The following is a 57,671-nucleotide window of genomic DNA, read 5'->3' as shown; positions in this document are numbered from 1 at the left end:
GCTAGTCACTGTATGACTTAAACAATGATCGGGAATCTTTAATGATAAATCCACTGCTAACTGCTTTTTCTTTGCCACCTTTTTCTGTTATTCGTCCTGAGCACATTGTACCTGCAGTACAAGTGATACTAAAAGAATATAGGCAATCAGTAGAAAAAGTGCTTACACAACAAGAGCCATTTACTTGGAGTAATCTTTGCCAACCACTTGCTGAATCTAATGATCGACTTGCACGTATCTGGTCGCTTATTAGCCATTTAAATGCAGTACAAAATAGCCCAAAATTACGGATAGCTTATAAAAAAAGTTTACCATTATTATCTGAATTTAATACATGGTTAGGACAACATAAAGAGTTATATCAGGCCTATCTTAAATTACAAATAGGATCGCATTTTGCTGAGCTTAATATAGCTCAACGTACCGCCATTAAAAATATATTACGTGATTTTAAACTATCAGGGATTGATTTAGTTATAGAGCAACAGAAATATTACGGTAAAATTGTTGCTAGATTATCAGAACTAAGTTCTGCCTATAGTAATAATATACTTGATGCCACTATGGGCTGGACTAAATTAATTACCGATATTCAGCAATTACATGGTTTGCCAGAAAGTTCTCTAATAGCAGCAAAAGTGATGGCAGAGGCCAAACAACAAGAAGGTTGGTTATTAACGCTTAGTGTATCAAGTTATCTACCAATACTAACTTATGTAGATGACGTACAATTAAGAAAGGAAGTGTATTATGCCTACTCAACACGTGCATCTGATCAAGGACCAAATGCTGGCCAATGGGATAATAGTGCTATTATGGAAGAAATATTGACACTACGTCATAAATTAGCACGGCTTTTAGGTTTTGCTAATTATGCGGATAAATCGCTAGTAACTAAAATGGCAGAAAATTCGCAAAAAGTACTGAATTTCTTAAATGATTTAGTAAAGCATGTGCGTCCACAGGCAAAACAAGAACTAATCCAGCTACAAGCTTTTGCTAAGCAATATTATGGTATTGACGAACTAGCTGCCTGGGATATTGCTTATTATTCCGAAAAACAAAAACAACACTTATTTTCAATAAATGACGAAGAATTACGGTCATATTTTCCTGTAGAATCTGTATTAAATGGGTTATTTGAAGTAATAAGGCGTATTTATGGTATTGAAGCTAAAGAACGCTATGATGTTGATGTGTGGCATTCAGAGGTGCGTTTTTTTGATTTGTTTGATTCTCATGGAGAAATTTCTGGTAGTTTTTATCTTGATCTCTATGTACGTGAAAATAAACGTGCCGGCGCTTGGATGGATAGCTGTACAAACAAACTATGCTTAGCTAACGGTAAACATCAAAAACCAGTAGCTTATCTAACCTGTAATTTTAATTCTTCGGTAAATGATCAACCAGCATTATTTACACATAATGAAGTTATAACCTTATTTCATGAATTTGGTCATGGTTTGCATCATATACTAACTAAAATTGATGTTGCTAGTGTATCTGGTATCAATGGTGTACCTTGGGATGCCGTAGAATTACCTAGCCAATTTATGGAAAATTGGTGTTGGGAATCACAGGCACTAGCATTTATCTCTAGTCATTACCAAACTAAAGAGCCATTGCCAAAAAAAACACTTAATAAATTACTGATAGTAAAAAATTATCAAGCGGCGTTATTTATTATACGTCAACTAGAATTTAGTCTATTTGATTTTCGTATACATTATGAATACGATACTACTAATGGTGCACAAATTCTTCCAACATTATATAAAGTAAAAAAACAAGTAGCTGTTATTTTCTCGCCTAACTGGAATCGTTTTCCACATACTTTTAGTCATATTTTTGATGGAGAATATGCAGCTGGTTATTATAGTTATTTATGGGCAGAAGTTTTATCAGCAGATATTTTTTCTCGTTTTAAAGAAGAAGGTATTTTTAATATAATAACTAGTCAATCTTTTTTTGATAATATTTTATCTCGAGGAGGATCAGAAGATCCCATGATCTTGTTCAAACGTTTTCGTAATAGAGAGCCACAACTAGATGCTATGTTATATCATTATGGTATTCAAAAAAATATTATTCCTAGGATCTAAAATTATATAAACCTTTTCTATTTTATTTATAAAAAGTAAAAATAAAAAGATAAATATAATTTATTTATTATTAACAAAAAAATAATAAAGAATATTTTAAATTTATTTCTGATAAAATATTTAAGTATAGGAATTTTTAATGAGATTTAAATCATAAATATGAATATTTGTTTACAATACGAGATAGATAGTGATCCTAAAACTTTATTGGCTTTAGCTAAACGATGGGATTTTACTAATGATAACCAAGCAGTTATGGCGTTAATTTTAACACCTCAGCGTCTTGAGCTACGTAAAAGAGATGAAACTAAACTTGGCAGAATTTATGTTGATTTTACTTCTAGTACTATGACATATCGTCGCCGTTTTGGTGGTGGGCGTCATGAAGCAATTGCTAAAGCAATAGGTATTAAAAAAAATTATCTACCAACAGTATTAGATGCAACTGCAGGACTAGGAAAGGATGCTTTTTTGCTAGCATCACTAGGTTGTAATGTGCATATGTTAGAGCGTCATCCAGTAGTTGCTGCACTATTAGATGATGGTTTACAACGTGGTTATCAGAATACTGAAATTGGTTCTTGGTTACGTGAATATATGACTTTACTGCATGTATCTAGTCTCACGTATTTAGCTAAAATTAAACCACAACCTGATGTAGTGTATCTTGATCCAATGTATCCACACCGACAAAAAAGTGCATTAGTAAAAAAAGAAATGCGCATTTTTCAATCACTAGTTGGAACAGATGATGATGCTGATAGTTTATTAGCACCTGCTCGTAAGTTAGCAATCAGGCGAGTAGTAGTTAAGCGCCCTAGTTACGCAAAACCATTAGCTAATATTATTGCACAAGCAAAAATTAAAACTAAAAATCATCGTTTTGATCTTTATTTTACTTAGAACCTATTTTAAATCCCTTTTATACACTTACAGTAGAAAATAGATAAAAATGTAATTTTTATATATAATAAAAAAGAATAAATAATATTTTTAAGTACATTTTTGATAAATTATTTAACTAAAATATAATAATAACAAAAAAACTGAGAATAAGTTATTAACATAATAATAATCAGAAAAAAATCTTAATAAGGTAAAAAATTTGAATTATAGTAATTATAAAATATTACATATTACATATTTTTTATTTTTAACTTAATAATTAGATTATTTTTTAAATTGAAGTTATACTTATAGTTATAGAAGTATACTAAAATTAATTAGTAAATATTCTAATTAATTATTTTTATTTTGCCTTAATATGTAAGGCAATAATTATCTTATTTATATTAAGTTATATAACTTCTATTAATTAAATATAAATAGAATTCATTCAGCTAAAAAAGGCTTTTTAACCTATTAATTATTTTATTTATATTGAATATTCTATTAGTTTTTATTATAAAAATATTTATTTTTAATAAGCACGATTTATTATATTATTATTAGTTATTAGTTATTAGTTATTAGTTATTATTACCTTAATACAGACATTTCTTTTAGTATCATTGTTAAATATTTAGCTAGATAAGTAAATAATTAGTTTTTTTCTTAATACTTATAGTTTGGTAATTTTAATTTTTTTACTATTTATATACTGATATTAATTAGTTACACGAATAATTTTGTATCATGCAATAGCAAGTGTATTTAGTTAAGTAATTAGTTTATATGTTATTTTTATTTGTTAGCATTATAGTTTCTCTTATTTGTCATAATTATTCTATTATATGTGATATTAATTTATGATTTACTTAAATATAGATATTTACAGTTAAATTGTATACTGAGAGTATTATTAATAGTATTTAGTACATAATTACTTAAATAAATAATAATACTTTTAATTAGAATCATTATTAATACAGATTAATAATCTCTATTTTACTATTAGGTAGATCATTATAAATATCTAATGAAAAATATATTTGATAACATAATATATTACGTTTTCTTAGTTTTAATTAGAGCATTAGAATGATTCTTTGTACTTAATTTATTTTTTGTGTTTTTATATTCTCTAAAAATTATCTGCTACCCAGATTTAACAGAAGATTTTATTATAATAGAAAATTATATTTCTATTTAGATAAAGTTTAATATTTTAAGTATTATACATAATATACATATTTTTTATGGAAATATTAATAAACTATTATTTGGTAATAATAATATAATTAGTTTTATTTTATTATTGAAAATATATTAATTATGATTTCATTATAGATTTATCAATATCCATTATTTAATATCTATAATAAATAGTACTGTATAACTATTAAATAGAACTAATCTACATAATATTCTATTCAAAAAAATTTTTATTACATTAAGGATTATAGGTTGTAATAAAATTTCCTATTACATCTTACTAACGTAAGATAGTTTAACAAATCTTCATGATAGCTTTTAAAACTAATTAAATAATCTATACGAGATAGGTATAGGAATATTATATGTTTTTCTATTTATTTTTTGGATTTAAATCCTATTAAACATAAATAAATTTAAACTAAAGTACTTTGTAGATAGGATATATAGTAAAATTACTATCAATTAATATTATATTATAAATAACTAAGAATAATTTATTTTTATAAAATAATAGAGTCACTAATAGTATTTAGTTTTTAGTATTAATCATTAATAATAATTAAAATAAACTAATATAAAAAGCTATATTTTATATATAAAAATTTTATTTAAAGTATTAAAATATATAATTATATATAAATTTATCTTATTTGTTAGATAATAATTATAGTAGTTATTATCTATAATTATTATCTTTTCGCTAATATATTATTATTAATTAAATATAAAACAAAAAGATAAATTATAATTGAATTATATTCGTCTTTTTTACTATTATGCGAAATTTATATTTAATAATATATCATATAATAATTGAATGAAAAATTCAAAGTAGATTACTTTATATAATTTTTTGTCTAATATAATTAAAAAAATTAGTAACATATTAATAAATATGTAAACGTTAGTTATGAATTCTAACTATAGCGTTTAAATCGGAGATTTCTATGAATTATGTTCAGTCAAGCACTAATATATCTCAAAAAAAAATACTAGCAAGTACATGGCAAAAAAGTGATACTACATGGATGCTAGGCTTATATGGGACCGCTATTGGAGCTGGTGTTCTTTTTTTACCAATTAATGCAGGCATTGGAGGTTTATTACCATTAATAATTATGGCTATTATTGCTTTTCCAATGACTTTTTTTTCTCACCGCGGCTTATGTCGTTTCGTCCTTTCTGGAAAGAATCCAAATAATAATCTTATAGAAGTTGTTGAAGAGCATTTTGGTATTGATATTGGAAAATTGATTACTTTACTTTATTTTTTTGCTATCTATCCAATATTATTAGTTTATGGTGTGGCCATTACTAATACTGTTGATAGTTTTATAGTTAACCAAATACATCTATCATCACCCCCACGAGCTATTTTATCATTTATCCTAATCACGGTCTTGATGATTGTTATTTACTTTGGTAAGAATTTTATGATTAAAGTAATAGGTATATTAGTTTTTCCTTTTATTGTTACACTAATGTTGCTTGCTTTATATCTTATACCTCATTGGTCTGGGGCAATTTTTGAAAATTTATTTATAAAATGTACTAGTATTGAAAAAGGGATATTAATGACGTTATGGCTAGCTATACCAGTAATGGTCTTTGCTTTTAACCACTCTCCTATTATTTCAACTTTTGCTGTAATGAAACGTAAAGAATATGGTAATATTGCTGAAGAAAAATGTTCGCATATTTTATTTTATAGCCATATTTTAATGGTATTAACAGTGATGTTTTTTGTATTTAGTTGTGTATTTAGTCTATCTCCAGCAGATCTAATGCTAGCTAAGACTCAAAACATTTCTATTCTTTCTTATTTAGCTAACTATTTTAATACACCTATCATTGCTTATGTAGCACCAATTATTACCTTTATTGCAATTAGCACTTCTTTTTTTGGTCACTATATGGGTGCTTGTGAAGGTTTTAATCAAATAATTATTAACTTATTACATAAAAAAAATAAAAAAATTAATTATGATAAATTAAATCGTATAACAGCATTTTTTATGTTAATAAGTACTTGGATTGTAGCTATGCTAAATCCTAGTATTTTAAGTATAATTGAAAATTTAGGAGGTCCAATTATTGCTATACTACTATTTTTAATGCCTATGTATGCTATTAATAAAGTACCAGTTATGCATAAGTATCGTGGTGATATTAGTAATATCTTTGTAATTATTATGGGATTAATATCTATTTCAGCAATTCTTTATAATATTTTAAGCTAATTATTTATCAGCTAAATTTCGTATGTTAGCTACTAATTATATTTCTTATTGTTATCAGCATATTAATAACTGTATCTGTTTACTCTTAATTAAATAGTAATTTTTTAAATATACTAATATAACTAAGAAAAAATTTTTTATAAAAAAAATTTATTTTTTATATTTTAGTAAATAGTTTTTTATTTATAAAAGTTTTATCTTAAAGATGCTTATTTTGTAGCTAGTTTAGTTTTATCTACTGTAATATATTAGGTAAGTTATATAATCTTAATTTATTCTGACTAGTAAGTATTATGCTTATTTTATATTAAATAAGGTATAAAAAATTTACTTAGTACTTATAAAACAATATGGGTACCATGCAAACTAAGTAGTTAAACATTATAGTAATGACAAGAAAAAATTTTCTAAAAAAGAATAAAAAGAAGTAAGAATTAATGCAAAGTAAAAAGAAATTATTTCTAGTACAAAAAAAATATTACTGGTTAAAGTTAGTAACTAAATTATTTTTAATCACTATAGTTTTGTTAATAAGTTACGGTATTCATCTTGACAGAGAAATTCGTAAACGTATTGATGGTCCAGTTTGGGATTTACCAGCAGTAGTATATGGGCGCACGATAAACCTTGAGCCTGGTATGGCCTATAGTAAAAAAGAAATAATTAATTTATTAGAAGCAATGCAATATCGTCAAGTTAGTGGTATAGCTCATCCAGGTGAATTTATTGTACAAAGCAGTAGTATTGAGATATTACGCCGTGCATTTAATTTCCCTGATGGAAAAGAAGGGCAGATTCATGCTCTTTTACTATTTAACAATAATCATCTTACACAAATCAAAAACTTAGATAATCAGCGTTACTTTGGTTTTTTTCGGCTAGATCCTAAATTAATTACTATGTTACAATCTCCTAACGGAGAACAACGCTTATTTATCTCACGTTCTGGATTTCCTGAATTATTAATAAATACGTTATTAATAACTGAAGACTATCATTTTTATCAACATGATGGTATTAATTTTTATTCAATTGCTCGTGCAATATTAGCTAATATAACAGCAAGAAAAACTATACAGGGTGGTAGTACTTTAACCCAACAATTAGTTAAAAATATGTTTTTAACTAATGAGCGTTCTTTGTTACGTAAAGTCAATGAAGCTTATATGGCATTATTAGTTGATTATCACTACAGTAAAGATTATATCTTAGAATTATACCTCAATGAAGTATATCTTGGTCAAAATGGTAGTAATCAAATTCATGGTTTTCCACTAGCAAGTTTATATTATTTTGGTTATCCAATAAATGAACTTAGTTTAGATCAACAGGCAATGCTTGTTGGTATGGTAAAAGGTGCTTCTTTATATAACCCATGGCGTAACCCTAAACTAACACTAGAACGGCGTAATTTAGTATTAAAATTACTACAAAATAAAGGAATTATTAATACTGAATTATATAATATACTTAGCATACGACCATTAAGAGTACAACCTAAAGGTGGAGTAATTATTCCACAACCAGCTTTTATACAAATAGTTCGTCATGAATTACAGCAAAAATTAGGCGATAAAGCTAATAATTTATCTGGAATAAAAATTTTTACTACGCTAGATCCTGTTTCACAAAGTGCAGTAGAAAAATCAGTTGAAAATGGTATACCAGCATTAAAGGCAGCATATCATATTAATGATTTAGAAACAGCTATGGTAGTAGTTGATCGTTTAAGTGGCGAAATCCATGCAATAGCAGGTAGTTCTCAGCCACAATTTGCTGGATTTAACCGTGCAATACAAGCACGTCATCCAATTGGCTCATTAGCAAAACCGTCAACCTATTTAACAGCACTAAGTCAACCTAATAAATATCGTTTAAATACTTGGCTAGAAGATCAACCTCTATTACTTAAGCAGCCTAATGGTTCTGTATGGCAACCAAAAAATTACAATCATCAGTTTAGTGGTCGTACAATGCTACTAGATTCATTAGTAAATTCTCTTAATATTCCAACAGTAAATTTAGGATTATCAGTTGGGTTAGATCAAATTAACATAATTTTACAACGCTTAGGAATTTCATATTCAGCTACTAATTCAGTACCTGCTATGTTATTAGGATCGACTAGCCTGACACCACTAGAAGTAGCGCAAGAATATCAAACTATTGCTAGTGGTGGTAATCGTGCATCCTTATCTGCATTACGCGCAGTAATTGCTAAAAATGGAACTGTATTATACCATAGCTTTCCGCAGGCTAAACGTATGGTTGCTGCTCAAGCCGCTTATCTAACCTTATATGGAATGCAACAAGTTGTAATACGTGGTACTTCTAGCGCATTAAAGACAAAATTTTCACATTATAACTTAGCAGCAAAGACTGGGACAACTAATGATCTTCGTGATAGCTGGTTTGCTGGAATAGATGGTAAAGAAGTTGCTATTATTTGGGTTGGTCGTGATAATAATGGTCCTGCACAATTAACTGGAGCTAATGGTGCTTTAACTTTATATCGTCGTTATCTAGAAAATCAAACACCATTGCCTTTAGTATTACAGCCACCAGAAGGAATTGTTAAAATGAATATTGATATTGCCGGTAACTTTATCTGTAATACTTATAATTATTGGCGTACTATTCCTGTTTGGATAGAAGATCCAGCTAGACTTTGTGAAACAACTCAAGTAGCGCCACAGCAACTTACAGAACAATTATTTAAACAATATAAATCTAAAAAAGATAGAATTACTAATTGGATTAAAGATATCTTTAGATAATTATAAGCTATAATTAAAAAGCTAATTATAAATTAATAAAAGTAACATACCAGAAAATATTATGTTAACTGATTTTTATAAAGACTTATAAAAAATTAGTATTAAGAAGATTTATATATATAGAATTTTAGTTTTAATACCTTAATTTTTAAGATCTCTTGTTGCATTAAAAATAGAAAAAACTATGTAATTAAATTTAATAATTTTATTAATTTATTACTAAATATTTTCTAAATCATCGGTTGAATAAATTTCTTAATATATTTAGTATATACTAATATAAGGCTCAATAAGATAAAATTAAAAACTAATTCAATGTGGTAGAAATTACTTTTACTTATGCCTAATTTACTAGTCAACTTAAAATAATTAAAAAAATTAAATTCTTTAACTTAGTAAAAATTTTCCCTATACAAGCAAATATCAATATAAAGTTATACTAAAATTATAAATAGTAAAGAGTATTACTCTATATTAATTTATTTGAGATACGTATTATTCTTAGTATAAATTATAGTAATAGCTAATATTTTTAGTATATAGTAAATATTAAGGTAAAACTTATTACTAATATAGATACTATTAATTATTTTTTATTAATTTAAAGTTATAAGCATATTAATTTAAAGCTATACGTAAATTATTAGTGGGGTAATCAATAACTTCTTACTTGTTACCACTTAAGCATAAATAACTATTAATTTTAGCAGCTCTTAGTGCTATATTTTAACGAGGTACTTTATAATTACTATTTTGCTAGATAATTTTTATTGAGTTAAGATCTAACTCTTACTTAGAAGGTAATTAATTTTTAGTTACTAGTTATGCTATAGATCATTATTGGGTATTAGTTCCTAGTAAATATTATACCTAGATACGTAATATTTATTTTATTATCTTTATAGAAGCACTTAAATTTTTAGTTATAAAATATAACTTTATTAATACTAATACTATCGATATTGTTAGTATTAATACTAACAAACAGTACGAAATTAATTAAACTATTAATTAATCTTTAGTTAATTATTTTAATTTGTAATATTTTAATAAAATAATAGAGTTTTTGTTGTATCTTTGAATGCTATTCTTGTTACTTATAAATTAGTGTATTTTATACAATGTTACTAATAGTAGTTAGTATCTTTTTATTTTTATTCTAATTTAATTAAGGTATGTTTTAAGTTAATTATAACTCACTTAATTAAATTTTTACCTTAAATTATTTAGATCATTTATTTATTTTAGAATTAATTTTTTATTATTTTAAATTTATTAATATTGTTTATTAAGATAAACGAAGAATCTAAAATTTTTGTTATTGCTGCAAAATATGCTATTATTGGTAGTTTGTATAAAGGTCTAATTTCTAGATAAAATATTTATCGTATACTAAAAGTAATCCTATAAGTTTATATTTTAATTTTTTAATTAAATTACTTTGCTTAAAACTATTAATACTATTTAGATAGTATTAATAGTTAAAATTAATTATTTTTATCTTTTTTATCTATGCTTTAATAAGGAATTTTATATAAAAAATTAGTTTAAATCATAAGTAAACGCTATCTAATAATAACTATTATTAATATAATTTATTATAAATACTACTACATACCATGAATTTTACGTAATACACTAGTTAATAATATTTGTATGTTATGTACTTTAGTAATTACTATGTTTCAAGAATTATATTCTAATATTACTTACTATAATTTTTAAAAAAATTTAAAATATTTATAAATCATTACAAGAACTAAAATTAGAATGATATTCTTTTAATTGTTGATTAGTTAACATAAAAACACCATCTCCTCCTCTATTAAATTTTAGCCAATTAAACGGAATATTAGGATAGCGCTCTATAAGTTTTTCCATAGTATTACCTACTTCACAAATTAAGATACCATCATCTTGTAAAAAACTTGGCGCACAGGCTAAAATACGATTTATTAGTTTTAGACCATTATCCCCTGCTACTAATCCTAATTTAGGTTCGTAACTAAATTCAGGTGGCAAATTAGATATATCTTTGATATCTACATATGGGGGGTTAGTTATAATTAAGTCATATTGCATTGGTAATAAATTATTGAATAAATCAGAACAAATTGGCGTTACTCGTTGTTCAACTTCGTGTTGCTGAATATTATATTCAGTTACTGCTAATACTTCTTCTGAGATATCAACAGCATCAATTTCTGCTTGTTCAAAAATATATGCACAAGCAATAGCAATACAACCACTACCAGTACAAATATCTAAAATATATTTAGGAGTACTGACTAAAAAACCATCAAAATGCTTATCAATTAGTTCTCCAATGGGAGATCGAGGTATTAAAACACGCTGATCAACATAATACTCGTGTCTACAGAACCATGCCTTATTAGTAAGGTAAGCCACTGGAATACGTTTTTCAACACGGTATTTTATTCGTTTAACAACAAGCTGGCGTTCATCTAAAATTAAATTAGCATGGCTTAAAACATCTATTGGCATGTCTACTGGTAAATATAAACTAGGAAGAACCAATCTCAATGCTTCGTCCCAAGGATTATTAGTACCATGACCATAATATAGATTAGTAGTATTAAAGCAGCTAACTGCCCAACGTAGCATATCTAAAATAGTATACAATTCATTCGCTATTTTATCGACAGAAATTTTTTTCAATTTTTTAGTTCCATTTAAATAATAGCTACATTAATATACTAATATTATAAGGATTTTTATATAATGATAAATTAATTATTTAATATTTTGCAGAATAATATGTTTGTTTGAATAATTTTCCTATATAAAAACTACTTTTATTTACTATGATATAAAATTTACTTTACTATAACTAGATCTAGCTAATGTTAAGTGCTTATACTATAAGTATAAGTTTACTATAAATAATTATAGTACTGATATAATAAAATTTATAAGTAATACTAAACATTAGTGATATATTTATTTAGTTTTCTTTTCTGTCTTATTTTTAGTTTTCATTATAAGAGTAACATGTAGATGTTAGTGATATTATTTTATTTTTTTATAAAATAATTATATTAAAAATCATAACCACTTAAAGTTATGATAAAATATCAAATTACTTAATATTTAATATAAAATAATTTATTTCTATATAATATTAAAATTATTATCTAATAATATATTACTGACATGTATTAGTAATTAAAAATAAGACCCTTAATATATAATATGCTTTATAAGTTGCTAATAGTAAATATAGTTATTATATACTAAAGAATTAACCTAAATAGTAGTAAGAATTTATGGTAATATAAAATATATAGATACCTATAGTTATTTATAGATAGGAATATAAGTGTAGTTTTTAGACTAATATGTGTTAAAATATTAACGTTAATAATGGTAGTTTTAATATAGTTAGATAGTAATTATTTAAATTTATTAAATTACTTGAATAAAAAGGTAAGAGGTTTAAATATTTTTTATTAATAAATTAATAACTATTTGAAAATAATTGATACTATTAATCATACTTTATGTGCTAATATTTTATTCTATTACTTTAGAACTCTACTAGTTATAAAGTTACTAGTATTATATAATCTGTTCAATTCTATTAAGTTAGTGATATTAAATATGTAGTAAAAAGATATAAGTACTTTATATAAAAATAAATGTATTATTAGTACTTTAAAATAGCTAAGACTATCAAAAAATTTTTATATTTAATTTTAATAATTTACTAAAATTTAAGCAAATATTTAATATGCTACTAAATATATTAAGAAGTAATTTCTTAAAAAAATTTATTAGGAAAATAGTATTAATTTATACTATATTTTAATTATTCACTGCTGATTAAATTATAGTACTACTAGTATAATTAGTGCTAATTATTATCAAAAGTATAAATTCTAAAAAAATATAAGATAAAAAATTTAGGTATTTATTCTTAATAACTATTAATAAAAAAATAAATTAATTATATATTGATTATTTAACCATAGAGATAACTTAAATTATTAATAATGATATAAAAGTTAGTTAATGTTTTCAATAGTAGTTTTCATGGTGCTCTTATTATATGTCTATAGTAATTATAAAAAGTAATATACTAGTTATGGTAATAAAGTAATGTATGTAATTTAAATGATATATTTAGACAGATAATAATCTGTGTATATCTCGTGAATAAGATATTTTAATAAAAATATTTAATTTATTATTTAGATTTTTTTAATATTTAAACTAGAATTAAAAATAGAGACCTATACAACTAATTAATTAAAGATAAAGACCTACTTTAATTAAATACTCTGTTAAAGTAGATTAAAAAATTACGCATACATCGATAAAATTTAGGATAAACTAGCTATATTAGATTTAGCGTCTAAATACTAATATAGAGAAAGAATACATGACAATTTTAAATTGTAAAGTTGCCTCTATAGATAATATTACTGAAACAGTATATCGGGTAAAATTAGTTCCTTATATGCCATTTTCATTTTATGCTGGTCAATATCTAATGGTTATTATAAATAAATATGATAAACGTCCATTTTCAATTGCGTCTATACCCTCCCAGCATAAATATCTTGAACTCCATATTTACGCTTCAGAATTTAATTTATACGCAATAGCTATAATGAATAAAATTCTAAAAAATAAAACACTAAACATTGATATGCCTTATGGTAATGCCTGGTTTCGTAAAAAATGTAAGCGTCCTTTATTATTAATAGCTGGTGGTACAGGTTTTTCATATATTCGTTCTATTTTGCTAGCAGCATTAGATGAACAACCAAATCGTGAAATATCTCTTTATTGGGGGGGGCGTATAGCTAAGGATCTTTATAATTTACATGAACTAAAAATGCTAACAATTAAATATCCACAATTACATATAGTTCCGGTAATTGAGCAATCAAATAAAAGTTGGCAGGGTAGAACTGGTAATGTATTACATGTAGTACTAAAAGATTATTATTCATTAGCAAAACAAGATATTTATATTGCTGGTCGTTTTGAAATGGCTAAAATTGCGCGTGAACGATTTTGTGCAGAACGCGCTGCACAAAAATCCCATATTTATGGTGATGCTTTTACCTTTATTTAACTAAATATACTTTAATTTCTTATTAGTAACTAGTAAACGATAATTTTTTTGTAAATGTTTTATTTATTATATACTAATTTTAACTACTTAACGTAATCTAACATGTAGTTTAATAGCAATAATGTCTAGTAACATAGTTTTATCTAAGAAAAATCTTTTCTATAAAATCACTAAACATTTGACTAATTCTGATATGAATTCTTAAGATGATAAATTAATTAAATCTTTCTTTAACAGTTATAAAAATATTAGCATAAATTATATGGTATAAAATATAATGATTATTATAAAATATAGTAAATTTATAATATAATAATTAAGATTTAAAAAATATTTTTTATATAAGATTAACATAAAAATATATTTTTAGATTAAAATCTTAGAATACTCTTAACGAAGATATTCCTGAAATTAATAAGGAAAATACTAGGTAATAATTATTAAAAATTTACTATTTATAATAATTTGCTATATAATTATTAGTTCCTTCTGCTAGCATTTAACTTTAGGATTAATATTTTAATAATTAACCAATACTATATTTTATTATTTTAATAATTTTTAATTATAAAATTTTTTGCTGATTTATTAATATTACTATTTATTAATATTTAGTTAATATGCACTATCTATTAAAGAAAAAATAAGCTCTAGTCTATATATAAACAACAATACACTTTAGTATAGAAAATAGTAATCTAAAGTAGTAAATTAAATAAATCAAACATCACCTAACATCTAGTAAAATTACTACTAAATAGATACGATAGTATTGTATACTTAGTATAGAGAGTTATTTAGATTTTTTATTAATATAGGATACTTAATATTTAGTAGAAACATTTGAAGTATCTATTATATTTGAAGTATAGTAAATTTTGCTATAAAACTTGTATACTCTATAATTTACGTTTTAGTAATTAGAGTATGTAATAATTTATTAGGTATCCCTAAGAGATATTATTAATTATTGATGCTTTTAATTACAATGTTAAAAGCAATATTTTCTATACCTAAAATAATCTAAAATTTTATACCTAAAATATCCTAAAGTAACGGTTATTATTATGGATAACATGTGCTCTATAAATATTAGAATATTTAAGATATAATATTAAAAACTGAGGTATATTTTAATATTTTTCTGTTTATTTTTCAGATCTAAAAAATTTTATTAAATACAAATTAGATTAAGTTAAAACACTTTATATAAATTAATAATATGATATTATCTTTTTATTTTTCTTATAGTTTTATTTAAATTAGATTATAATAGGATACTATTTTATAGTTTAGAATTAAAATTTAAATGATTAGTAATAAATATTTTTTATTTTTTAATTTATAAACTATATGAGAATCATACATAGTACAGTATATTTATTTAAATTAAATTTATTTAATTATAGAATAAAAATTACGTTAATAGCTAATTTATAAAACTTATAGTTGGAGTTGTTAGAATTATTATTATAATTAATAGTTAAAATTAGTAATATTATTTAAGTAATACGACTATATTTATAAAATATTTTATAAAATTTATAGTATTTTATTATGATAAGGCATATTTTAATAAAAATCTTATACTATATTAGTAATCAAATTAACGTGATATAATAAATAAAAGGCTATTAATTAAAAATTATCTAATATTTCTAATGCTGCTGTCAATTTTTTTACACCAAATATCTGCATTGTGGATAATTTTTTTTTCGGTATATTAGCATAAGGAATAATAGCACGAATAAAGCCATGTTTAGCGGCTTCAGCTATACGTTCTTGTCCATTAGGTACTGGCCTGATTTCTCCAGATAGACCTACTTCACCAAATACGATAATGTTTTTTGGTAAGGGGTGGTTACGAAAACTAGAAACTAAAGCCAATAATAATGCTAAATCAGCACTTGTTTCAGTAACTTTTACTCCACCAACAACATTTATAAAGACATCTTGATTTGACATTTGTAAACTACCATGACGATGTAAAACTGCCAATAATATTACTAGACGGTTTTGCTCGAGCCCCACAGTTACACGGCGTGGATTAGATAGTATCGAATGATCTACTAATGCCTGAATTTCAACTAATAAAGGACGTGTACCTTCCCATATTACCATAACTAAACTACCAGCCATCATATTATCACTATGACTTAGAAAAATTGCAGAAGGGTTATTTACTTCACGCAGTCCTTGTTCTGTCATCATAAATACTCCTAGTTCGTTAACAGCACCAAAACGATTTTTATAGCTGCGTAACGTACGAAAGCGAGAATCGCTCTCACCATCAAGCATTATAGAACAATCAATACAATGTTCTAAAATTTTAGGACCTGCTAGGGCGCCATCCTTTGTTATGTGCCCAATCATAATAATTACTACTCCGTGAGTTTTAGCAAAACGGGTTAAATAAGCAGCACTTTCCCGTACTTGTACTATACTACCTGGTGAAGAATGAATATTAGCAATGTACATTACTTGAATTGAATCTATAACTATTAATTGTGATTGCTCTTGCTTAGTAATCAAACAAATCTGTTCAATACTAGTTTCTGACAACATATATAGATTAACGTTATCTAGATTAATGCGATGAGCGCGCATTGCTATCTGTTGTAATGACTCTTCACCAGTAATATATAGAGTTTTCATTTGGGAAGCGAGTTTACATAATGTCTGTAATAATAAGGTACTTTTACCAGCACCTGGGTTACCACCAATAAGAATAGTACTTCCTGGGACTATACCCCCACCTAGTACTCGATCAAATTCCTTAAATCCGCTAGAAAAACGAGGCAGTTTTTTAATGTTAATTGTTGATAGTTGTTGAACTTTATTAATACTATCATTGCCAGCATAGCCTACAAAATTCTTATTATGTAAAATAGAAGTAGAGGATATTGCTGCTATGTGTACTTCAGTAATATTATTCCAAGTAAGACAAGAGTTACACTGCCCGTGCCAACGTGAATAATGCATACCACATTCATTACAGATAAATGCATATTTAACTACTTTAGCCACTATATTTGCCTCTATTTGATTGATATTAAATAGGTAACAAAAATATCGTATTATTTTTTGTTTGTGTTATTAAACACAAACAGGATTGCTATATTAGCAATTTATAAGTATTTAAATATTAATTATTTTTAACAATACAGCTTAGTTTAATAATTTTGTTACTAATTATTGTAATCAATCACTTTTTACTAAAAAGTACATATATTATTACTTATTACTTATTACTTATTACTTATTACTTATTATTTATTATTTATTACTTATTATTTTTATAATAAAACTATTATATAATAAGTTATTCTTTTATAACTAATATTTTATATTAATATATTATATTTATTTTTTGTAGTAGTACTAATTTTTTGTTATTGGTATAGAATTTTATTATTTATTTTATTAGGTTTATTATTTTATAGATAATTTTATAATAGAAATTATAAAAAATAAATATTAATATAGTTTTAATATTTAATAATAAAGTAATAATAAGACATACATAAATCTTTTACTATTATAAAAATAAATTTATTATACTGATAATGATATTTTAGTTTTTTAATTTTTAGCAACTAAAATAATTAATTAAAAATTTAATAGTAAATTATCTAATTAATTAAATAACAGATAGCTACTAAACAAAAGTATTACTAATAATCCTGTCTAAGTAATTATTAGTAAAGTACATGAATAGAATTAATAATATAAATAAGCGTAACTAAAGATTATATGTACTCTATTTTTAGCTAGTAGAAGATTTTTTTATCGTCTTATTTTATTTATAAATTATTAATTAGTTTATTTATTTAAACTATCTAAATAACGCTCAGCATCTAAAGCTGCCATACAACCACTTGCAGCAGCGGTAATAGCTTGACGATAAATGTGATCCATTACATCGCCAGCAGCAAATATACCAGGAATAGAAGTTTGTGTAATGCCTCCACTAAGACTTGACTGTACTTTAATATAACTATTTTCTAATTGTAACTGATTAGCAAAAATAGTAGTGTTTGGAACATGACCAATAGCAATAAAAATACCAGAAACTACCAGTTTTTTGCCTTGTTCACCCTTAGTACTGCCTAAGCATAGACCTGTTACACCTGTATCATTACCTATTATTTCTTCTAAGATACTATTATCATATAGAATAATCTTACCCTCAATAACTTTTTTCATTAGTCTATTAATTAATATCTTTTCTGCACGAAACGTACTTCTACGATGAATTAAATAAACTTTTGTTGCAATATTTGATAGATATAACGCTTCTTCAATAGCGGTATTTCCCCCTCCTACTACCGCAACATTTTGATTACGATAAAAAAAACCATCACAAGTCGCGCAAACTGATACACCTTTTCCTTTAAAGATTGTTTCTGAAGCTAAACCAAGATAACGTGCGCTAGCTCCTGTAGCAATAATTAATGCGTCACATGTGTATTCTTTGTTACTACTAAATAAATGAAAAGGATGCTCTGTAAGATTTGTATTGATAATATGATCTTGTGAAAATGTAGTACCAAATTTTTCTGCATGTTTAAACATGCGTTCCATTAAAAGAGTACCAGTTAAATTTTTGGTATCTCCTGGCCAGTTTTCTACTTCTGTAGTAGTAGTTAATTGACCGCCTAGTTCTATGCCAGTAATTAATAATGGTTCTAGATTAGCACGTGCTGCATAAATTGCAGCAGTATAACCTGCAGGTCCTGAACCTAAAATAATTAATCGTGAATATATGGATGTATTCATAAATACCTCAGAAAAGTTAATAATTTAAATAATTATATAATCTTATAAATCAATAAATTTCTTCTAAAGACTACATGTATGTTATAAATATATGTTATAAATTATGCATACTTAGTGTTAATAATTCTTATTACATAAGAGCTATCTAGTAGTTTTTGGCTAATTTTAATATTTTATTTTATTTAAAAGAGTTAGATATACTTTTATATAATAAATACTATATTAATAATATTCTATAGATTATATATTACTGTCATATGTACTGTTTAGTAACGAAAAAATACATTTAAATATATAAATAATATATTTTATTTTAAAATAATAAAAACTAAGAAATATTATTACTTAGTAGTGTTTTATTTATAAATTTTATTTATTTATTATGTTAATAAGTGCTAGTTTTAAATAACCTTAATAATAAAATTATTGTAAGTAATACTAATTTAAAATTATTTAAACTAAAATTTATTCAATAATTAGAATTCTTTAAAAAAATAGCAATAATCGTATATTGAACCTTAGAGATAGTTATAAATAGTGCATAGCTTTTATAAGCTAACACTATTAAGAATTAAACGCTATTTAATAAACAAACCTACTAAGACTAGTTAGTATTATAATTCTAATATAATGCTAACTAAAGTAACGATATAACTTTATATTAATTTATTTCTACGACTATAGAATAAAAATAATTAAAATAACGATAAAAGCTAAAATAACTAGAATAGAGACAGGATAAGTAGAAGAACTAGAAGATTTATAAAAAATAGTACAATATAATTAGTTAAAAAGTTCCTTAATAATAAAAATTAATGATACCATAACTCTTGAATTAAATTACGAACACGAACTTTAGATGCAGTCGCAACTTGAGCAATAATACGATTAGCACTTAGTTCTGATACTTTAGTATTCCATTCATCAAATGAATGCTCTGAATAGCTATCGTTAAAAATTTTTTTTATTAATAATTCAGCTGTTGCCATTTCAGTAAAAATTTTAGTATTTACTAAACATTTAGCAATAATTGAAACCTTTTTTACAAATATTTGCTTCATAAAAAATTTTTTCACATTTTATCCTTAAATCTTATCATTCTATTTTATCATAATTAACATATACCTATTAACACATTCTAATTTTTTTAGAACCTATTATAAATCTTTTATGTTTTATACTAATGCTTCATTTTAAAAAAATAAATTTTAAATACTTATTTACTTTATTAAAACTACAATTTTATCTATTTTATTATTTAAATATAACTTAAAAAGATTAAGAATAATTTCTTATGAAATTATTCTATAGGATAAGCAGAATATGTTCTGTCTTGAATAAATTTTAGTATAGCTATTATAGCATCAGTTAGCTGCTGTAGTTGCGTAGGTTGAATAATATATGGAGGCATTAAATAAATTAACTTACCAAAAGGCCGGATCCATACTCCTTGTGCAACAAATTTACGTTGTACCTCTGCAACATTAATCATTTCCTTCATTTCTACTACACCAATAGCACCTAACACCCGAACATCTGCTACTATTTGCTGTTCCTTTAATGGTGATAATGCTTGCCATAAATGAGTTTCTATGTTTTGAACCTGTTGTTGCCAATGGTTCTGTGTTAATAAATCTAAGTTAGCATTTGCTACTGCACAAGCTACCGGATTAGCCATAAAAGTAGGGCCATGCATAAAACAACTAGCTTCACCCAAGCTAATAGTTTCAGCAATCTGGCGAGTAGTTAAAGTAGCAGCAAGAGTCATATAACCTCCAGTTAACGCTTTACCTAAGCAAAGAATATCTGGTTCAATAGCAGCATGTTCACAGGCAAATAGTTTACCACTACGTCCAAAACCAGTAGCAATTTCATCAGCAATTAATATAATTTGGTATTGATTACAAAGTTTTCTTACTCTTTTTAAATAATCTGGGTGATAGAAACGCATACCGCCAGCACCTTGTACAATAGGTTCAATAATAACTGCTGCAATTTCATTAGAGTAACATGTAATTATAGTTGTAAAATCACTAATATCTTGCTCATCCCAATTCTCTTGTGCATTACCTTCTTTAAAGCGAGATAGTGTTGGCGCTGTAGCAAATAAATTTTCTTTTAGATAGCCTGGATAAAGATGATGCATAGAATTTTGCGGATCACATACTGACATGGCAGCAAAAGTATCTCCATGATAGCTATGACGTAACGCCAATATATATTGGCGTTTCTCTCCTTTAGCTTGCCAATATTGTAATGCCATTTTTAATGCAACTTCTACCGCAACTGATCCTGAATCTGCTAAAAAAACAGTTTGTAACGATTTAGCAGTAATATTTATTAACTTACGACATAGTGTAATTGCTGGCAGATGGGTAATGCCACCAAACATGACATGGGACATTTTTTTTAACTGTTTGCACATGGCATCATTCAGTATTGGATGATTATAACCATGAATGGCAGCCCACCATGAAGACATACCATCAATTAAATACTGATCATTATCTAAATATAATTTAACACCATTAGCAGCAATAACTGCATAACACGGAAGCGGATTGCTCATTGAAGTATAAGGGTGCCAGATATGACGCCGATCAAATACATAATCTTCAGGTTTAATAACATTCATATGTGAATAATAATATATAATTAGTTAATAGTATATTACCTGTACTTAAACTAATAAAAATATTACTTTGGAGACTCCCTAATAGAAAGCTATAAATAATGAATAATCTAATAAGCTAAAGTATTTTTTACTTAATTCCTACTAAAATTATATTTATTGCTTAGAATATCTGTAGTTAATATTTTACTTTATAATAATATTAGCGAGTATTTTGCTATTAGTAAAACATGACTATCCTGAAGATTGTAAATATTGCTTAAAATCATATATTATAAACTAAAAATAAAAATAAATTATTAATACAAGTTAAATAACACTAATAGTAATACGTACCACTAAAGTTATGAGTATTACTTATTTTATAGAAATTTTTTGAGAAAAACTTATAAAGTGCTGTGATATACTTACAATAAATGATCTAAAAAGTAAAAAATTAGGAATGAAAACTATATAATACTAGGTAAATTAAATATTAATTAAGCTAAATATTTAGCTAATATTTATCTAGATCATTAAGATTACAATCTATATATTTCGCTTAAATTTTTTATAATAATATCATTATTATTTATGATTATCAATAATATTAGTATGACTATACTAAGAATGCAAGACTAGTATTAAATTTTATTATAATAACATTATCATCTTAGATAAAAAGTAGACTAACGTATTAGCTTACTAGAATAATTTATTATTCTAGCTACCATATAAATAACATACTTATTAATATACTTGTTAAAATAACAATAATAATAGTAGAAAGTAATTCAAATACATTTATTTTGTTTGTATCCATGTTATTTTAGTAGTAGATATAATAGAGACTATATATTTTATAATGGGAATTAATCCTATTTTTATAGCTAATATTTTTATAATAGCAAGTTTTATTAAAATAGTATCGGTAGTTATTTAGTAAATTAGATTGATATTTACATAAAAAATAAGATATCTACTAGAATAGTAATGTAAAAATTAAATAAAACTACAGTAATTGTATATTGTAACTATTTATTATACTAATTAGTTAAATTAAAAATTTACATTAAAAAATAATTATAATAAAGAGAAAAATTATAACATATAATTTAATAGTTATGACTGTGACAATATTATTAATTATATATAAACTTATACTAAAATTTAATAACATTAACTAACTAACTAACTAACTAACTAACTAACTACTAACTAACTAACTAATTAGTTAGTTAAAGTGCTTACTATTTATTTTTAGCTATACGACTGATTATATTATTAGCTCTTCTTATTATTATTGAATATAATATATTAAACAATTAATTAAGTTATACTCTATTGTTAGAAATAGAGGTTAGTTTATTTAGGTAATTACAACACTTCTATTATAGGTAACTATATGTTTTATGAAAACTTTAGTTATATTTTATAATAGTTATATCTTAGTAATTTTAGAAAGAATTTTTAGTACAAGATAATCATAATGTATAACTGAGTGGTTATAAGTATAAATAGTCTTAGCGTAAGTTAATTATTAATAGGCATGGATAATACCTTATAAATATACATAAGAAATAAAGAAATAGTAGCTAAAGGAAGTATAGTTATGAATAATAAAATAAAACCTAACTACTAGTAATAATTTTAGTAAAGTTTTTAATTTAAAAATATTATTATTTTATAATAATATGATAATATTAAATATTTATTTAAATTTGCATATTATCTAATTTATAGTATAGCTATCTATCTATTAAGATTTATTAATTTATAATTAATTTTAATAATATACATTAAAATAATCTACATGGTTAGAGAATAGTAAATTAAGTAACTCTGCTATAATATAATAAATTTATTTTTAAGACCGCGTTACTCTTATAGTTAAATAAGCTACCAGAATTATAATATATTTATCTTATAATTATCTATAATTTACACAAAATAGTTAAGCTAATTTGTTTACTATAGGATATAGGTACAATAAATATTTTATAAATAAATAGGGTTAACTAGATGTTAATATTTAGTTGTATTTAGGTAATTAATCCATCTATAGCAGCCAGTGTATTATATACTTAGTTATTAATTTATTTACGGGGTAATTTATAATGATTAAACGCTGGTTTATTACTGGTACTGATACTGGGATTGGCAAAACTATTGCTAGTTGTGCATTATTACAAGCAGCTAATAAAAATGGGTATTATACTGCTGGATATAAACCCGTAGCTTCTGGCGGAGTAACTACAACAGCAGGTATACGTAATAGTGATGCACTAGCATTACAAGCTAATAGTAATCAGAAATTAGCCTATTCACAGGTTAATCCATTAATATTTATCGAAGCTACATCACCACATATTGCTTGTGAACTAGAGAAACGAACTATTGAATTAACTGAGTTATCACAAGGATTACGGCAACTAGAAAATAAAGCTAATTGGCTAGTTATTGAAGGCGCAGGTGGTTGGTTTACACCATTATCAACACAAATTACCTTTGCTGATTGGGTTAAACAAGAAGCATTACCTGTAATATTAGTAATTGGTATAAAATTAGGGGCAATTAATCATGCTTTACTTACAGCACAAGCAATTAAAATTGCTGGCTTAAACCTAGTAGGTTGGATTGCTAATCATATTGACCATACGACTAAGCGACAGCAAGAATATCTCTCTACCTTAATTACTTTACTTCCTGCTCCATTAATTGGTATTATTCCATATTTTATATCTATAGATCAACAAATAACTGGTGAATATTTAAATATTCACTTATTAGACTTCTAGGAATAACTTTTATAAAGTAGTAGTAAGTTAGTACTAATATGCTAATAATAACTCTTTGGCTAATTTTTTTGATTAATAAGTAGTAAACTAAACAGGCTATATAACCTAAAATAAAAAAATTAAAAAATAGAATAGTTATTAAATCTAATATCAAGTTAAAACTAACCTCTATTTCTAACAATAGAGTATAACTTAATTAATTGTTTAATATATTATATTCAATAATAATAAGAAGAGCTAATAATATAATCAGTCGTATAGCTAAAAATAAATAGTAAGCACTTTAACTAACTAATTAGTTAGTTAGTTAGTAGTTAGTTAGTTAGTTAGTTAGTTAGTTAATGTTATTAAATTTTAGTATAAGTTTATATATAATTAATAATATTGTCACAGTCATAACTATTAAATTATATGTTATAATTTTTCTCTTTATTATAATTATTTTTTAATGTAAATTTTTAATTTAACTAATTAGTATAATAAATAGTTACAATATACAATTACTGTAGTTTTATTTAATTTTTACATTACTATTCTAGTAGATATCTTATTTTTTATGTAAATATCAATCTAATTTACTAAATAACTACCGATACTATTTTAATAAAACTTGCTATTATAAAAATATTAGCTATAAAAATAGGATTAATTCCCATTATAAAATATATAGTCTCTATTATATCTACTACTAAAATAACATGGATACAAACAAAATAAATGTATTTGAATTACTTTCTACTATTATTATTGTTATTTTAACAAGTATATTAATAAGTATGTTATTTATATGGTAGCTAGAATAATAAATTATTCTAGTAAGCTAATACGTTAGTCTACTTTTTATCTAAGATGATAATGTTATTATAATAAAATTTAATACTAGTCTTGCATTCTTAGTATAGTCATACTAATATTATTGATAATCATAAATAATAATGATATTATTATAAAAAATTTAAGCGAAATATATAGATTGTAATCTTAATGATCTAGATAAATATTAGCTAAATATTTAGCTTAATTAATATTTAATTTACCTAGTATTATATAGTTTTCATTCCTAATTTTTACTTTTTAGATCATTTATTGTAAGTATATCACAGCACTTTATAAGTTTTTCTCAAAAAATTTCTATAAAATAAGTAATACTCATAACTTTAGTGGTACGTATTACTATTAGTGTTATTTAACTTGTATTAATAATTTATTTTTATTTTTAGTTTATAATATATGATTTTAAGCAATATTTACAATCTTCAGGATAGTCATGTTTTACTAATAGCAAAATACTCGCTAATATTATTATAAAGTAAAATATTAACTACAGATATTCTAAGCAATAAATATAATTTTAGTAGGAATTAAGTAAAAAATACTTTAGCTTATTAGATTATTCATTATTTATAGCTTTCTATTAGGGAGTCTCCAAAGTAATATTTTTATTAGTTTAAGTACAGGTAATATACTATTAACTAATTATATATTATTATTCACATATGAATGTTATTAAACCTGAAGATTATGTATTTGATCGGCGTCATATCTGGCACCCTTATACTTCAATGAGCAATCCGCTTCCGTGTTATGCAGTTATTGCTGCTAATGGTGTTAAATTATATTTAGATAATGATCAGTATTTAATTGATGGTATGTCTTCATGGTGGGCTGCCATTCATGGTTATAATCATCCAATACTGAATGATGCCATGTGCAAACAGTTAAAAAAAATGTCCCATGTCATGTTTGGTGGCATTACCCATCTGCCAGCAATTACACTATGTCGTAAGTTAATAAATATTACTGCTAAATCGTTACAAACTGTTTTTTAGCAGATTCAGGATCAGTTGCGGTAGAAGTTGCATTAAAAATGGCATTACAATATTGGCAAGCTAAAGGAGAGAAACGCCAATATATATTGGCGTTACGTCATAGCTATCATGGAGATACTTTTGCTGCCATGTCAGTATGTGATCCGCAAAATTCTATGCATCATCTTTATCCAGGCTATCTAAAAGAAAATTTATTTGCTACAGCGCCAACACTATCTCGCTTTAAAGAAGGTAATGCACAAGAGAATTGGGATGAGCAAGATATTAGTGATTTTACAACTATAATTACATGTTACTCTAATGAAATTGCAGCAGTTATTATTGAACCTATTGTACAAGGTGCTGGCGGTATGCGTTTCTATCACCCAGATTATTTAAAAGAGTAAGAAAACTTTGTAATCAATACCAAATTATATTAATTGCTGATGAAATTGCTACCGGCTTTGGACGTAGCGGTAAACTATTTGCCTGCGAACATGCTGCTATTGAGCCAGATATCCTTTGCTTAGGAAAAGCGCTAACCGGGGGTTATATGACGCTTGCTGCTACTTTAACTACTCGCCAGATTGCTGAAACTATTAGCTTGGGTGAAGCTAGTTGTTTTATGCATGGCCCTACTTTTATGGCTAATCCGGTAGCTTGTGCAGTAGCAAATGCTAACTTAGATTTATTAACACAGAACCATTGGCAACAACAGGTTCAAAACATAGAAACTCATTTATGGCAAGCATTATCACCATTAAAGGAACAGCAAATAGTAGCAGATGTTCGGGTGTTAGGTGCTATTGGTGTAGTAGAAATGAAGGAAATGATTAATGTTGCAGAGGTACAACGTAAATTTGTTGCACAAGGAGTATGGATCCGGCCTTTTGGTAAGTTAATTTATTTAATGCCTCCATATATTATTCAACCTACGCAACTACAGCAGCTAACTGATGCTATAATAGCTATACTAAAATTTATTCAAGACAGAACATATTCTGCTTATCCTATAGAATAATTTCATAAGAAATTATTCTTAATCTTTTTAAGTTATATTTAAATAATAAAATAGATAAAATTGTAGTTTTAATAAAGTAAATAAGTATTTAAAATTTATTTTTTTAAAATGAAGCATTAGTATAAAACATAAAAGATTTATAATAGGTTCTAAAAAAATTAGAATGTGTTAATAGGTATATGTTAATTATGATAAAATAGAATGATAAGATTTAAGGATAAAATGTGAAAAAATTTTTTATGAAGCAAATATTTGTAAAAAAGGTTTCAATTATTGCTAAATGTTTAGTAAATACTAAAATTTTTACTGAAATGGCAACAGCTGAATTATTAATAAAAAAAATTTTTAACGATAGCTATTCAGAGCATTCATTTGATGAATGGAATACTAAAGTATCAGAACTAAGTGCTAATCGTATTATTGCTCAAGTTGCGACTGCATCTAAAGTTCGTGTTCGTAATTTAATTCAAGAGTTATGGTATCATTAATTTTTTATTATTAAGGAACTTTTTAACTAATTATATTGTACTATTTTTTATAAATCTTCTAGTTCTTCTACTTATCCTGTCTCTATTCTAGTTATTTTAGCTTTTATCGTTATTTTAATTATTTTTATTCTATAGTCGTAGAAATAAATTAATATAAAGTTATATCGTTACTTTAGTTAGCATTATATTAGAATTATAATACTAACTAGTCTTAGTAGGTTTGTTTATTAAATAGCGTTTAATTCTTAATAGTGTTAGCTTATAAAAGCTATGCACTATTTATAACTATCTCTAAGGTTCAATATACGATTATTGCTATTTTTTTAAAGAATTCTAATTATTGAATAAATTTTAGTTTAAATAATTTTAAATTAGTATTACTTACAATAATTTTATTATTAAGGTTATTTAAAACTAGCACTTATTAACATAATAAATAAATAAAATTTATAAATAAAACACTACTAAGTAATAATATTTCTTAAACATAAGTTTTAATCTTTTATTTGTATTTTAGAGCTATTGATAAGTAATTATAGTTATTAATTATCTCACTTAAATTATTTATATTAATTTTTCTCTTTGTTACTCATAACTTATTTAATACATATTTTATTATCTAAAATACTATTACTAAGTCTCACTATTAATTAAAAAAATATATTAACTTAACATATAGCATCTTAGATAAAAATAAATTATATAATCTTTAAAAAGTAACTAATTAAACTTAATTAAGCAATTAAATTATAGAATAAATCTTTAAAGTATATTTAATTAAGTATAAATAGAGAAATATTAGAAAGTAGAAAAAAATTAAGATAATAATAAATAAGAAACAACATTAATAAATTTAAATTAAATATAACAATAATTATTATTGCAGTAATTGTAATTTTTCTATCAGATTTTTATGAATTTTTTAAATTAGTAACTAAAAAAATAAAAATAGTAATTTTTTATAAAAAGGTAAATACTAGAATAAAATTTTTATTTCTTATAAAATTATGTATGATTAAATGAAATTATAATAACATAATAGGTATATTTAAAAATATTAAAAACTATTTTAATATATAAAATTAATGAGTAATAATTTTATATTAAATAATAAAATTATAGATAAGCTCATGATAAAAATCATTCTATCTTTAGATAGTATAAAATATATATTTATTATTATTTTAAGTTTCTTATACCAAAATTAAATTCTACTAGAAGATAAAAGTAGAAAATTTAAGATTACTATATAAGGATTATTTCAAGTTAATCATACTTAAGGTTTTCTATATTCTTTATAAAACTCATAAATTTATATTAGACCCTATCTTTCTAACAAACTTTTAGTTTATTAGAAATAAAGTTGATTTTTAAATTAATTCTTTCTATTTTATATGTATAACAAATAAAAAGTTAATAATTTAATTTTATATAAAATAACAAAAAAATAAATACATAGATTTATGTATTAAACATTGCTATATGATACAAAAGAAAATAAATCATAGTATTTAACAAAAAAATTGTTACTAAACTAATTAAATCAACATATAGTAAATCAATAATTCAAGATTTAGGGAAGATTAATAATTATGTTAAATAATAATTAAAAATAACAATAATAAATAGAGTAGTTACGTAATTATTATAGCTAGTGATTTAAATTATTAATTTTTATTTATTAATGTAAGAAAAAATAAAATGACAGACTTTTTAATAATTCTAAATATATTATTATTAGAATGTAAGAGTATAGATAATAAATAATGTGAATTACATGTACTTCTGCACACTTTCTTGTTTAAAGTAAGATATTTACATAAAATATAATGTTTATCATATTTCTTTATATTAGAGATTAAATAAAATTCTTCTATACATAGTTACAATAGATAACATAAAATTTTTAATTTTAAGATTTAATATTATTATATAACTATCTATTAAAGTATCTAGCGAATTATTTTTAGCAATTATGTAACATTTATATTTAAAATATTATGTTTACATAAGTAATAACGCTATACAAAAATATTTTAGTTACTTTTATTTGCCCTTTAAGAGGCAATATAACTACTAATACTAATAAATAATTATAATTATACTGTTTTTTAATAGCTCCTGATATATAAATAAATAAAAGATTTTTTCTATACTTTCTTATAAATAGAACATATATTTAGCAATAAAAATTAATCTCTCCCGATAGTTTAGTAAATTTATAATTATAAGTATCAGCTAATATATCTGTTATTTCTAATAAATTATATTTATTTATCTAATAGATATAGGTTTAATTAAATAATTTTTTATTTAAAATTCTTTAGTAAAGACTTTGTAATTTAATATATAATATAGTAATAATTTATTTTTACATAATATATAGTTATTATGTAAAAATAAATTATTTTATAAAAATAAATATCAATATAAATATATTGATATTTATTTTTATAATTAACTTATGCCATTTATACTATATCTATTTTATTAATTAAAAATTAATAAAAAATTTAACCACTTAATTAAATACACTATACTTATTCGCTACTATTTTAGTCCGTGATAACCTATGAATAGTAAAAATAACTGGAAAGTACTGTTAATATTAATCTGCTATCTAATAATTAGCGTATAAATTTAAAATTATAACTAGTATAAATAATTATAAATAAAATTATTATGTGGGTTTAGTAGATAATAAAATATTTTATATCTTTGTAATATTAAATTTAACACTATATACTTAGTTTCTAAGTTAAAATAAAAAGTCCTACTACCTTAATATTTGAAATTCTCTAAATTTATGTGCTATTAATTATAATAATATCATTTTCCTAAAGTAGCTGTGAATATAAATAAAAATATAATAGAAGTATTATATACCTTATAGATACCTTAATACTTAAGAGTTATCTAAGTTTTTAAGTTATTTCAATGTTATATATCTAGTATTATTAAAATTATTTTTTATGGTTAAAAACCATATATTGTAACTAGTATTACAATAAAAAATTAAAAAATACAATAATTTAATATTATTCTTTATAGGATTATTAAAATATATAAGAAATAGTTAATTACTAGTAATTAATTTCAGGTAGTCCATAAGAATTAGAGATGCATTTAATTATCGGTTCTAATGGTTTGTATTTATTAGCATGATATTTATCATGTATTAATATAAATGTTTTCGTAATATAGTTGAACTTACATATCAGTCATAATGAAAATAAAAAACTATAATAGAAAGCTACTTAATAATAATTTTTTCTATTTAGCCACATACTTTTTATTATTATTTAGTATTTAACATATTTAACCTAGTGTGATAGTTTACTACATATCTGTGAGTTATAAGTGATATCGCTTTTATAGTTTAATTCAGAGATTGTTAATGCTTCCTTTAGCATATCTTAGTAAATTTGATGTTATAGCAGTAAGATTTTTTTTATTAATTTACTTTTACATGTAACATAACATTAAATTTAAGTTAATATTATTAAATAATTTTGCATGTGTTATTAATTGTCTAAACTAGACATGATATTAATTTAAACTATAATATAGGTTAATTAATTAGGTTAATTAACCTTATGAGCTACTTAGATCTGAGTAAAATAAAGAATTATTGTTATAATATTAGTATCTATACTAAAAAACAACTTATTAATATTAAGCAATATAAAACTTTTATATCACATTCAATAGTAGTTTACTACTAATAAAATATTACATAATCTAATACTAATAATAATATAACTAACTAATAAGTTAAATGAATACATGCTAACTAAAATATATATATATTAGGTTTATAGCTATATTTTAACTTCGAATAATAAACTATAATTTTGCAAAAAATTTAATTTAGAATATTTAATAACATATTAATATTAAAAATATTTTTAATAAAAACAATTACTTACATGATAGTAGATTAAATACATTTTATTGGTTTAGGTAAACCAGCAATCTTAGTTGCTTGTTTTGCTGGACCTTTAGGAAATAAACGGTATAAGTAACGGCTATTACCTTTTAATTTACCAAATTTTTGTTTTATAGCAATGACTAATATACGAATTGTAGGTGAAATATTATATTTTTGGTAAAAATCACGTATAAAGTATATGATTTCCCAATGTAATTCTGTTAGAATTATATTCTCTTGCTCTGCTAAAAGCAGAGCTAACATTTTAGACCAATCTGTACTATTTGTTAAATAACCATACTCATCAGTATTAATTAATTTATCATTAAATATTAACACGTCACCTCAATAATAAAAAACTATTATATATAAAACTATATTAAATAGGTTGAAATAAATTTTTATAATATCATTTTTATGATTTAATTTAAATAAAGTTATAAAAAATATAAAGATAATATTGCATTATTAATTTACACAAAGTATTTTAATTTAATCGAATTTATATTCGATAAAATTTTAAATTTAAAAAACAAGTAGGAAAGTTTAAAATACTACTTTAATTTTTAATGTTATATCTTGGATATTCTAGTATTTATAGAATACATATTACCCGTAATAATAACCACTACTTTAAGATATTTTAGATATAGAAAATATTGTTATTAACATTATAATTAAAAACATTAATAATTAATACATTCCTTAGTGATGCTTAGCAAATTAGTACATATTCTAGTTACTAAAACGTAAATTATAGAGTCTATACTAAATTTTATAGCAAAATTTAATATACCTTAATACGTGATAGATACTTCAAATTCTTCCGCTAGATATTGAATATCCTATGTTAATAAGTATTAGAATAGTTCTCTATACTAAGTGAAAACACGATTATATCTATTTAGTAATAATTTTATTAATACTAAGTAATGTTTAATTTGCTTAATTTACTACTTTAGATTATTATTTTCTATAATAAAATATATTATTGTTTATATATAGACTAAAGTTATTTTTTCTTTAATATATAATATATGTTAACTAAATATTAATAGATAGTAATATTAACTTTAATTAACTGATAGAAAGTCTATTTCCTAAGATTTAAGAATAAATATTTATATTAACATTCTATATTTTAAATGACTAATAATATAAATTTATTAGTTGTTTAAGTATACTCTTTATCTGATTATGCTCGTAAGTTTTTATTAATCTAGATATTCTAGAATAAAGTTATTTAATTGATTTTTTAATAACATTAGTTAAAAACTTAAAATTACCATATTAGTAATGATAGAAAGATTTTACTTATATAGTTAATTTTATAATATTATTAATATAATAAAAGTAATAACTTTATAATTTATTTATAGTACTAGTACTAAATAAGTAAAAGTTTTTTCTTATTTAGTACTAATTTTATCACTAACTATTTGTTAGTATTAATAATTTTATTTGTTGCTTATACTATATATTACTAAAATTAATATAAATTAAAAAAATAATCATTTGTGTTGATACCTACCATTTATTATAAATTATCTGTCAGGTCATAGAACTTTGTTGATGATAATTTTTAATAGATTCTTTAGGACATTCATTCCATAAGCGGCCATCACGCGTAATCATATCAATAGAAGCAATTGGCCCCCAAGTGCCTGCTTGATATGGTTTAGGCGCTTCATTGTCTGCCTGCCAAGCATCCATGATAGAATCAACCCATTTCCAGGCTTCTTCAACTTCATCACGACGAACAAATAAAGCTTGAATACCACGCATAAATTCTAGAAGTAAACGTTCATAGGCATCAGCAATATGCTTTTGACGGAATGTTTCTGAAAAACTTAAATCAAGCTTAGTAGTTTGTAACCGATGCTTATGTTCTAAACCAGGTATTTTATTAAGTACTTGTATTTCAATACCTTCATCAGGTTGTAAACGAATAATTAATTTATTTTGTGGCAGTTGTTGATAAGATTCACAAAATAAATTAATTACTGGATTTTTAAAATAAACGACAACTTCAGAATATTTAGTTGGTAGACGTTTTCCGGTACGTAGATAAAAAGGTACACCAGCCCAACGCCAATTATCAATATCAACACGAATTGAGACAAAAGTTTCAGTTAAACTATCTTTATTAGCGCCTTCTTCTTCTAGATATCCTGGTACTTTTTCTCCTTGTACAAACCCAGTAGTGTATTGACCACGGACTGTAGTGTTACGTACGTTACTATGATTAATTCGGCGTAATGAACGTAGTATTTTTACTTTTTCATCACGAATACGGTCAGCGCTAAGATCAGCAGAAGGTGACATAGCAATCATAGTAAGTATCTGTAGCAGATGATTTTGCACCATATCACGCATTTGTCCTGCATTTTCAAAATACCCCCAGCGTCCTTCAATACCTACTTCTTCAGCAATAGTAATTTGCACATGATCAATGGTACGGTTATCCCAATTTGAAATAAATAATGAGTTAGAAAATCGTAAAGCTAATAAATTGAGTACTGTTTCTTTACCTAAATAGTGATCAATACGATAAACCTGAGATTCATCAAAATATTCAGCAACTTGGTTATTAATTACTTGTGATGATGTTAAATTATTTCCTAATGGTTTTTCCATTACTACTCGGCTTGATTTTTTATTTAATCCGGCCTGACCTAACCCTTTACAAATAGTACCAAAAGTATTAGGTGGCATAGCAAAATAATATAAAATAGTATATTTTTTTTGATCAAGCATTATACTTAATTTTCTAAAATTCTCTAAGTTATCGATATCAAGATGACAGAAATCTAATCTAGCACTAAGTTTATACCAAAAATGATTATCTAGTTTTTCTCTCATAAATTGTTCAAGAGCTTTTTTCATTTCTTCAATATAGGTTGCTTTATTCCAGTTAATGCGAGCCACACCAATGATTCTAGTATCTGGATGAAGGTGTTTCGTTTTTTCTAATTGATAAAGAGAAGGTAGTAGTTTTCGACGTGCTAAATCACCCTTAGCACCAAAAATAACTAAATTACAAGCTAGAGGTGTATTGATTACCGCCATATTTATCCTCCTTGTTAATAAATAGAAATATTTCAGTAAATACTATCAAAAACACTATAGGGTAATAACCCCCCCCTTCTGCTTTAGCTTATCATTATAAAACACCTCTTTTTATAGTATAAAAAAATTTTACATAAAAATATCAATAAATATAAGATAATAACTCTATTACATATAGTAGAAAAAGAAATTTTATTACCTAATAGCATTAACTAGTATATAGTATTTACTTCTAGCTAAATTTTTTCTTGCTCTATTTGTTATAAACATTTTCTTTCTTAAGAAATTATTTTTTTAAAATATTTTTAGGGTATTTTAGTTTATCTTTATAATCTAATAAACACAGCTTTTTATATTTTTATGCCTTTTATATTTCTAATGTACCTAAAAAATTTAAGTTTGGAGGATTAGAAAGTGGTTGTTTAAATATTCTATTTATTACTAGGTTTGTTATAATAAAATAGTAAAGTTATTTATAGGTCCTTACGTGTATAAGGATCTATTTCACCTTGCTTACGAGTTTTAATTAATTTAAGTATCCAGATGTACTGTTCTAGGTATGGACTAACTAATGCTTCAATCTCTTCATTCATCCTGCGAGCAATGTAGTGGTTATCTGCTTGTGTTAAATCATTCATCGGAGGATGTATATAAATATCTAAACGATGTTTGTAGTAATTATATACAGGTAACATTGGTACAATAGTTGCCTGACATATTTTCATTAGAGAACCAATAGTTGGTAATGTTGCTTTATAAGTAGCAAAAAAATCAACGAATTCACTTTTATTGGCGCCATAATCCTCATCTGGAGAATAATATCCCCAAAACCCTTGACGTACTGAGGAAATAAATGGTTTGATACCTTTTTCTCGCGCATGAAGACGACCGCCAAAACACAATCTTGCTTTATTCCATAAGTAATTGACAAGCAAGTTACGTTGATGATGAAAAACAACTGTAATAGGTTTGTCTTCAGCAGCTAGCAACATTGCTGGTATATCTATTGCCCAGGTATGAGGAACTAAAAAAATTATGTTGCGCCCTTGTTCTTGTGCATAATCTAATATTTCCCTACCATGCCAATGTACACGTGAGTTTATGGATCGAGTACCTCGAAAATATAATTCAGCTAACATTGTCATGGGCTGTGCTGCTGTAGCAAACATATTATCAATCAGTTGTTCACGTTGTTTTTTATCCATTTGAGGCATACAATAAATAAGGTTAATATGTGCTCGTCGACGTGCATTTTTAGCTAATTTACCAATGAAACGACCAATTCCTGCCCAAAATGGATCACGTATTTTAGCTGGGGTATAAGCTATAATAATAAGTAACCCAATACCAAACCAAATTATCCAATAACGGGGATGTAGAAATATTTTTTGAAAACGCGGAATAAAACTTGAGTTTGTGCTCTTCTTTTTATATTGTTCCTTTTTTTTATACATTTAGAAAACTCTATATTTACATAAAAGTTTATTAATTAATATGTAGTTAGTTGTGACGCTACCTGTTTTACTATCATCATATATGCACGACGATTTTGAGAGCTAAGTTTTTTGGAATGCGGTAATTTTATGGTAACAGGATTAACAGCCTGTTGATTTAACCATAATTCATAATGTAAATGAGGACCAGTGGAACGCCCAGTATTACCAGATAAAGCAATACGATCACCTCTTTTTACTTTTTGTCTAGGTTCAACTAGAAATTTTTTTAAATGCATATAGCGAGTAATGTACTTATGACCATGGCGGATAACCACATAGTTTCCTGCTACTCTGCTACATTTTGCTACTAATACATAACCATCACCTACAGCTAATACTGGTGTTCCTATTGGCATAGCAAAATCTACCCCTTTATGAGGGGCAATACGCCCAGTCATAGGATTAAGGCGTCGTGGATTAAAGCCAGAAGAAATGCGAAATTGTTTCATAGTTGGAAAGCGCATAAAACTACGCTCTAAACCATAGCCTAGATGATCGTAAAATTTTCCATCATTAGCACGAATAGCGTAATAATCCTTATCTTCGGAATGTATCCATGCTCCTAGTAAATGACTTTGTTTATTATGAGTACCAAATTTTTCACGAGATATCAACACAGAAAAATGATCACCCTCATGTAATTTATTTAAATCTAATTGCCACTGTAATACTTTAGTTACTGCATGTATTTCAATAGGATTTAATCCTGCATTTTTCGCGCTATCAAAAAAATTACCTATAAGATGACCGCTTAGTACACTACTTTGCCGTTTACTTTGTTGTAAAATTTTCTTTTCCTTAAAGTTATTGCCAATACGATCATAAGTACGTGTTTCATGGCGCGAAACTTCCCATAGAACTTGCTGTAGATTACCCTTTTTATTTACAAACCAGGAAATTTGTTGACCTATTTTTAGGTTACATAAATCATGATATTGTGAAGTTAGTAAAGAAATATCAGCTATATCAATACCATATTGTATTAGTATACCACCTAAGGTATCACCCGCTGAAATAATATATTCATGCAAACTAGTTTTATTAGGAAACTTACTAATAATTTTATTTTGTGAGACATTATCATTAGATAATGTTTGATTAAAAGTCTTATTTACTTCAGGAAGTAATAAGAGTGATTGAGTAAGATTTGGAATAATAGAATTATTTTTTAAATAATAAAATGTAGGCTGCCAAAATATTAAGGCTAATATAATTAGAATTAAAGACCATAATATTATATAATGAAGGCGAAATAACGTATTATACGCCAGAATGATAGTTTTAGCTATCTGCTGCACTGATATTTATCCTTATAAGCTTCATTCTAGGCAGCTTACATATTGCTTTGATAATTGAAATAAAAATTTTATATAACTATCCTTACTTAATTTAATACCATTACCTAATGGATCTAGATTACCTATTCGTATATTTATATCCTTAGTAATAGTATTAATTATAGCTGGCTTAAACTGTGACTCAGTAAAAATACATACTGCTTTTCGTTTAATTAATTGTGTTTTTATTTGATATAATCGTCGTGCACCAGGAGGTATGGCAAGATTGACAGTAAAATGTCCTAATGGTACTAAACTAAACTGTTTCTCAAAATAGCCATAGGCATCGTGAAAAACAAAATAACCTTTACTACGTATAGGATTAAGTATACTAGCAATATTTTTTTCACTTTGTGCTAATTTATATTTAAATTGACGTAGGTTTGCGTCTAGTTTATTTTTTTTTTGCGGCATAAGTTTTAATAAATTATTATGAATAGTAATTGCAGCTAGTCTTGCTATTTTAGGTGATAACCAAACATGCATATCATAATTATTATGATTATAATGTTTAGCAATAGTAAATGGGTTAATTGTTTGGTAATCATGGTATTGATAATTATTAGTAGATTGATCATGTTGATTACTAGTCATTAGTAGTCCAGCAACCTTAGCTAATGGCGCAATGGCAATCTGTTTGTTAGTAGCTACTTTCATTAGTGGTTTACTAAGAAAAGCTTCCATTTCCATACCAACCCAAACAACTAAATCTGCATCATGTAAGCGCTGTAAATCAGATGGGCATAAAGCATAATTATGAGGTGAGGCACCATCTGGTAAGAGAACTTGAATTTCTGTTGATATAACTCCCTCTGTAATAGCCGCTACAATAAAACCTAACGGACGTATTGAAGTAACAATTGCAGCAAAAACCTGACTAGAGGAGACAATTACAAATAAAATAAATGATAATATAGCATAATTAGTTAATATAGAGCAGTATTGTGATTTATTTTTTTTCTGTAACATTAGTTAAATTCTCTCATCATTTTAGAGGATAAAGTGTAATATTATATATTAAATTTATTAGATTTTTTTACGTAACAGGTCTATTTACTAAACATAATAATCATGTCTACACTAATAGCTCTAAATAAAATATCCATAACTTTAGGTGGTCGACAGATACTTAGCAATATTTCCTTTTCTCTGCGAACAGGTAAGTTACTTACGTTACTTGGTCCAAATGGAGCAGGTAAATCAACTTTAGTTCGATTAGTGCTTGGGCTTATTTCACCAACTAGTGGTACATTAATTCGTCAACCTGCTTTATGTATTGGTTACGTGCCTCAGAAACTACATTTAGATGCTAGTTTACCTTTAACTGTTAACCGTTTTATGTGCTTAAAATCAGCTGGTCTAAAGTTAAAAAGAAAACACACAGATATTTTATCTGCACTAAGTCGTTTTCAAGCTGCTCATTTATTAGAAAGTCCAATGCAAAAACTATCTGGTGGTGAAAATCAGCGAGTCTTACTCGCCAGGGCATTACTAAATAAACCCCAATTATTAGTACTGGATGAGCCAGCACAAGGAATTGATATTAATGGGCAGTTAGCGCTGTATGCTTTAATCGAACAATTAAGAAAGGAGTTAGGCTGTACGATATTAATGGTATCACATGATTTACATTTAGTCATGGCTAAAACTGATGAAGTACTATGTCTTAATCAACACATCTGCTGTTCTGGTACACCTGAAGTAGTTTCTATGCATCCTGAATTTATTACTATGTTTGGTAACAGTGGTGCAAAACAACTAGCTATTTATCGTCATCATCATAACCAAAAATTTACATACCCATAGATTTAATTACAAGATTGGAACTGTAACTAATGATTAAATTACTTTTACCAGGTTGGTTAACTGGCATCTTGTTAGCAGTAGCAGCTGGACCATTAGGTTCTTTTGTCGTGTGGCGCCGAATGTCTTATTTTGGTGATACTCTTGCTCATGCTTCTTTACTTGGTGTAGCTTTTGGTTTGTTATTAAATATTAATGTATTTTACACAGTTATTATTATTACTTTAGTGTTGGCACTAGCGTTAGTCTGGTTAGAATATAAACTACAACTTGCTATTGATACTTTACTCGGGATTCTAGCTCATAGCACATTATCTCTCGGGTTAGTAGTAGTTAGTTTAATGTCTAATATGCGAGTTGATTTTATGACCTATCTATTTGGTGATTTACTATCAGCAACATTTGGTGATGTTTGGCTTATTGCTAACGGAGTCGTAATAGTATTAGCACTACTTTATTGGCAATGGCCAGCATTACTATCAATTACTATTAGTCCTGAACTAGCTCATGTTGATGGTGTTAATCTAAAGCGAACTAAGGTATTGTTAATGCTAATTACTGCACTAACTATAGGGTTATCAATGAAGTTTATTGGTGTATTAATCATTACTTCTTTGTTGCTTATTCCTACTGCTGCTGCTCGCCGATTTGCACGTACACCAGAACAAATGGCAGGTATTGCAATCCTTATTGGTATATTATCAGTTAGTGGTGGTCTTGCTTTTTCAGCTTGCTATGATACCCCAGCAGGTCCTTCTGTTGTTCTTTGTGCTACAATAATATTTATATTAACTTTATTAAAAAAAGAACGAGGATAGTTTATAGTAAATAACTACTCATAATGATTCTTGTTATATCGTATCCCAATTAGAGAATATAATAGGTTAGTTTTATTTATTTAGTTAAAATCTTATTTTACTAGTGTTTTCTAGTTTAAAACTATTTAGTTATTTTATTTCGCTGTATTCTCAGTAACTTTACTATTTCTAAATAATAATATTTATTTAATAATTTATATTAATGAATTATATAATATTTTATATAAAATATATAATGTTATATAAATAATAAATACATTATAATAATAAAATAAAAGTAGGTAAAATAATACAAATTATAACTAGCAAATATTAGTTACAATTTGTATTATATATTATAATTAGTAATATATAATATATTATTATATTCGTATTTTTTATATTGTATATAAATCAAAGGAAATTATTTTTACTGCTAATAATACAGAGATACTATTATCTATTACTATCTTAATAGATATTTCATAGTATAGAATAACTATACTTTTTATGTAGTTTTACTAATAGTATACATGAAGATCATTACGATAAGGTTTTTGCTAAATAATATACTTTTATCAATTCTTTGTAGTTTTGGTTAATAAGAAAAGAATAACGATTCTTATTATTTAGGTATTACTAAAGATGAATCGACCAATACAAGTAATCGTTACAATTTTTTTACTATTTCTAATTTTCATATTTTATCTCTCAACTAGCGTAGATACACAAGACGTAGAAGTCGGTTTTTCACCAGGAAGGGTGGCAAAAGACATAGTTTTAATGGCAATTAAAGAGGCTAAAACTTCAATTGATATTGCGATTTATTCTTTTACCAGTAAACAAATTGCATTAGCCCTTATTAAGGCTCAACAAAAAGGTATTAATATACGTGTAGTTGTTGATAATAAATCAAATAGTAGAAAATATACTGCGGTAACTTATCTAACTAATCATTGTGTTCCTGTTAAATTTAATAATAAATATATAATTATGCATAATAAATTTATGATTATTGATAGTCATTCAATTGAAACAGGATCATTTAATTATACAAAAAATGCTGCATCTCATAATGCAGAAAATGTAATTTACTTGCGTAACCGGCCAGATATTACAAAAAAATATACACAAGAATTTAACCGATTATGGAACGAAGCAATATATAAAAAACCTATATGTTAATATATTATATGGAATAGGTGCAAGTTACTTAAATATGTATATTTATTACTTTTATAATCCACTACTTAGTATTTTATCTATATAGTAAAATAATCTATTAGTAGCATATTTTATTGTTTAGTTTATAAAAATAATTTTTAGATTGCTACTAATAAAAAATAAAGTGCCCCAGTTAGGGGCACTAAGTTTAAGCAATATTATGTTCAAGTGTGGGCGTAGATTCATTATGTACGCTAATTGTAATTTTTTGTGGTTTTTCTTGTTCGGGAATATCATAAGTAAATTGTAATGTTAATAACCCCCTATCTAGATTAGCTTGCTGTATTATTATTCTATGTTCTAGACTTAAACTAAAAGAAAATGCATTCTTTTTAATACCCTTGTGTAACCATTTAATATTGTCTTTTTCTTTAGATAAGACTGTTTCTTCATTTTTTGGTTTACCACTAAGGGTAAACTGGTTATTAAGCACTGAAATATCTAGTTCGTCCTGTGTATAACCAGGGACATTTATTGTCATTTCATAATGTTCTTTATCTTTTTGTAGCAAATTATAAGCAGGTGTATCTGTAACAGGCTTTTCACCTGTTAGGCGACTAAAGAGATTATCCATCTGTGCAAAACGATCAGAAAGTAAGTGATTGCTTAGTGTTGGAATTAAAGAGACAGAACGATAAGCCATAACATCCTCCTTTAATACATATCTAATATTTTATATAAGCTAATACCCTAATTATTTATATAGGGATGTTTTATAGGTTTTCAATACATTTTTTTAATATAAAAAAATAATATTACTCTCATTATAATTAATAATTATTATTGCAAAATCTTATGCTAGTTTTCTTATAGGAAAGATTTGTAGAAAATTTTTTATTAAAGAACATATTTTATAATATGCTAGTCTGATTACTAGATAATAATAAATTATTATAGCAAATCTTTATTAATATATAAAACAATTATTACTAATTTTTAACTTAAGCATCATTTTTTATATTATATTATTAACTAAAGAGTAAAGTACTTTTTAAAAAGTATTGTTTGAATATAGTATAATATTAAATAACTTTAATAGTTCTTAGAACTAATTAAAGTTAAGTTCTCAAATACTTTCTATTCTTTCTATGTTAATAACATTAATGATACATATAATATATAAAAAGTTTATTTAAAGCTAATAAGCTTAGCACTACTCAAGAAATAAAATAGGTTATTACTAAGCTCTTTTTATAAATTTTTTCTTTCCTGGCTTAATTTACGCTAGATTATCATTATAAAAATCTTTATAAGAAATCCTAAGTATCTCTTAGATTTATTTTATTAATCTTAAGCATGTTTAGCTATATCTAGTAGCAAACTATACCTAGTACATTGTATATTGTATATTGTATATTGTATATTGTATATTGTATATTGTATATTGTATATTTTACATTTGCAATTTAATACTTTAGCACATAAAATAATAGATTCTATTTTACAAAAGTTTAGATTTTTATCTAAAATATAATATGTTACTGATAGTCAAAGAAAAATAGTTTTATATCTAGATTTTTTACTTTAGTATTGTATTTAATTACTATATTTACAGTACTATAATTAAACAAAATTAGTATAATACTAATAATTTATACTATTAAAATATTTCTCTATATTTTTACTATAAAATACACAACATTATGATAAATATCATTTATATTATCTAATTTTATTACTCTTAAGATATTAATTTCTTAAATCTATTTTCTAATAACTTTACCTTATTATATTCTATAGTAATAGTTTTAAACTTATCTTCGAGATTATGCTTAAAAGATACACTTAAACCTATAAGTAACATACTTACTACTAAAACTACTGATAGTAGCACTAATAAAAATATATTTACACACTTCATATTGTATTTTATTTTTTTTGCCTGTATTTTTATTTCTTCAATATTTTTTTGAATATTAATAATCATAATATCTTTTTTATCTTCAGTCATTAACTAATCCTATTAATATATTATTTATATAAAAATAAATTTATACTAAAAAACTAACAGCAATTATTTATATTTTATCATAGATCAGTCTTATCTCATCATTTTATGTTTTTTATAATATATACATAAGAATGATATTCTTATAATTACTTTATTACTTAGTTAACTATATAAATAAAACTAGATACTATCTTTATATAATATACTCTAATAACCCTTATCTAGACATAAATTGTTACTTAATATGCATTTAATTTTTAATAATATCAAATTTCTTATTTTGCTTCTTAAAAGTATATTATAAATATTTCTACTTTAAATTATATGTATAATTTTTTACTAAAACCTTAAATTACAACATAATTGTGTCTCTATTAGTATTTATTTATATCACTAATTTTTATTATATTTTATTCTATTAATATCTTTATTAGTAGTATTATAGATATTTTGTATTTTTCTTTCTTTTTATGAAAGATTTATTACCATTTATTTAGAAGTAGAATTTATTTTTCTAAGCTACTAGCTAATACTAAAAATTAGTAATTTAAATCTAATATTTATCGTAAGGTATTTGCTTTATTATTTAATATCTTTATACTTTTTAGTATACTAATTACTATTATTTTGTAAAAAACTAAGGAATAGTATTAAGTGATAAAATAATTTAAAAAAATCCATCATCGTCATTACTAAAATCATTAGTATCACATTCATTATTAGACAGAGTATCATTTTGATCAAGAAAATGTTTGTCAGATACAGAGTTAAATGTCTCGAGATTATTAGTATCAAAATTCTGATTTAATAATGCATCATTTTCTCCAGTATATAATGCAGCGGGATTATCAATAGTGCTAATAATCTCTTGAGGGGCAGCATGATGAAACATGTTAGTTAATATATTACCTAATACTACACCTCCTGCAACACCAGCTGCCGTTTTTAATGCGCCAGACATAAAACTATTATCACATGATGTACCAGTAGAGGAAGCAGAACTTGTGTGGCTTAAAGGTAATGTTTTTGCTGGTAATTGTGGTAATGAATTAGAACGGTTGCTATTAAATAATTTACCAAGAAAACTTCTATTTACCGGTTGCTGAGTTGCCTTCAACTGGGCTACATTATTCTGTAGCTGCTGAACTTGTTGGTTAAGGCGATTAAGTGCTGCTTCTTGAATTAGGAGTGACTGTGCCATATAATAAGGCGCAGCAGGTTGTTGTTGAATAAAACCTTGAATCTTCTGTTCCGCTTCAGCATCTCGTGGTTCAGCGTTATGTTCTGTCTGTTTTAGTCGTTGAAATAATCTATCTATCAGACGTTGTTCTTCAAATTGCATATATACTCCCTCTTTCTAATTATTATTAATATGCCATCTTATTAGGCATAAGCCAAGTATAGTTTTCGTACCACTCTTAAATTATTATTCTTATTAGATAAGTATCTAATCATAAAGGTATAACAATAAATTATTATGATGTTTTTAACCGTTCTTGTAACTAAGTTTTTGTTTTCTAAATACTATGTTTTAATAGTAATTAAATACATTTTTAATTAAAATATACTATTTTACTTAGCACGTTACTTTTATATAAATGAAATTTATATTTAATACTAGGTAACTCTATATCTACATAGATTAATATACATAGATATTTTAATCTTATATTTTTATAAATTATTATCGTGTATATCATTAAAAATTTATCTATCTTATCAAAATAATAATAGAGCTACTATTATTAAATTAATTTTTCATATCTATATAGTGATAAAATTACTTTAATTATATTAACTACTTCTAATAAAGAGTACTTATATAAATAGAAATAAATATAATTTAAGTTTGTATTTATATGTTAATAAATAATAATGTTATGCTTATGTACTTGGCATAATATTAGGTTAATTAGATTCTAGTTTTACATATTAAATTTCCTGGAACAAGAAGCACAAGATTTAGTGGTACTACTACTAGATAATAGATTATTTCATCTAGAATGCCCTATTAATAATTTAAAAAATAAATGGATTCAGGTTTCATTATAAATGAATTTTTCCTTTATTATAATATAATTTATTGTTACTAATACTAGTTTCTTACTAATTATCAATTTAAAACTATATGATTTATTATCCTAAATACATAATATTAGTTAATGTCTAATATCTTTAGATTAATATATTGCGACTACTTAATATTTTAATAATGATTAAAATTTTTTAGATCAATTTTTTGATATATTAATAGGTTTAATGTTAGTCTAGTGATAGCTAATTTTATATTTTTAGTAGTATAGTATTTAAAGAATTTTACTATACAGTATTGTCTTAGATATATCCATTTTCTATATACTATGACATAGGATCTTATAATTTTAAGAAACTTTATTATTTAGTATTATATCTATTGCTAAATAGTATCTTTAAATTAAGAGATAAAAATCTACTTTATTCAAAAGATGCTTAAAATATAATATTCTCAATGATTAGAATAATCACCTAATAATTTTCTTCAATATTAAGGTAATAATTAACTCTATTTACTTATATTTATTATTTATAGGTATATTTTAATGCATGTAGAACATAAATTTTTATATTTCTATAAAAATACTATAACATTTTCTAGATTTACTATTAATTGGCGTATTTTTTATAATAAAGTAATTAGTATTGCTCGTATAATTATGCGATTAATAATTACTTAATTAAAAATCTTAGTTAGTCTAATGTAATAAGTAGCATCTATTAGTAATAAATATTATCAAATACTTAATAAATTTGGAAGCTTTAAGTTCCAGATCAATTTTTGATATATTAAAAAATTTTTTATAAAGCATTAGAGTATTTCTGTACTTAATAAAGTAAACTAGTTTTTTGATGAATACTATATCTTTGATATATTATTAATCAATATACTATTATTTAAACTATCTAAAATAATAGTTTTACTTTTTTAATTTTTTTAAAATTGTAAATTATTTTTTATTTACTTTTTTTAACTTAAAATCTAATTTTATAGATTAGACCTATTACGTTTTTCTGATAGATTTAGTAATATTATATTTGTTAATATATTTTAACAAATTTATTAATATACTAAAATCTAAATTAAATTTTAAAATTACTATTATATATAACTAGTTTGGTAAAAATAACTAAAAACTCCATTATCGTCATAGATTGACTTGTAGTATACATAGTTATATCTTCTTTAAAAAGATATAGTAGATTATTTATTTAGATTATTAATATAGGTGTAGTTATGTCTATAAAAATATAATACTAGTAGTTATTATAGTTAGATAAGTTATTTTATAGGGTTATATTGCTTTTCAATAAAGTATAGGTGAAAACTTAATTAGAATACATACATTTATTAATATGAGTAGTTGCTAAATAAAATTAAGACTATTTATATTCAAAACAACTATTATAAAAAATAATTATCAAAAGAAACTAAAAAAATGCTGTCTTAAGAGCGGGAAATGGAAGAATTAATAGGTATAATCATGATTAGTTAATTACTATTTTATAGGATAAAATAACTTATTATTATTTATGAATATTACTAATAAACTATAGAAAAATAGAAATACTATCCTAGTAATTACTAGCTATCTTAGCTTTATTTAGCTATTAGCATATAGAATTTACAATTATCATGATAGTTTTAAAATTTTATTCCTATAACTGAATAGTATAAGGCTAAAGTATTATTTAATATTATAGCAAATATTAATAATATTAGTTAAATAAATATATAACATTTATATAGAAGATTTTATTAATGAATATTACTAAGATATTAAATCATATTTATATACAAATATATTATTAGATAATAATAAAAGATAATACATAGGTATTAATACTATAAATTTTTTATTTAAGAACAGAAATACTCTTATAAAAACCATGTAAATTAATTATAAAAATAAATATTAACATTAATATTGCTTAATGTTAATATTTTAATAAAAATTAATTACAGTACGTAATATTTACTATTTATGTACCCATTAGTATATAACTTAAATTTTTTACTTTATTTCTTATATTTAGTGCATAAATACTAGTATAGCTGAATTATTATATAATCTATGAATAAATAAAGTTTATTTACTGAATTACTTCATAATGGTAGTTTCTTCTTCCAGTTTTTGCTTTAACTATATCATTATTTATTTAATATCTATAAATTCTAAATTCTGCTAATTTAGAATTTTAATTATTTATTTGATATTTTTTAAGAGTGGGAGTCCTGTATTAAAGCATCCTCTTATCCTATATTCAAACAATACTTTTTAAAAAGTACTTTACTCTTTAGTTAATAGTATAATATAAAAAATGATGCTTAAGTTAAAAATTAGTAATAATTGTTTTATATATTAATAAAGATTTGCTATAATAATTTATTATTATCTAGTAATCAGACTAGCATATTATAAAATATGTTCTTTAATAAAAAATTTTCTACAAATCTTTCCTATAAGAAAACTAGCATAAGATTTTGCAATAATAATTATTAATTATAATGAGAGTAATATTATTTTTTTATATTAAAAAAATGTATTGAAAACCTATAAAACATCCCTATATAAATAATTAGGGTATTAGCTTATATAAAATATTAGATATGTATTAAAGGAGGATGTTATGGCTTATCGTTCTGTCTCTTTAATTCCAACACTAAGCAATCACTTACTTTCTGATCGTTTTGCACAGATGGATAATCTCTTTAGTCGCCTAACAGGTGAAAAGCCTGTTACAGATACACCTGCTTATAATTTGCTACAAAAAGATAAAGAACATTATGAAATGACAATAAATGTCCCTGGTTATACACAGGACGAACTAGATATTTCAGTGCTTAATAACCAGTTTACCCTTAGTGGTAAACCAAAAAATGAAGAAACAGTCTTATCTAAAGAAAAAGACAATATTAAATGGTTACACAAGGGTATTAAAAAGAATGCATTTTCTTTTAGTTTAAGTCTAGAACATAGAATAATAATACAGCAAGCTAATCTAGATAGGGGGTTATTAACATTACAATTTACTTATGATATTCCCGAACAAGAAAAACCACAAAAAATTACAATTAGCGTACATAATGAATCTACGCCCACACTTGAACATAATATTGCTTAAACTTAGTGCCCCTAACTGGGGCACTTTATTTTTTATTAGTAGCAATCTAAAAATTATTTTTATAAACTAAACAATAAAATATGCTACTAATAGATTATTTTACTATATAGATAAAATACTAAGTAGTGGATTATAAAAGTAATAAATATACATATTTAAGTAACTTGCACCTATTCCATATAATATATTAACATATAGGTTTTTTATATATTGCTTCGTTCCATAATCGGTTAAATTCTTGTGTATATTTTTTTGTAATATCTGGCCGGTTACGCAAGTAAATTACATTTTCTGCATTATGAGATGCAGCATTTTTTGTATAATTAAATGATCCTGTTTCAATTGAATGACTATCAATAATCATAAATTTATTATGCATAGCAATTAAAAATAATTGATATTTAAAAGAAAAATATAAATATATAAAAATAAACTATATAATAGATTAGTTATTTGTAATTTTATTTATATGCAAAATATTTTATGTACAATTATTTATTTATTATTTTACAATATTTTACATATATAATATTTTCTTAAAATTTATAAAAACTTAATTAAATTGAATAGTGATGTATTAGAAATATTTTTATTAATTTAAATACTACCTTAATAAATAATGTTAAATATTATTTTTCTATACATTAATATCTTATATTATCTTTTAATATAAGATAGATTTTTATTTTTAAGTATTATATTTAGTTAAAATTATTTTATTTATTTAATAAATCTTTTATAAAACTCTTATTTATAGTAGCACTCTTATAACTTAAGATAAATAAAACTATAAAAGTACTACTATAGATTTTAGGTTTGGATAGGTAAATAATAAGATATATCTTATTATTTATTATTTTTAGCATCACATCTTAAATATTCTAGTATTCATAGAATACATATACCTATAACAATAACTATTATTTAATATATTCTAAGTATTAAGTTTCATGTTATTTTAGTTGCAAAAAACATTATATTAATATTTAAAAATATAACAGTAAGAATAAGATATCTAATACAAGAAACTATGTTTATTAATACAAATTATTAGTATATAAAGTTAAAATATTTAAAATATAGTATTATAGTAAAGAAACTACCTAAAAGTAATCAATAATTTTATTATTTGTTTTTAATTACTATTAGACAATACTTTTTTTGTTACATCACCAATTTCTACCAAATTACGGATTATTTTTACTCCCGCTTTAGCTAATGCGGTAAATTTATCTTCTGCTGTACCTTTGGTGCCAGTAATGATGGCGCCTGCATGCCCCATACGCTTGCCTGATGGTGCAGTAATACCTGCAATATAAGCAACTACAGGTTTTGTGACATACTTAGAGATATAATTAGCAGCTTCTTCTTCCATATTACCACCGATTTCACCAATCATAATAATTACTTCAGTTTTTTTATCCTGCTGAAACAATTTAAGAATATCAATAAAATTAGATCCCTGAATCGGATCACCACCAATACCAACACAACTTGATTGACCTAAGCCAATATCAGTAGTTTGCTTTACTGCTTCGTAAGTTAAAGTACCAGAACGAGAAACAATACCAATTTTGCCAGGTAAATGTATATATCCAGGCATGATGCCAATTTTACATTCACCTGGTGTAATTACTCCTGGGCAATTAGGGCCAATCATACGTACATTGCTTTGATTTAATTTTGCTTTTATTATTAACATATCTAATGTTGGTATGCCTTCAGTAATACAGATAATTAACTTAATACCTGCATCAATTGCCTCCAGAATTGAATCCTTGCAAAAAGGAGCTGGTACATATACGCTTGATACTGTAGCGCCTGTTTTTTTAATTGCTTCATAAACAGTATTAAATACAGATAAACCTAAATGTTTTGTACCTCCTTTGCCCGGTGTTACACCCCCTACTATTTTAGTACCATAAGCGATTGCTTGTTTAGAATGAAAAGTTCCTTGACTGCCAGTAAAACCCTGACAAATAACTTTAGTATTTTTATCGATTAAAATAGACATTATTTAATTCCTATTATATCAATAACTTGATATATGGCATCTGTTAGGCTAGTGGCAACAATAATATTTAAATCATTATCAGCTAATTTTTTAGCACCTAATTCAGCATTATTACCTTCAAGACGCACTACTACTGGCACTTTAATATCTACTTGACTTATCGCCCTAATAATGCCATCTGCAATTAAATCACAACGTACAATGCCACCAAAAATATTAACTAATACTACTTTTATATTTTCATCTGATAAAATAATTTTAAAAGCTTCAGTTACGCGTTCTTTAGTTGCTCCTCCGCCAACATCTAAGAAATTAGCTGGTCTACCACCATGCAGTTTTATGATATCCATGGTAGCCATAGCTAAACCAGCGCCATTAACCATGCAACCAATATTACCATTTAGTGCTACATAATTTAGTTTCCATGTAGCAGCATGAGCCTCACGTTTATCTTCTTGGCTTGGATCACGCATGTTATGTAATTCTACTTGACGAAATAATGCATTATCATCAACTGATAATTTACAGTCAAGGCAAATTAAATCCCCTTGCTTAGTAATTACAAGGGGATTAATTTCAATTAATGTAAGATCATATGTCAAGAATAACTTATAAATTTCCATAAAGATTTTAGTAAACTGAACTATCTGCTCCCCATTTAAGCCTAATTTAAATGCTAATTCACGTCCTTGTAAGGGTTGTAATTTTATTAATGGGTTTAATGCTAATCGATAGATTAATTCAGGTGTTTTTTTTGCTATTTTTTCAATTTCAACACCACCTTCAGTCGATGCTATACATACTATACAACATAAAGAACGATCAACAATAATACTAAGATATAATTCTTTATCAATATCAGTAGCTGCTTCAACTAAAATCTGATTCACTGGTTGACCAGTAGCATCTGTCTGATAAGTTACTAGATTTTTACCTAACCATTTATTAGCAAAAGCTTCCACAGCTTCTTTATTGTTTACTACTTCTATTCCCCCAGCTTTGCCGCGTCCACCAGTATGTACCTGACATTTAACTGCCCATTTATTACCAGGAATTTTTGCAGTAGCGTCAGTAGCCTCTTGTTTTGTACTACAAACATAACCAATTGGAATTGGTAAGTTATTTTTAAAAAATAATTGTTTTGCTTGATACTCATGTAAGTTCATATAATTTATCCATACAAAAATTAGAAAGATACCAAAGCATATAATTTTGTATTAGTATTTTGTTTTGCTAATAATCTTTTTATATATCTAATAGCAAACGAATTGGGTTTTCCAGTATTTCTTTTATTGTAACTAGGAAACTTACTGATTCTCGACCATCAATCAAACGGTGATCATAAGAAAATGCTAAATACATCATAGGTAAGATTAGTACCTGACCATCAACTGCCATTGGACGATCTTTAATCGCATGCATCCCAAGGATTGCGCTTTGTGGTGGATTAATAATTGGTGTTGATACTAATGAACCAAATATGCCACCATTAGTAATTGTAAAATTACCACCAGTTAATTCTTCTATCGTTAGTTTACCATCACGCCCTTTTGCTGCAAGTATTTTAATTTGTTTTTCGATCTCTGACATATGTAAGGTCTCAACATTACGCAATACGGGTGTAACTAAGCCTCGTGGTGTAGAAACTGCAATACTGATATCAAAATAATTATGATATACCACATCTGTACCATCAATAGAGGCATTTACTTCTGGGTAACGTTTTAAAGCTTCTAGCACTGCCTTGCTATAGAAAGACATAAAACCTAAACGAATACCATGACGTTTCTCAAAAGACTCACCATATTTTTGACGTAGATCTATAATTGGTTTCATATTAACTTCATTAAAAGTAGTTAACATAGCAGTATTATTTTTTGCTTCTAGTAAACGTTCAGCAATCCGTTTACGTATACGCGTCATTGGTACTCGTTTCTCACTACGTTGGTCTAACACAGGAATATCAGATTTTATCTTTAATTCTGTTGAGTTTTTTTTGTAAGTTAAATATTTATCAATATCCTCACGCGTAATGCGACCACCAATACCGCTGCCTTTAATTGTGTTAGCATCTAGATTATACTCTGCTATTAAGCGACGAATAGCAGGGCTAAGTGTATCATTAGCTAGCCCTGTTAGATCAATCAGATGATCCTGAATAATATTGTTTTCTTCTTTTTTATTATTTAATAGTTTTTGTTCTATTAATTTATTTGAATTATCACTTAAAAGAATAGAACCAACAACCTGTTTTGTAATTACAGTAGCCCCTTCATATTGTAAAATATCACCTAAAATACCTGATTGACTAGCTGGAACTTCTAAGATAACTTTATCAGTTTCAATTTCTAACAAGATTTCATCACGCAGAATAACGTCTCCTGGTTTTTTATGCCAGGCGACAATTATAGCATCAGTAATAGACTCAGGTAGATCAGGAATTAAAATCTTTATGCTACTCATATCTCTCTCTATCTTATTTTTAAATGTTTAGATGCTTATGTTCAGTGCGTCATTAACAAGATCTCGTTGCTGTTTTTGATGTACTGATATGTAACCTACGGCTGGTGATGCCGAAGCAGGACGGCCGGCATAACGCAAAGAGGCATTATGTGGTATTATTTCGCGAAAATTATGTTGACTATAATACCAAGCCCCTTGATTAAGTGGCTCTTCCTGACACCAAACAAAATCACGTACCCCAACATATTTTTTTAGCAATAGTTCGATAGTTTTATATGGAAAGGGATAAGGTTGTTCAATACGTATAATAGCAATATCTGTTTGATTATTTTTACGGCGTTGTTCTAATAAATCATAATAAATCTTGCCTGAACACATAATGATACTTTTAATCTCTTTAGGTTTTAATTTATCAATTTCATCTATTACAGGTTGAAAATAACCGCTAGCTAATTCATCAAGAGAAGAGGTGGCTAATGGATGGCGTAATAATGATTTTGGTGACATAACTATTAATGGGCGACGCATACTACGTAACACTTGACGACGTAGCATGTGATAGACCTGCGCAGGTGTTGATGGAATACACACCTGCATATTTTGTTCAGCGCATAGCTGCAAATAACGCTCTAAACGTGCTGATGAATGTTCGGGACCTTGTCCTTCATAACCGTGCGGTAACAACATAACTAGGCCACACATCCTACCCCATTTTTGTTCGCCTGAACTAATGAATTGATCAATTACTACCTGCGCTCCATTAGCAAAGTCACCAAATTGGGCTTCCCAAATAGTTAGAGCACGTGGTTCAGTTATAGCGTAGCCATATTCAAAAGCTAATACTGCTTCTTCTGATAACACGGAATCCCATACTTGAAACTTACCTTGTCTCTTCTTTATATTTGCTAATGGCATATAAATAGAGCCATTTTTTTGATTATGAATAACGGCATGACGATGAAAAAAAGTACCACGTCTAGTATCTTCACCAGATAGGCGCACAGAAATACCTTCATTAATTAAGGTAGCGTAGGCTAATATTTCTGCAGCGCCCCAGTCAAATGCTTTATTTCCTTTGGCCATTTCAGTACGATCACTATAAATTTTAGCAACACGTGATTGCATTTTAACCTCTAGTGGCACTTTACTAATAGAATGAGCTAGCTCTTTTAAACATTTTTTATCAATTTTATTAGGATATTTAGCATCCCATTCGTGATTAAGATAAGGAGACCAAGTAATAGAATTTAAAACTGTTGAGCGGCATCCTTCTACAACACAATCACCATGATCTAAAGCGTTACGGTATATACTGACTCTTTCTGCCGCATCTTCCTTATTAATTATATTTTGTTTAATTAATTTATCAGTATAAATTTTAAGTAGTGTAGGATGTTTTTTAATTTTCTCATACATAATTGGTTGTGTTACACTGGGTTCATCTACTTCGTTATGGCCATGTCGACGATAACAGACGAGATCAATCATTACATCGCGTTTAAATTTATTACGGAAATCTAATGTTACTCGGGTAATAAAAGCGACAGCTTCAGGATCATCAGCATTAACATGAAAAATTGGTGCTTGTATCATTTTAGCAATATCAGTACAATATTGTGTAGAGCGAGCATCTTGCAGGTTAGAAGTAGTAAAACCAATTTGGTTATTAATTACAATATGTATAGTACCTCCTACTTCATAACCACGAGTCTCTGACATGTTTAGCGTTTCTTGCATGATACCTTGGCCAATAATTGCAGCATCACCGTGAATAGTTATTGGTAGAATTCTATTATTTTGTAATACATCTAGACGATCACGACGGGCACGTACTGAGCCTATTACTACTGGACTAATAATTTCTAAATGAGATGGGTTAAAAGCTAATGAAAGATGAACTAGGCCACTATCTGTCTTAATATCAGATGAAAAACCTTGGTGATATTTAACATCTCCTGTTCCTAAATTTTCTTTATATTTACCTATAAATTCATCAAATAAATCATTAGGTTTTTTACCTAAAACATTAATAAGAACATTTAAACGTCCACGATGGGCCATGCCTAGTACAATTTCATGGGTACCATTATTACCAGCATAACGGATTATTTCTTTTAGTAAAATAATAAGTGAATCACCGCCTTCTAATGAGAAACGTTTAGCTCCTGGAAACTGTACTCCTAAATAATGCTCTAAACCTTCAGCTGCAGTGAGTTCATCAAGAAAACGGAGTTTTTCATGTTTTTTAAATACAGATTCAATCACTACTGATTCAATACGCTGTTGAATCCAGCATTTTTCTTCAGTATTTATAACGTGCATATACTCAACACCAATCGAACTACAATAAGTCTTCTTAAGAGCATTATATAAATCAGCTAATTTCATAGTTTCAGTACCTATAAAAAAAGAATTAATATTAAATGTCTCTTGAAAATCATCTTGAGTCAAATGGTAATAAGCAGGATCAAGATCAGGTATAGGCTCTTGTTGCGATAAATTAAGAGGATCAAGATTTGCGTGTTGATGACCATGAAAACGAAAAGCATTAATTAACTGTAATACCCTGATTTGCTTAGTACTAGAATCATTAATTAGGTAATGATGATAGGTGATATTTTGTGCTAAATAATAAAAATGACTACGTATTTGCGAATGAAGTTGATCAGGTTTTTTTGATTTTGTCATTAGTAGTTGATTAAAAATCATACACCAACTAGCTTCAACAGAAGTAGGATTTATTAAAAAATCTTCATAGAGCTGTTCTATATAAGATTGATTTGCACCAGCTAGATAAGAAGAGTTCAGCCAAGCCTTCATGGTGTCATTCTGCATTATGATCTCTTAGAGTTTTGAAGTTTTGTTTTATTATGGTTAATATTTATACTATTAATAAATTTATTGTATATTTAACTTTATTAAAACTTATCGAAAAGGTTTAGAATAGGTTCTTTATACTATGTAATTACGTATTACGCTGTAGCAACATTGACTTAATATGCCCAATTGCTTGTGTTGGATTAAGCCCTTTAGGACAAACATTGACACAATTCATAATATTACGACAACGAAAAACACTAAAAGCGTCATCTAAAGCATCTAAACGTGATTGTGTTGCTGTGTCTCTGCTATCTACTAAAAAGCGATAAGCTGTGAGTAATCCTGCAGGGCCAATAAATTTATCTGGATTCCACCAAAATGATGGACATGATGTTGAACAACAAGCACAAAGAATGCATTCATATAATCCATCTAATTTTGCTCGTTCTTGTGGAAACTGTAAATATTCGTATGCTGGTGGATTTTTATTATTATTAAGTAAATACGGCTTTATTTTCTCGTATTGAGCATAAAATTGTTCCATATTTACTATTAAATCACGTACTACCGGCAAACCAGGTAACGGACGAATAATAATCTTTTTATTACCTCTTATTAGCATTGATAAAGGGGTGATACAGGCTAGACCATTTTTACCATTTATATTTAGACCATCAGAACCACAGACACCTTCGCGACATGAACGACGAAAAGATAAAGTTGGATCTTTTTCTTTTAACCGGATAAGTGCATCCAGTAACATTATATCCTGACCTTCTAATATTTCTAGATTATAATCTTGCATATATGGTGCATTATCTATATCTGGATTATAACGATAAATTGAAAATGCGAATTTCATTATCTATTCCTCTATAACCAATTAGCTTAATATAGAATATATGTCGCATTAATTGTGTTTTTATTCTTCTAATTTAAGTTCTCTAGATTTTAAAATCGTTTTAGTAAGAACGTATTTTTGGAGGAAATGGCGCGCATAGTTTTGGTTGCATATTAATTTTACGTTGTGTCATAGTTTCAGTTTCTGGTATGTATAATGAGTGACATAGCCAATTAGTATCATCACGTTCTGGAAAGTCAAAACGACTATGAGCCCCTCTACTTTCGGTACGAAAATTAGCTGATATAGCTGTTGAAAACGCGGTTTCCATTAGATTATCTAGTTCAAGACATTCAATAAGCTGAGTATTAAATTCACTAGAGGTATCATCTAAGCGTGCATTTTTTAAACGTTCACGAATATCTTTTAGCTCAGATAATCCTTTTGCCATTGCATTTCCTTCACGAAATACAGAAAAGTTATTTTGCATGCAATATTGTAGATCTTTACGGATTATAACTGGATCTTCACCAATACGAGTATTCTGCCAACGGTTTATTCGTTGTAAAGATGCTTCTATATCAGACTCGCTAGCATCACGGCTTGTACCTTGTTCCTGTAGTGATTTTTCTAAAAAAATACCAATAGCACGACCAAATACAATAAGATCTAGTAGTGAATTACCGCCAAGACGATTAGCTCCATGTACAGAAACACAGGCAGTTTCCCCCACAGCAAATAAGCCTGGAACCACTACATCCTCTCCTTTTTTATTAAAAGTAATAGCCTGGCCGCTAATTTTTGTTGAAATACCACCCATCATATAATGGCAAGTAGGAATAACTGGAATAGGTTCTTTTACCGGATCTACATGTGCAAAAGTACGTGATAATTCAAGAATACCTGGCAAGCGTGATTCTAGTATTTCTTTACCTAGATG

The 57,671-nt window shown here is 25.6% G+C and carries 30 protein-coding genes and 2 pseudogenes (1 of these 32 cut by a window edge); 12 read left to right on the top strand and 20 right to left on the bottom strand.

All coding sequences use genetic code 11. The features are described from left to right. Positions 1–41 precede the first annotated feature (41 nt). The 4 genes and pseudogenes from prlC to mrcB form a co-directional block, all read left to right on the top strand. On the top strand, positions 42–2,102 hold the full coding sequence (gene prlC / locus AB4W73_RS02050; RefSeq protein ID WP_367680197.1) for an oligopeptidase A: 2,061 nt from the start codon (positions 42–44) through the stop codon (positions 2,100–2,102). 159 nt (positions 2,103–2,261) lie between these two features. Continuing rightward, a complete protein-coding gene (gene rsmJ, locus AB4W73_RS02045) occupies positions 2,262–3,005 on the top strand; it encodes a 16S rRNA (guanine(1516)-N(2))-methyltransferase RsmJ (protein ID WP_367680196.1) in 744 nt (247 codons plus the stop codon). 2,141 nt (positions 3,006–5,146) lie between these two features. Further along, complete coding sequence (locus AB4W73_RS02040) at positions 5,147–6,439, top strand: serine/threonine transporter (RefSeq protein ID WP_367680195.1); 1,293 nt, start codon at positions 5,147–5,149, stop codon at positions 6,437–6,439. A 467-nt stretch (positions 6,440–6,906) separates the two neighbouring features. Further along, positions 6,907–9,216, top strand: a pseudogene (gene mrcB, locus AB4W73_RS02035) (bifunctional glycosyl transferase/transpeptidase); the annotation flags it as partial. A gap of 1,740 nt (positions 9,217–10,956) precedes the next feature. On the opposite strand, the gene prmB reads toward mrcB, so the two are convergent. Next, on the bottom strand, positions 10,957–11,895 hold the full coding sequence (gene prmB / locus AB4W73_RS02030) for a 50S ribosomal protein L3 N(5)-glutamine methyltransferase (RefSeq protein WP_367680194.1): 939 nt from the start codon (positions 11,893–11,895) through the stop codon (positions 10,957–10,959). A 1,723-nt stretch (positions 11,896–13,618) separates the two neighbouring features. On the opposite strand from prmB, the gene fre reads away from it, so the two are divergent. Next, the gene (gene fre, locus AB4W73_RS02025) at positions 13,619–14,320 is read left to right on the top strand and encodes an NAD(P)H-flavin reductase (RefSeq protein ID WP_367680193.1); all 702 of its coding nucleotides are present in this window, start codon (positions 13,619–13,621) and stop codon (positions 14,318–14,320) included. 1,638 nt (positions 14,321–15,958) lie between these two features. Here fre and radA read toward each other — a convergent pair. The 4 genes from radA to bioA (AB4W73_RS02005) form a co-directional block, all read right to left on the bottom strand. Next, a complete protein-coding gene (gene radA, locus AB4W73_RS02020; protein WP_367680192.1) occupies positions 15,959–17,347 on the bottom strand; it encodes a DNA repair protein RadA in 1,389 nt (462 codons plus the stop codon). 795 nt (positions 17,348–18,142) lie between these two features. Next, positions 18,143–19,099 carry a thioredoxin-disulfide reductase gene (trxB, locus tag AB4W73_RS02015; RefSeq protein WP_367680191.1) on the bottom strand — a complete coding sequence of 319 codons (957 nt, stop codon included), beginning with the start codon at positions 19,097–19,099 and terminating at the stop codon, positions 18,143–18,145. A gap of 812 nt (positions 19,100–19,911) precedes the next feature. Next, positions 19,912–20,160: a DNA-binding protein gene (locus AB4W73_RS02010; RefSeq protein WP_367680754.1), complete on the bottom strand. Its 249-nt coding sequence runs from the start codon at positions 20,158–20,160 to the stop codon at positions 19,912–19,914. 239 nt (positions 20,161–20,399) lie between these two features. After that, on the bottom strand, positions 20,400–21,734 hold the full coding sequence (bioA, locus tag AB4W73_RS02005; protein ID WP_367680190.1) for an adenosylmethionine--8-amino-7-oxononanoate transaminase: 1,335 nt from the start codon (positions 21,732–21,734) through the stop codon (positions 20,400–20,402). 2,093 nt (positions 21,735–23,827) lie between these two features. Between bioA (AB4W73_RS02005) and bioD the strand changes: the two genes are divergently transcribed. The 3 genes and pseudogenes from bioD (at position 23,828) to AB4W73_RS01990 (ending at position 27,825) form a co-directional block, all read left to right on the top strand. Continuing rightward, positions 23,828–24,508, top strand: a complete 681-nt coding sequence (gene bioD, locus AB4W73_RS02000) for a dethiobiotin synthase (protein ID WP_367680189.1) — start codon at positions 23,828–23,830, stop codon at positions 24,506–24,508. Positions 24,509–26,013: 1,505 nt separating this feature from the next. Continuing rightward, a pseudogene (bioA, locus tag AB4W73_RS01995) lies at positions 26,014–27,337 on the top strand (adenosylmethionine--8-amino-7-oxononanoate transaminase). 239 nt (positions 27,338–27,576) lie between these two features. After that, a complete protein-coding gene (locus AB4W73_RS01990; protein WP_367680754.1) occupies positions 27,577–27,825 on the top strand; it encodes a DNA-binding protein in 249 nt (82 codons plus the stop codon). A gap of 3,940 nt (positions 27,826–31,765) precedes the next feature. Here the strand turns inward: AB4W73_RS01990 and AB4W73_RS01985 are convergent. The 5 genes from AB4W73_RS01985 to znuA all read right to left on the bottom strand — a co-directional run bounded on the left by AB4W73_RS01985 (position 31,766) and on the right by znuA (position 38,627). Beyond that, positions 31,766–32,095 (bottom strand): TusE/DsrC/DsvC family sulfur relay protein, encoded by a 330-nt coding sequence (locus AB4W73_RS01985; RefSeq protein ID WP_367680188.1) that lies wholly within the window; start codon positions 32,093–32,095, stop codon positions 31,766–31,768. A 1,212-nt stretch (positions 32,096–33,307) separates the two neighbouring features. Further along, a complete protein-coding gene (gene zwf, locus AB4W73_RS01980) occupies positions 33,308–34,825 on the bottom strand; it encodes a glucose-6-phosphate dehydrogenase (protein ID WP_367680187.1) in 1,518 nt (505 codons plus the stop codon). A 473-nt stretch (positions 34,826–35,298) separates the two neighbouring features. Then, complete coding sequence (lpxM, locus tag AB4W73_RS01975; protein WP_367680186.1) at positions 35,299–36,279, bottom strand: lauroyl-Kdo(2)-lipid IV(A) myristoyltransferase; 981 nt, start codon at positions 36,277–36,279, stop codon at positions 35,299–35,301. 35 nt (positions 36,280–36,314) lie between these two features. Further along, positions 36,315–37,619 carry a murein DD-endopeptidase MepM gene (mepM, locus tag AB4W73_RS01970; protein WP_367680185.1) on the bottom strand — a complete coding sequence of 435 codons (1,305 nt, stop codon included), beginning with the start codon at positions 37,617–37,619 and terminating at the stop codon, positions 36,315–36,317. Positions 37,620–37,640: 21 nt separating this feature from the next. After that, positions 37,641–38,627 (bottom strand): zinc ABC transporter substrate-binding protein ZnuA, encoded by a 987-nt coding sequence (znuA, locus tag AB4W73_RS01965; RefSeq protein ID WP_367680184.1) that lies wholly within the window; start codon positions 38,625–38,627, stop codon positions 37,641–37,643. Between the two features lie 102 nt (positions 38,628–38,729). Between znuA and znuC the strand changes: the two genes are divergently transcribed. The 3 genes from znuC (at position 38,730) to AB4W73_RS01950 (ending at position 41,443) form a co-directional block, all read left to right on the top strand. Then, positions 38,730–39,464 carry a zinc ABC transporter ATP-binding protein ZnuC gene (gene znuC / locus AB4W73_RS01960; protein WP_367680183.1) on the top strand — a complete coding sequence of 245 codons (735 nt, stop codon included), beginning with the start codon at positions 38,730–38,732 and terminating at the stop codon, positions 39,462–39,464. Between the two features lie 29 nt (positions 39,465–39,493). Further along, the gene (znuB, locus tag AB4W73_RS01955) at positions 39,494–40,279 is read left to right on the top strand and encodes a zinc ABC transporter permease subunit ZnuB (RefSeq protein ID WP_367680182.1); all 786 of its coding nucleotides are present in this window, start codon (positions 39,494–39,496) and stop codon (positions 40,277–40,279) included. Positions 40,280–40,903: 624 nt separating this feature from the next. Continuing rightward, positions 40,904–41,443 carry a phospholipase D family protein gene (locus tag AB4W73_RS01950; RefSeq protein ID WP_367680181.1) on the top strand — a complete coding sequence of 180 codons (540 nt, stop codon included), beginning with the start codon at positions 40,904–40,906 and terminating at the stop codon, positions 41,441–41,443. Positions 41,444–41,630: 187 nt separating this feature from the next. Here the strand turns inward: AB4W73_RS01950 and AB4W73_RS01945 are convergent, their stop codons facing one another. The 3 genes from AB4W73_RS01945 to AB4W73_RS01935 form a co-directional block, all read right to left on the bottom strand. Further along, a complete protein-coding gene (locus tag AB4W73_RS01945; protein WP_367680178.1) occupies positions 41,631–42,125 on the bottom strand; it encodes an Hsp20 family protein in 495 nt (164 codons plus the stop codon). A 1,038-nt stretch (positions 42,126–43,163) separates the two neighbouring features. Further along, on the bottom strand, positions 43,164–43,433 hold the full coding sequence (locus AB4W73_RS01940) for a hypothetical protein (RefSeq protein ID WP_367680180.1): 270 nt from the start codon (positions 43,431–43,433) through the stop codon (positions 43,164–43,166). Positions 43,434–44,100: 667 nt separating this feature from the next. Continuing rightward, on the bottom strand, positions 44,101–44,775 hold the full coding sequence (locus AB4W73_RS01935; protein ID WP_367680179.1) for a DUF2076 domain-containing protein: 675 nt from the start codon (positions 44,773–44,775) through the stop codon (positions 44,101–44,103). A 3,323-nt stretch (positions 44,776–48,098) separates the two neighbouring features. On the opposite strand from AB4W73_RS01935, the gene AB4W73_RS01930 reads away from it, so the two are divergent. Further along, a complete protein-coding gene (locus tag AB4W73_RS01930) occupies positions 48,099–48,593 on the top strand; it encodes an Hsp20 family protein (protein WP_367680178.1) in 495 nt (164 codons plus the stop codon). A 187-nt stretch (positions 48,594–48,780) separates the two neighbouring features. Here the strand turns inward: AB4W73_RS01930 and AB4W73_RS01925 are convergent, their stop codons facing one another. The 7 genes from AB4W73_RS01925 to sdhA form a co-directional block, all read right to left on the bottom strand. Continuing rightward, a complete protein-coding gene (locus AB4W73_RS01925) occupies positions 48,781–48,978 on the bottom strand; it encodes a phospholipase D-like domain-containing protein (protein WP_367680753.1) in 198 nt (65 codons plus the stop codon). Positions 48,979–49,728: 750 nt separating this feature from the next. Beyond that, positions 49,729–50,607 carry a succinate--CoA ligase subunit alpha gene (gene sucD / locus AB4W73_RS01920; RefSeq protein ID WP_367680177.1) on the bottom strand — a complete coding sequence of 293 codons (879 nt, stop codon included), beginning with the start codon at positions 50,605–50,607 and terminating at the stop codon, positions 49,729–49,731. Further along, positions 50,607–51,773: an ADP-forming succinate--CoA ligase subunit beta gene (gene sucC / locus AB4W73_RS01915; RefSeq protein WP_367680176.1), complete on the bottom strand. Its 1,167-nt coding sequence runs from the start codon at positions 51,771–51,773 to the stop codon at positions 50,607–50,609. The genes sucD and sucC overlap by 1 nt, the downstream gene beginning before the upstream one ends. Positions 51,774–51,852: 79 nt before the next feature. Beyond that, complete coding sequence (odhB, locus tag AB4W73_RS01910; protein WP_367680175.1) at positions 51,853–53,070, bottom strand: 2-oxoglutarate dehydrogenase complex dihydrolipoyllysine-residue succinyltransferase; 1,218 nt, start codon at positions 53,068–53,070, stop codon at positions 51,853–51,855. Between the two features lie 27 nt (positions 53,071–53,097). Further along, the gene (gene sucA / locus AB4W73_RS01905; RefSeq protein WP_367680174.1) at positions 53,098–55,905 is read right to left on the bottom strand and encodes a 2-oxoglutarate dehydrogenase E1 component; all 2,808 of its coding nucleotides are present in this window, start codon (positions 55,903–55,905) and stop codon (positions 53,098–53,100) included. 130 nt (positions 55,906–56,035) lie between these two features. Next, positions 56,036–56,752, bottom strand: a complete 717-nt coding sequence (locus AB4W73_RS01900; protein WP_367680173.1) for a succinate dehydrogenase iron-sulfur subunit — start codon at positions 56,750–56,752, stop codon at positions 56,036–56,038. A 100-nt stretch (positions 56,753–56,852) separates the two neighbouring features. Then, positions 56,853–57,671, bottom strand: the 3' portion of a protein-coding gene (gene sdhA, locus AB4W73_RS01895) for a succinate dehydrogenase flavoprotein subunit (protein WP_367680172.1). Its footprint extends 948 nt past the window's final position; the window shows 819 of its 1,767 coding nt (coding positions 949–1,767); its start codon lies off the right edge, out of view; the stop codon is at positions 56,853–56,855.

Origin of the sequence: Candidatus Fukatsuia anoeciicola, assembly GCF_964059965.1 — a bacterium.
GTDB lineage: Bacteria > Pseudomonadota > Gammaproteobacteria > Enterobacterales > Enterobacteriaceae > Fukatsuia > Fukatsuia anoeciicola.
This window is presented reverse-complemented; position numbering and strand designations above follow the sequence as displayed.

Bases quoted from the DNA above. Each gene is read 5' to 3' on its own strand.
- prlC (WP_367680197.1), top strand. From the start codon at position 42: ATGATAAATCCACTGCTAACTGCTTTTTCTTTGCCACCTTTTTCTGTT.
- rsmJ (WP_367680196.1), top strand. From the start codon at position 2,262: ATGAATATTTGTTTACAATACGAGATAGATAGTGATCCTAAAACTTTA.
- AB4W73_RS02040 (WP_367680195.1), top strand. From the start codon at position 5,147: ATGAATTATGTTCAGTCAAGCACTAATATATCTCAAAAAAAAATACTA.
- fre (WP_367680193.1), top strand. From the start codon at position 13,619: ATGACAATTTTAAATTGTAAAGTTGCCTCTATAGATAATATTACTGAA.
- trxB (WP_367680191.1), bottom strand. From the start codon at position 19,099: ATGAATACATCCATATATTCACGATTAATTATTTTAGGTTCAGGACCT.
- AB4W73_RS02010 (WP_367680754.1), bottom strand. From the start codon at position 20,160: ATGAAGCAAATATTTGTAAAAAAGGTTTCAATTATTGCTAAATGTTTA.
- bioA (WP_367680190.1), bottom strand. From the start codon at position 21,734: ATGAATGTTATTAAACCTGAAGATTATGTATTTGATCGGCGTCATATC.
- bioD (WP_367680189.1), top strand. From the start codon at position 23,828: ATGATTAAACGCTGGTTTATTACTGGTACTGATACTGGGATTGGCAAA.
- AB4W73_RS01990 (WP_367680754.1), top strand. From the start codon at position 27,577: ATGAAGCAAATATTTGTAAAAAAGGTTTCAATTATTGCTAAATGTTTA.
- zwf (WP_367680187.1), bottom strand. From the start codon at position 34,825: ATGGCGGTAATCAATACACCTCTAGCTTGTAATTTAGTTATTTTTGGT.
- lpxM (WP_367680186.1), bottom strand. From the start codon at position 36,279: ATGTATAAAAAAAAGGAACAATATAAAAAGAAGAGCACAAACTCAAGT.
- znuA (WP_367680184.1), bottom strand. From the start codon at position 38,627: ATGTTACAGAAAAAAAATAAATCACAATACTGCTCTATATTAACTAAT.
- znuC (WP_367680183.1), top strand. From the start codon at position 38,730: ATGTCTACACTAATAGCTCTAAATAAAATATCCATAACTTTAGGTGGT.
- znuB (WP_367680182.1), top strand. From the start codon at position 39,494: ATGATTAAATTACTTTTACCAGGTTGGTTAACTGGCATCTTGTTAGCA.
- AB4W73_RS01950 (WP_367680181.1), top strand. From the start codon at position 40,904: ATGAATCGACCAATACAAGTAATCGTTACAATTTTTTTACTATTTCTA.
- AB4W73_RS01945 (WP_367680178.1), bottom strand. From the start codon at position 42,125: ATGGCTTATCGTTCTGTCTCTTTAATTCCAACACTAAGCAATCACTTA.
- AB4W73_RS01940 (WP_367680180.1), bottom strand. From the start codon at position 43,433: ATGACTGAAGATAAAAAAGATATTATGATTATTAATATTCAAAAAAAT.
- AB4W73_RS01935 (WP_367680179.1), bottom strand. From the start codon at position 44,775: ATGCAATTTGAAGAACAACGTCTGATAGATAGATTATTTCAACGACTA.
- AB4W73_RS01930 (WP_367680178.1), top strand. From the start codon at position 48,099: ATGGCTTATCGTTCTGTCTCTTTAATTCCAACACTAAGCAATCACTTA.
- sucD (WP_367680177.1), bottom strand. From the start codon at position 50,607: ATGTCTATTTTAATCGATAAAAATACTAAAGTTATTTGTCAGGGTTTT.
- sucC (WP_367680176.1), bottom strand. From the start codon at position 51,773: ATGAACTTACATGAGTATCAAGCAAAACAATTATTTTTTAAAAATAAC.
- odhB (WP_367680175.1), bottom strand. From the start codon at position 53,070: ATGAGTAGCATAAAGATTTTAATTCCTGATCTACCTGAGTCTATTACT.
- sucA (WP_367680174.1), bottom strand. From the start codon at position 55,905: ATGCAGAATGACACCATGAAGGCTTGGCTGAACTCTTCTTATCTAGCT.
- AB4W73_RS01900 (WP_367680173.1), bottom strand. From the start codon at position 56,752: ATGAAATTCGCATTTTCAATTTATCGTTATAATCCAGATATAGATAAT.